This is a genomic window from Stappia stellulata DSM 5886 (assembly GCF_000423705.1).
Lineage (GTDB): Bacteria > Pseudomonadota > Alphaproteobacteria > Rhizobiales > Stappiaceae > Stappia > Stappia stellulata.
In genome coordinates this window covers 109451-154544 of sequence record NZ_KE384082.1, presented here as the reverse complement: position 1 = coordinate 154544, position 45094 = coordinate 109451, and the positions used below count along the sequence as shown (strand labels likewise).

46 protein-coding genes (1 of these 46 only partly in view) are annotated in these 45094 nt (G+C 65.2%); 22 read left to right on the top strand and 24 right to left on the bottom strand.

Features of this window, described 5'->3' with window-relative positions; translation table 11 throughout:
* Together G572_RS23755 and G572_RS0113050 are read right to left on the bottom strand one after the other, a co-directional pair.
* Positions 1-287 (bottom strand): flagellin N-terminal helical domain-containing protein (locus G572_RS23755; RefSeq protein ID WP_037546830.1); only part of this gene is annotated, 287 nt, incomplete at its 3' end.
* Positions 288-504: 217 nt separating this feature from the next.
* Complete coding sequence (locus G572_RS0113050) at positions 505-1890, bottom strand: flagellin N-terminal helical domain-containing protein (protein WP_029058865.1); 1386 nt, start codon at positions 1888-1890, stop codon at positions 505-507.
* Between the two features lie 357 nt (positions 1891-2247).
* Here G572_RS0113050 and G572_RS23750 point away from each other — a divergent pair, with 357 nt between their 5' ends.
* From G572_RS23750 to G572_RS0113030, 4 genes are read left to right on the top strand one after another with little or no spacing between them, the layout of a single operon-like run.
* Complete coding sequence (locus G572_RS23750) at positions 2248-3117, top strand: N-acetylneuraminate synthase family protein (RefSeq protein WP_037546828.1); 870 nt, start codon at positions 2248-2250, stop codon at positions 3115-3117.
* Entirely contained in the window at positions 3110-4306 is a 1197-nt protein-coding gene (locus G572_RS0113040) for a polysaccharide pyruvyl transferase family protein (protein ID WP_029058864.1), read from the top strand. The genes G572_RS23750 and G572_RS0113040 overlap by 8 nt, the downstream gene beginning before the upstream one ends.
* Positions 4303-5055 carry a class I SAM-dependent methyltransferase gene (locus tag G572_RS25510; RefSeq protein WP_051242326.1) on the top strand — a complete coding sequence of 251 codons (753 nt, stop codon included), beginning with the start codon at positions 4303-4305 and terminating at the stop codon, positions 5053-5055. The genes G572_RS0113040 and G572_RS25510 overlap by 4 nt, the downstream gene beginning before the upstream one ends.
* On the top strand, positions 5052-5759 hold the full coding sequence (locus G572_RS0113030) for an acylneuraminate cytidylyltransferase family protein (protein ID WP_029058863.1): 708 nt from the start codon (positions 5052-5054) through the stop codon (positions 5757-5759). The genes G572_RS25510 and G572_RS0113030 overlap by 4 nt, the downstream gene beginning before the upstream one ends.
* Positions 5760-5781: 22 nt before the next feature.
* On the opposite strand, the gene G572_RS0113025 is transcribed toward G572_RS0113030, so the two are convergent.
* The 5 genes from G572_RS0113025 to G572_RS0113005 form a co-directional block, all read right to left on the bottom strand.
* Complete coding sequence (locus G572_RS0113025) at positions 5782-7596, bottom strand: tetratricopeptide repeat protein (protein WP_084650120.1); 1815 nt, start codon at positions 7594-7596, stop codon at positions 5782-5784.
* Positions 7597-7730: 134 nt separating this feature from the next.
* Entirely contained in the window at positions 7731-8105 is a 375-nt protein-coding gene (locus G572_RS23740) for a flagellar protein FlaG (protein WP_051242324.1), read from the bottom strand.
* 420 nt (positions 8106-8525) lie between these two features.
* The gene (locus tag G572_RS0113015) at positions 8526-9023 is read right to left on the bottom strand and encodes a hypothetical protein (RefSeq protein WP_208979110.1); all 498 of its coding nucleotides are present in this window, start codon (positions 9021-9023) and stop codon (positions 8526-8528) included.
* Positions 9020-9343, bottom strand: coding sequence for a rod-binding protein (locus G572_RS0113010; protein ID WP_029058860.1), 324 nt, complete (start codon positions 9341-9343; stop codon positions 9020-9022). The genes G572_RS0113015 and G572_RS0113010 overlap by 4 nt, the downstream gene beginning before the upstream one ends.
* A complete protein-coding gene (locus G572_RS0113005) occupies positions 9343-10455 on the bottom strand; it encodes a flagellar basal body P-ring protein FlgI (protein WP_029058859.1) in 1113 nt (370 codons plus the stop codon). Before G572_RS0113005 ends, G572_RS0113010 begins: the two co-directional genes overlap by 1 nt.
* Before the next feature lie 244 nt (positions 10456-10699).
* Here G572_RS0113005 and G572_RS0113000 point away from each other — a divergent pair, with 244 nt between their 5' ends.
* From G572_RS0113000 to G572_RS25505, 3 genes are all read left to right on the top strand, one after another.
* Complete coding sequence (locus G572_RS0113000) at positions 10700-11119, top strand: flagellar assembly protein FliX (RefSeq protein ID WP_029058858.1); 420 nt, start codon at positions 10700-10702, stop codon at positions 11117-11119.
* A 188-nt stretch (positions 11120-11307) separates the two neighbouring features.
* Entirely contained in the window at positions 11308-11724 is a 417-nt protein-coding gene (gene dksA, locus G572_RS0112995) for an RNA polymerase-binding protein DksA (RefSeq protein ID WP_029058857.1), read from the top strand.
* Between the two features lie 242 nt (positions 11725-11966).
* Positions 11967-13154, top strand: a complete 1188-nt coding sequence (locus G572_RS25505; RefSeq protein WP_051242322.1) for an HD-GYP domain-containing protein — start codon at positions 11967-11969, stop codon at positions 13152-13154.
* 161 nt (positions 13155-13315) lie between these two features.
* Here G572_RS25505 and flgH read toward each other — a convergent pair whose 3' ends face one another.
* From flgH to flgF, 4 genes are read right to left on the bottom strand one after another with little or no spacing between them, the layout of a single operon-like run.
* The gene (flgH, locus tag G572_RS0112985; protein ID WP_037546826.1) at positions 13316-14068 is read right to left on the bottom strand and encodes a flagellar basal body L-ring protein FlgH; all 753 of its coding nucleotides are present in this window, start codon (positions 14066-14068) and stop codon (positions 13316-13318) included.
* Positions 14068-15033, bottom strand: coding sequence for a flagellar basal body P-ring formation chaperone FlgA (flgA, locus tag G572_RS0112980; protein WP_037547058.1), 966 nt, complete (start codon positions 15031-15033; stop codon positions 14068-14070). The genes flgH and flgA overlap by 1 nt, the downstream gene beginning before the upstream one ends.
* A gap of 29 nt (positions 15034-15062) precedes the next feature.
* The gene (flgG, locus tag G572_RS0112975) at positions 15063-15845 is read right to left on the bottom strand and encodes a flagellar basal-body rod protein FlgG (protein WP_029058854.1); all 783 of its coding nucleotides are present in this window, start codon (positions 15843-15845) and stop codon (positions 15063-15065) included.
* A gap of 24 nt (positions 15846-15869) precedes the next feature.
* Entirely contained in the window at positions 15870-16607 is a 738-nt protein-coding gene (gene flgF, locus G572_RS0112970; protein WP_029058853.1) for a flagellar basal-body rod protein FlgF, read from the bottom strand.
* Between the two features lie 280 nt (positions 16608-16887).
* Between flgF and G572_RS0112965 the strand changes: the two genes are divergently transcribed.
* From G572_RS0112965 to G572_RS23730, 5 genes are all read left to right on the top strand, one after another.
* Positions 16888-17394, top strand: coding sequence for a flagellar basal body-associated FliL family protein (locus G572_RS0112965; RefSeq protein ID WP_029058852.1), 507 nt, complete (start codon positions 16888-16890; stop codon positions 17392-17394).
* 13 nt (positions 17395-17407) lie between these two features.
* Positions 17408-18634 carry a flagellar motor switch protein FliM gene (gene fliM / locus G572_RS0112960; RefSeq protein WP_029058851.1) on the top strand — a complete coding sequence of 409 codons (1227 nt, stop codon included), beginning with the start codon at positions 17408-17410 and terminating at the stop codon, positions 18632-18634.
* Positions 18631-19116 carry a DUF6468 domain-containing protein gene (locus G572_RS0112955; RefSeq protein WP_029058850.1) on the top strand — a complete coding sequence of 162 codons (486 nt, stop codon included), beginning with the start codon at positions 18631-18633 and terminating at the stop codon, positions 19114-19116. The genes fliM and G572_RS0112955 overlap by 4 nt, the downstream gene beginning before the upstream one ends.
* Positions 19113-19868 (top strand): MotE family protein, encoded by a 756-nt coding sequence (locus G572_RS0112950; protein ID WP_029058849.1) that lies wholly within the window; start codon positions 19113-19115, stop codon positions 19866-19868. Before G572_RS0112955 ends, G572_RS0112950 begins: the two co-directional genes overlap by 4 nt.
* 117 nt (positions 19869-19985) lie before the next feature.
* A complete protein-coding gene (locus G572_RS23730) occupies positions 19986-24155 on the top strand; it encodes a hypothetical protein (protein ID WP_208979109.1) in 4170 nt (1389 codons plus the stop codon).
* Positions 24156-24253: 98 nt separating this feature from the next.
* On the opposite strand, the gene fliP is transcribed toward G572_RS23730, so the two are convergent.
* Positions 24254-25027 (bottom strand): flagellar type III secretion system pore protein FliP, encoded by a 774-nt coding sequence (gene fliP / locus G572_RS0112940; protein WP_029058848.1) that lies wholly within the window; start codon positions 25025-25027, stop codon positions 24254-24256.
* A gap of 29 nt (positions 25028-25056) precedes the next feature.
* The gene (locus G572_RS0112935; RefSeq protein WP_029058847.1) at positions 25057-26646 is read right to left on the bottom strand and encodes a flagellar biosynthetic protein FliO; all 1590 of its coding nucleotides are present in this window, start codon (positions 26644-26646) and stop codon (positions 25057-25059) included.
* A gap of 52 nt (positions 26647-26698) precedes the next feature.
* On the opposite strand from G572_RS0112935, the gene G572_RS26545 reads away from it, so the two are divergent.
* The 8 genes from G572_RS26545 (at position 26699) to cckA (ending at position 33062) form a co-directional block, all read left to right on the top strand.
* On the top strand, positions 26699-26953 hold the full coding sequence (locus G572_RS26545) for a hypothetical protein (RefSeq protein ID WP_156884598.1): 255 nt from the start codon (positions 26699-26701) through the stop codon (positions 26951-26953).
* 33 nt (positions 26954-26986) lie between these two features.
* Complete coding sequence (gene flgB, locus G572_RS0112930; RefSeq protein WP_029058846.1) at positions 26987-27394, top strand: flagellar basal body rod protein FlgB; 408 nt, start codon at positions 26987-26989, stop codon at positions 27392-27394.
* 66 nt (positions 27395-27460) lie between these two features.
* A complete protein-coding gene (gene flgC / locus G572_RS0112925) occupies positions 27461-27871 on the top strand; it encodes a flagellar basal body rod protein FlgC (protein ID WP_029058845.1) in 411 nt (136 codons plus the stop codon).
* Positions 27872-27921: 50 nt separating this feature from the next.
* The gene (gene fliE / locus G572_RS0112920) at positions 27922-28236 is read left to right on the top strand and encodes a flagellar hook-basal body complex protein FliE (protein ID WP_029058844.1); all 315 of its coding nucleotides are present in this window, start codon (positions 27922-27924) and stop codon (positions 28234-28236) included.
* Between the two features lie 83 nt (positions 28237-28319).
* Positions 28320-28589, top strand: coding sequence for a flagellar biosynthesis protein FliQ (fliQ, locus tag G572_RS0112915; RefSeq protein WP_029058843.1), 270 nt, complete (start codon positions 28320-28322; stop codon positions 28587-28589).
* A gap of 6 nt (positions 28590-28595) precedes the next feature.
* Positions 28596-29369 carry a flagellar biosynthetic protein FliR gene (gene fliR / locus G572_RS0112910; protein ID WP_029058842.1) on the top strand — a complete coding sequence of 258 codons (774 nt, stop codon included), beginning with the start codon at positions 28596-28598 and terminating at the stop codon, positions 29367-29369.
* A gap of 3 nt (positions 29370-29372) precedes the next feature.
* On the top strand, positions 29373-30449 hold the full coding sequence (gene flhB, locus G572_RS0112905; protein ID WP_029058841.1) for a flagellar biosynthesis protein FlhB: 1077 nt from the start codon (positions 29373-29375) through the stop codon (positions 30447-30449).
* Positions 30450-30518: 69 nt separating this feature from the next.
* Positions 30519-33062, top strand: a complete 2544-nt coding sequence (gene cckA, locus G572_RS0112900) for a cell cycle histidine kinase CckA (RefSeq protein ID WP_029058840.1) — start codon at positions 30519-30521, stop codon at positions 33060-33062.
* Between the two features lie 15 nt (positions 33063-33077).
* Here the strand turns inward: cckA and G572_RS0112895 are convergent, their stop codons facing one another.
* From G572_RS0112895 to G572_RS23725, 11 genes are all read right to left on the bottom strand, one after another.
* The gene (locus tag G572_RS0112895; RefSeq protein WP_029058839.1) at positions 33078-33629 is read right to left on the bottom strand and encodes a hypothetical protein; all 552 of its coding nucleotides are present in this window, start codon (positions 33627-33629) and stop codon (positions 33078-33080) included.
* Positions 33613-34251, bottom strand: coding sequence for a lysophospholipid acyltransferase family protein (locus tag G572_RS0112890; protein ID WP_037546823.1), 639 nt, complete (start codon positions 34249-34251; stop codon positions 33613-33615). The genes G572_RS0112895 and G572_RS0112890 overlap by 17 nt, the downstream gene beginning before the upstream one ends.
* A 9-nt stretch (positions 34252-34260) precedes the next feature.
* A complete protein-coding gene (locus G572_RS0112885) occupies positions 34261-35205 on the bottom strand; it encodes a phosphatidate cytidylyltransferase (protein ID WP_029058837.1) in 945 nt (314 codons plus the stop codon).
* Positions 35202-35879, bottom strand: coding sequence for a CDP-alcohol phosphatidyltransferase family protein (locus G572_RS0112880; protein ID WP_425423435.1), 678 nt, complete (start codon positions 35877-35879; stop codon positions 35202-35204). The genes G572_RS0112885 and G572_RS0112880 overlap by 4 nt, the downstream gene beginning before the upstream one ends.
* 66 nt (positions 35880-35945) lie before the next feature.
* Entirely contained in the window at positions 35946-36437 is a 492-nt protein-coding gene (locus G572_RS0112875; protein WP_037546821.1) for a hypothetical protein, read from the bottom strand.
* A gap of 122 nt (positions 36438-36559) precedes the next feature.
* Positions 36560-37066, bottom strand: coding sequence for a DinB family protein (locus G572_RS0112870; RefSeq protein WP_029058834.1), 507 nt, complete (start codon positions 37064-37066; stop codon positions 36560-36562).
* Positions 37067-37126: 60 nt separating this feature from the next.
* Complete coding sequence (locus tag G572_RS0112865; RefSeq protein ID WP_029058833.1) at positions 37127-38578, bottom strand: coiled-coil domain-containing protein; 1452 nt, start codon at positions 38576-38578, stop codon at positions 37127-37129.
* A 22-nt stretch (positions 38579-38600) separates the two neighbouring features.
* A complete protein-coding gene (locus tag G572_RS0112860) occupies positions 38601-39539 on the bottom strand; it encodes a DUF6384 family protein (RefSeq protein WP_029058832.1) in 939 nt (312 codons plus the stop codon).
* Positions 39540-39677: 138 nt separating this feature from the next.
* On the bottom strand, positions 39678-40877 hold the full coding sequence (locus tag G572_RS0112855) for a coiled-coil domain-containing protein (RefSeq protein WP_051242319.1): 1200 nt from the start codon (positions 40875-40877) through the stop codon (positions 39678-39680).
* A 206-nt stretch (positions 40878-41083) separates the two neighbouring features.
* Positions 41084-42055, bottom strand: a complete 972-nt coding sequence (locus tag G572_RS0112850) for a pseudouridine-5'-phosphate glycosidase (RefSeq protein ID WP_029058830.1) — start codon at positions 42053-42055, stop codon at positions 41084-41086.
* Between the two features lie 138 nt (positions 42056-42193).
* Positions 42194-43135 carry a PfkB family carbohydrate kinase gene (locus G572_RS23725; RefSeq protein WP_051242316.1) on the bottom strand — a complete coding sequence of 314 codons (942 nt, stop codon included), beginning with the start codon at positions 43133-43135 and terminating at the stop codon, positions 42194-42196.
* 338 nt (positions 43136-43473) lie between these two features.
* On the opposite strand from G572_RS23725, the gene recA reads away from it, so the two are divergent.
* Both recA and alaS read left to right on the top strand, forming a co-directional pair.
* Entirely contained in the window at positions 43474-44550 is a 1077-nt protein-coding gene (recA, locus tag G572_RS0112840; RefSeq protein ID WP_029058829.1) for a recombinase RecA, read from the top strand.
* Positions 44551-44798: 248 nt separating this feature from the next.
* A protein-coding gene (alaS, locus tag G572_RS0112835) for an alanine--tRNA ligase (protein WP_029058828.1) crosses the window boundary here: on the top strand, positions 44799-45094 show its 5' portion. It continues 2380 nt past the right edge of the window; the window shows 296 of its 2676 coding nt (coding positions 1-296); the start codon lies at positions 44799-44801; its stop codon lies off the right edge, out of view.

Below are 45094 nucleotides of genomic sequence, written 5' to 3'. Positions count from 1 at the left end.
CGGGCGGTCGACTGGGCACTTTCCACCAGCTTGGTGATGGCGGTGATGCCGTTGTCGGCGGCCTCGATCGTCTTGATCGCGTTGCCGATGCCGTCCAGCAGGTTGCCAAGGTCGTTGGCGCGCGCGCCGAGCGACTGCGAGGTAAAGAAGTTGGTCGGGTTGTCGAGGGCCGAGTTGACCTTCTTGCCAGTGGCAAGGCGGTTCTGTGTGGAGGCCATCATGTCGGCGGTGCTCTGCAGGGTAAGCAGGTTCTGGCGAACCCCGGCGGAGAGGGTAATGTCGGACATTCGGAAATCCTTTCTGGCTGCCCAAAGCGTTGTGGCCTCGTCCTGAGGCGCGCTGCCAGAATAGGTCCGTAAAGGCTAACTTAAGGTTAATCGAAGGTTTCGTCCATTCCGAAATGCCCTTTTAAACCAAAGGGTTTGTTAACCATATCGCAACGGATAGAAAAGCGGGCGGCGAGTCGAAACCCGCCGCCCGTATTTTGGATTTGCTTGCCTTGACTTAGAGCAGACGCAGCACCGCCTGGTCAGCCTGCGAGGACAGCGACAGGGCCGTCGTGGACAGCGACTGACGGGTCTGCAGGGCCAGAAGGTTTGCACCTTCCTCGTTGGTGTCGGCCAGAACCAGATTGTCCGCACCCGTCTGCAGGGTGTTGATCAGATCCTTGGTGAAGTCCTCGCGGATGCTCACCGTGTTGAGGTTCGAACCGAAGGTCGAGGCAGTTTCCTGCAGCGTCGACAGGGCCTCGGACAGGCTGTCGAGCGTTGCGTTGGCTTCGTCGTCGCTCAAGCTGGACACGGCGCTCAGGCTGAGGCCCGACGACGTCAGGTCCTCGCCCTGGATCGTCAGCTCCGACTTGGTGGCCGCGTCGCGCTTCTCGTTGAAGGCCACGGTGAGCGTCGAGGACGAAGAGTTCACCAGGTTGGTGCCGTTGTAGCTGGAGTCGGCGGCGAGCTTGTCGATCTGGCCCAGGATGTCGTTGAACTGCGACACCAGCTTCTGGCGGGAAGAGGAGTTCGCAGCCGGATTGGCCTGGGTGGTGATCGCCAGGCTGTCGGCGTCGCCCGCGGTTGCACCGTCGGTGAAGGTCACCGCGGTTTCGCCGGCGTCCACAAAGTCGCCGTCGGCCGGTTCCGACAGGTCGACGTTGGAGTTGGTGCCGAAGCCGAGCGTTGCGGCCAGCGAGGTCGCCTGCGTCGTCGCCGTGGAGGCGTCGCCGCCCGTGTCGGTGATCGTCAGGTTCAACGTGTCGGAATCGCTGCCGCCGATCTTCAGCTTGCCGGCGTCGGTGACTTCGGCCGTGGCAACGCCCGAGGCGTTGATCACGTCAACAGCGTCCTGCACGGTCGCAACCGGGCCGGTGCCGTCGACCTTCTGCGTCGTGCCGACGGTGATCGAGATGTTGGAGACCGAACCGGAGTCGGTGTCGGTTGCCTGAACATCGATGGTGTCGCCGGCGGCAAAGCCGAGGTTCGACAGGGTCTGGCGCTTGGCCTGGTCCTGGATCGATTCTCCGGAAATCGGCGTCAGGCCGTTGGTGGAGATCGACGAGGAACTTTCGACCACGGTTCCGGAACCGGCGCCGCCATCCTGGAGCGCCTGACGAGCGGTCGACTGGGCGCTTTCCACCAGCTTGGTGATGCCCTTGATGCCGTTGTCGGCGGCCTCGATCGTCTTCGTTGCGTTGGAGATGCCGTCGAGCAGGCTCGAAAGCTCACCCGCACGCGAGTTGAGACTCTTGGAGGTAAAGAAGTTGGTCGGGTTGTCGAGGGCCGAGTTGACCTTCTTGCCGGTGGCAAGACGGTTCTGCGTGGAAGCCATCATGTCGGCGGTCTGCTGCAGGTTGAGCAGGTTCTGGCGAACGCCAGCGGAGAGAGTAACACTCATTGTCGTACCTTTCTGGTGCGGGTCTTTGCAACGCGTTCTCGTTGCCCGCTCACGTTAGGTTCGATTTCCCAAACAGCTCGTAAAAACAAAGGGTTAACGAGAATTAGGGTTAACGTAGCGTTAGGACCTTCCAGGCCGGGGCGCGGGAGAGGAGCGTCTTTGCGCAAATGCTTGAAGGGGGTCGCCGAATCAGGCCGTATCCGCGATACTGAGCGGTGTCTTCCCATCCGATCCGAAGGATGAGGCAGAGGATGGAGCACGGTCCCGACGGGCAGGGCGTGCAAGGATTGTCCCGAGCGGGCTGCTTCCGGGCGAACGGTCGCAGCAAATGCCCCACAGACGTTGGAAATACGCCAGATGAGCCTCTTCTCCTTTGACCGCTGCGCGGTCGTCGCCGAAATTGGCATCAACCACAATGGCAGTCTCGATCTGGCTTTGGAGATGATCCGGGCCGCGCATCGGGTGGGCTGCGATGCGGTCAAGTTTCAAAAGCGCACCGTGGATGTCGTCTATACAGCCGACGAACTCGCCAAGCCGCGCAAGTCGCCTCTGGGCGAAACCAATGGCGATCTGAAGCGCGGGCTCGAGTTCGGGCGCAGGGAGTACCGGCGTCTCGCCGATTTTTGCGCCGATCTCGGCATTGTCTGGTACGCCTCGCCCTGGGACGAGGAGGCGCTCGATTTCCTTGTCGACCTCAAAATGCCCTATCTCAAGATCGCCTCGGCTTCCGTCACGGACCGCGGCCTGATCGAGCGCGCCGCGCGCTCCGGTATCCCGCTCCTGGTCTCGACGGGCATGTGCGATCTGAAGATGGTTCGCAGCGCGGTGGAGACCATCGAGGCGGCCGGTGGCGAAATCGCCTGCCTGTATCATTGCACCTCGACCTATCCGGCGCTGCCGGAAGAGATCAATCTCGCCGGCATTTCGACCCTGCGCGAGCGCTTTCCCCATCTCAAGATCGGCTATTCCGGTCACGAGGAGGGCATCCTGCCGAGCATCTTGTCGATCGCCTACGGCGCGGTCTCGGTGGAGCGGCATTTTACGCTCGACAGGGCGATGTGGGGCTCCGATCAGTCCTCCTCCATTGACGTGCCGCAGATGACCGAGATGATCGCCGGCATCCGTCTGGCGGAAAAGGCCCGCGGCGACGGGCAGATCAGGATCTACGAGCGTGAACGTCCTGTGATGGACAAGCTGCGCCGCAAGGACACGCTGGGCGTTGAGTGACATCGGCGCCGCGCCGGCGAGGCGCAAGCTCACCGCATTTCACCTGGCCTCCTTCGTCGGAAACCTCGGCGACAACGCCATGCATGACGGCGAATACCGCACACGTGCCGCGGACTTCCCGTTTCCGCTCGATCACCGCGCCTGCGAGGTCCGGGACTTCATTCACTGGCGCGAAAGGTCGTTCGACGACAGCTTCCTCGCCGAGGCGGAACAGGCGGACGTCCTCGTCGTGGGCGGGTTCAGCCTGTTCCAGCTCTGGCGCGACACAACGGTTTCCGGCACCTATCTCGACGCGACCTCCGAGTTTTTCGCAAGCCTTCCGTGTCCGGTATGGTTTCACGGGCTTGGATGCGATGCGACGCGCGGCGTCAATCCGCTGGCCGTGGAGCGCACGCGCGCCTTTCTCGACGATCTCCTGCCGCTGGACCACTGCCGCTTTTCTCTGCGAAACGACGGTTCGGCCGATCTGGTTCGCGCGCATCTCGGCGCGGACTATGCACAAGCGATGGCCATCGTTCCCGACGGCGGGCTTTTTGCCGAACCGCAGAGCCGGGCCCATCCGGGACTTTCGCCGGAGACGCGTTTCATCGCGGTCAATCTCGCCGGAGACATGCCGGACAAGCGCTATCGAAGCGCCGACGGCGCGGATCTGACCGAGCGGTTCGCGCGGCAGATCGCCGACGGGCTCGGCGCGCTGATGCGGGAGGATCCCGATCTCCTCTGCATCTTCGTGCCGCATATCTACAGCGATTTCCAGCCCATCTCATCCGTTCTCGAGGCCTTCGACGACCGGCTGCGGCGCACACGCGTGCTCGTTGCCGGGCTTGCCCAGGGCGACGCGGGCTGGTCTGCCTCCTTCGATCTCTATCGACGCGCCTCGGCGGTGATTTCCATGCGCTATCATGCCTCGCTCGGGTCGATCGGCTTTGCGACGCCGGTTCGCGGCATTTCCACCCATCACAAGGTCGAGGGGCAATTCGCCGCCTATGGCCTGTCGGAGCGCTGTCATCCGTTTTCGGAGCGAAGCGATCTTCAGCCGCTCTTTGCCGGACTTGCGCGGGACCTTGCCGACCCCGGTCCGGTGCGTCGGCGGTTCGCCGGGATCAAGGGGGAGGAGCGGGCCGTGCTTTCGCGCTATCACGGGGAGATCGCGACCTGGCTGACGAACCGAACGGAGACACGCCCGTGAGTTCGATCATAGACCAGTGTCTCGCGCTTTACGGATCGCACGCCTATTTCGTGCCTTATCCGGCGCGTGCGGTCGAGCCGGAATATTGGGACGAAAAACGCGATCCCGACGGCAATCTGCGCGATCTCGCCGCCGAACGGGACCAGCGCAAGGCGGATCTTGCCTATATCGCGGAGGCGGTGAACGTCCGTCCCGCGGGGCGGGTGGTCGACGTGGGCTGCGGGCTGGGCGAATTGCTCGAACAGATCTCCCCGGCACACGAGCGCGTCGGTGTCGATCCGTCCGAACGCGCCGTCAGGGTGGCGGCGGAGCGCAGCGGCGCGCGCACGCTGCGCGGTGAGCTGACAGCCGGTCTTTTCCCGGCCGGCTCCTGCGACACGATTGTCGCGCATCATGTGATCGAGCATATCGAGGACCCGGTCGGCTTCGTGGAGACCGTGCGGCATCTGCTTGCGCCGGGCGGACTCTTCGTGGTCGGCACGCCGAATTTCGCAAGTCCCGCCGCGCGGCTCTTCGGCGAACGCTTCCGCTTGCTGCACGATCCGACGCATGTCAGCCTTTTCAGCGACGACTCATTGCTTCGGCTATTGCGCGATACCGGCTTTCGCGTTGCGGCGGTGGAGTATCCTTTCTTCGGAACGCGTTTTGCCACCGACGAGGCCTGGGCGCGCATGCTTGAGCCGGAGAAGGGCGTTTCGCCGGCATTTTGGGGGTCCTTCGTGACGGTCTTTGCGGAAAAAGCAGCATGATCTGCGATGCCATCGTGCTGGCGCGCGGCGGGTCCAAGGGGATCCCGCGCAAGAATCTGGTGCCGGTTTTCGGCAAGCCGCTGATCGCCTGGACAATCGAAGCCGCCCGCGCCTCGGGTTTCGTGCGCGACGTGGTCGTCTCCACCGACAGCGAGGAAATCGCCGAAACGGCCCGTGCCTTCGGCGCGCGGGTGCCGGTGTTGCGTCCCGACGATCTGGCGACCGACATCTCGCCGGCGGAGGGCGCGCTGCGCCATGCGCTTGCGGAGATCTGTCGGCCGGAGACGCCGGAAGCGGTGCTGTTTCCGCAGGTTACGTCGCCGGTGCGCCGGCGTGACACGCTTGCCGACGCCTTCCGCCATTTCGTCGAGGGGGGCTACGACTCGTTGTTTTCCGCCCGTTTGATCCGCAACTACATCTGGCGCAACCTGCCCGAACCGCAGCCGCTCTACGACCCGCACAACCGGTTGATGCGTCAGCAAATTCCGCCCGAGGACCGCTATTATCGCGAGACCGGGAATTTCTACCTGTTCAGGACGCAGAGTTTCCTGGAAACGGGGTGTCGGCTGACAGGGCGGGTCGGTTTCTTCGAGACCACCGACGAGGAGGTCGTCGAGATCGACGAGCCGGACGATATTGCCGTTGCCGAACTCATGCTCGAGCGGCTCGCGCGAAATCTCGACATTCATCCGATCCAGATGTGAGCGGGCGCCCTTCGGGGCGCCGTCAATCCCGCGCGGCGCACCATGCCTCAAGATCCGCCACCAGACGCGGGACGATCCCGCTCGCCGGCACTTGCGGGTCGAGACGCAAATAGCGCGTGGCGGGCGCCCAGGGCGGGGTGTCGGCACCGAGCAACACCGTTCCGGTCACCGGTCCGAACCGCCAGGCGGGAACGCCGAGTGCGCCTGCCATGTCGGCGACCGAGGTATTCGCGGAAATCACGAGATCCATGCAGGCGGTGAGCGCCGCAACGGTCTCGAGGTCGTCGTAAAGATCGAGATCGCCCCAGCGGTGCAGCGTGATCGGGCTGCGCGCCTGTATTTCCGCGATCTCCGCGCTGCGGTCGGTGTAGTCGAGCAGCACGAAATCGACCGCGTCGTTTTTCAGCAACGGCAGCAGGTCTTCAAGCGTCAGGTAGGAATGGCGGCGAAGGCCGGACCGGTTGCCGCTGGTCCAGCTCAGGCCGACCTTCGGGCGCGGGCCGTCGAGCGGCGCGCGTGTCTTCAGCTCCGCGACGCGCTGCGGGTCCGCCGCAAGATAGCCGGGCGTTTTCGGAAAGGCGGCATGGGTCGGTCGTAGATGCATCGGCAAGGCGCCGAAGGCGCATTGCAGGTCGAAATCCTCTTCGCCGACGAGCGTGCCGCGCGCTTCGTGCTGCCTTGCGCGGACCTGCGCCTGCGGAAAATTGCGCGCAAGCAATGGCACGATCTTGGGGTGGCATTCCACGACCAGCCGGTCCGCCTGCTCCGCAAGCTCGGTGAACATCGACGCGCAGCGCAGCACGTCGCCGATGCCCTGGTCGTCCCAGACCATCAGCGTTTTGCCCTCGAGCGGTTCGCCCTGCCATTTGGGCCTGGTGAACTGGCGGGTGATCAGGCCGGTCAGGTTGGCCTCCACACGGCGTTCGGCAAGCGGCCAGCCGCGCGTCAGATCGCCGATGGAGAGATAGGCGAAGCCGAGCGTCATGGCGGCTTCGTGCCGTTCGGGATCGCGCGAATGGGCCTTTTCGAGATCCGCAATCGCCTCTTCGAAACGGCCGAGGTGATACAGCGCCTTGCCGCGCACGAGCCGGCTGTCCACGGTGTCGAGACCGAGGGCCAGCGCAGCGTCGACCGCGTCGACGGCCGCCGCATGCGCGCCGCAGCCCCAGTGGCTGTTGGCAAGACTGAGGTGATAGATCGCGTCATGCTCGAGGTCGAAGGCGTCGGCGCGCGCGATGAGAAGATCGCGAGCGTCCGGTGCCCGGTCGAGCTGATTGAGCGCATCCGCCAGGGACAGGATCGCGCCCGTGTGACCGGGCATGGCCTGTAGCGCGAAGTCCAGGAGCTTCGTCGCTTCTTCATGCTTTCCGGCAAGGATCAGCGTCTGGCCGAATTCGACGAGTGCCTCGCCGTTTGCGGGATCCGCGCGCACGGCGGCGTCATAGGCGCGAAGCGCGTCGGCGATCCGCCCGGACCGGCGCAGGAGCGACGCCCGGCGGTACAGGAGAGCGGGATCGGCGGCATCTTGAACGTCGGAATCCGCGACGGCGATTGCCGCATCTTGATCGCCGAGCCGCTCCAGGGCGTCCAGCCGGTTGACGCGATATCGCGCCTCGTTCGGCACAAGCGCGATTGCGCGTTCGAACAGGGCGAGTGCCCGTTTGGGAAAGTCCTGTTCCAGGAAACACAAGCCGAGCAGGTTCACCGCCTCGGTGTTTTGCGGGTCTTTCCTGAGGATCTTTTCATAGAGCGTGCGGGCGCGGGCGACATTGCCGTCGCGCTGCAGGACAAGCGCCTTGCGCATCTGCTCCAGAACTGCGGGAGAGGGGGCCGACATGCGCGCGTCCGTTCGCTGTGCGTGGGAGGCGCGACTATAGCTGATTCGGATGGCCGGCCGCGTGCGGCGTCTCGGGGCAGACGCACCGGGCTCTCCGCCTTGCACCGCGCGCCGCGCGCGGATGCGACGTGTCTCTAAAGGCTGCGGTTGACGTCCAGTCCGGTCATGTCCTTGTGGGTGGTTTCGGCGAACGCACGACGCAGGCGCAGAAGCGATTCGTCGGGGATCTGGCGGACGACCTCTCCGGTCTCGGTATCGATTGCCCGAAACACCAGCGAGTCGGTGATCGTGTCGCGGTATTCCTCACGCTTTATGTCCTGCGACCCGACGGGACGCTGCGATGCCGGGTTTTCCGCCTCGGGCCGCATGGCCGTGCTTTCCTGCGAGGGCTGAACCGCCTTTTCCGCCGGGACGTCGGTCGGTGCCGAAGGCGGATTGACCGCTTCCCGGCCGCGTGTGGGCACCAATGCTGTTTGATAGGCAGGCGCCCTGGTCACTCCCGTTTCCATGTCCTCAGTCTCCCTACATGGCAGGAGGTCGAAACGATCCTCTTGCCGATCCGGTAAAGTCACGAGGGCCTTCAGGTTAACCATGTTTTCGCCAGCTCTCCAGCTTGCGAATATGAGTAATTTATGCCCGCAACTTAAAAATCCATGGAACGGATGTTATTTGAAAACTGTGAATACTATCTTAAAGGATTCGTTAGCATTTAGCTATGATGTGAATTGATCCTGATTCGTTCCCGGTACGGTCCGATGTTCGCCGTCGAGATCGTAAACAGGAGGCCTTGCGGCGGGGTATGTCGTTGCCCTTGTTGTCGAAGTTGGTGAGGTGCCGAAAGCAAAATGCCGACCCGTGTGGCGGGTCGGCATCGAAGCAGGGCGATAGGAGCGTTTGTGACGACGCCCGTGTTTGCGACGGCGTCCTTGTCAGAGCGCGCGATTGACCGCAATGCCGTCCACTGCGGACGGGCTGCGAGGCGCGGAGCCGCCCGGGCCGTAGGTGGTGGGTGCGCGGCGCGATCCCGCGCCTTCCGCGACCTTGCGCATTAGCCCGTCGGCCACCTCGCGTGCCGTTGCGAGAACGGCGAGGTTGATCCGCAGCACCGGCTGGAACTCGGCATGGCGTCGCTTGAGATCTTCCACGGGCCCCGGAGCGAGATTGCCGAGCGCGACCGTCTGGTCGCGCACATAGGTCATTCCGCGCATGTAGATGCTGACGAGATTGGCCTTTTCTGGCTGCAACTCGCCGGCTTCCTCCAGCTTGCCGGCCCGCACCAGATCGGTTTCCCGTTCCACGACGGCCAGGAGATCGGTCATGGTGGCGGCCAGTCGACGGCAGGTGGCTTCCGCGGCTTCGCGGTCGGCGATGGAGCCGGAGAAGAACTCGGGGGCCAGTGCGGCAATCGTTTTGGTGTCGAGGCTCATTGTCCGGGTGTCTCCTGAAGAGCAAGGAGCTCGCGCTGGATGGAATCGGCGATGCCGATGCCCCCGGCGCGGGCGATGGTGTCGGAAAATTGTTCGACCAGCATGCCGCTCCAGGCGTCGGAGCCGGCGCCGCCGCCCCAGGTGCCGCCGCCCTCTTCCAGGCCGGCGAACATCGACTGGAACATGGTGTTGAGGAAGATCGCCTCGAACTCTTCCGCCTGCTGCCGGTTGCCGGCCTGTGCGGTGGCGGGGGAGCCGAGCGCCTGAACGCGTCCCTGCGCGGCGGTGAGGGCGGGATCGCTCGTCAGGGCGTTCATCATCACATCACCTCGATTTCGGCCTGCAGGGCGCCGGATGCCTTGACGGCCTGCAGGATGGAGATCATGTCGCGCGGGCCGATGCCGAGTGCGTTCAGGCCGTCGACGAGCTGCTGCAGCGTGACCGTCTTCGGCAGAACGGCGAGGCGGTTGTCGCTCTGGTCGTCGACCAGGATATCCGTGCGCGGCTCGATCGCCGTCTGTCCGTTGGCGAAGGGCAGCGGCTGGACCACCTCCGGGCTTTCCGCGATGGTCACCGTCAGGTTGCCCTGGGCAATCGCCACGGTGGAGATCTTGACGTTCTGGCCCATGACGATGATGCCGGAATTCTCGTCGATCACGATGCGCGCCGGCAGGTCCGGTTCGACGATCAGCTGCTCGATGTCGGTCAGCAGGTCGACGATGTTGCCGTTGAATTCGCGCGGCAGGTCGATGCGCACGGTGGCGGGATCGAGCGGCTCGGCGGTCGGCAGGCCGATCAGCTCGTTGACGGCGAGCGCCATGCGGCGCGCGGTGGTCAGATCCGGGTTGCGCAGCGCCAGGCGCAGGGTCGTCATGGAGGCCAGCTTGAAATCGATCTCGCGCTCGACAAGCGCGCCATTGGCGATGCGCGCGGCGGTCGGAACGCCGCGCGTCACGGTGGCGGCATCGCCCTGGGCGGTGAATCCTCCGATCGCCAACGGCCCCTGCGCGATGGCATAGACCTCGCCATCGGCACCCAGAAGCGGGGTGACCAGAAGCGTTCCGCCCTGAAGGCTGTCGGCATCGCCGAGCGCGCTGACCGACACGTCGATGCGTGTGCCCTGGGTGGAAAAGGCCGGCAAGTTCGCCGTCACCATGACAGCGGCGACATTGTCGGTGTTGAGATTGAAGCCCCTCGTGTTCACGCCGAGCCGTTCCAGCATCGCTTCCAGGCTCTGCCGGGTGAAGGGGGCGTTGCGCAGGCTGTCGCCGGTGCCCTGAAGGCCGACGACGAGGCCGTAACCGATCAGCTGGTTGTCGCGGACGCCCTCGAAGTCGGCGATGTCCTTGATGCGCGACGACGCGTGGGCCGCGCCCGTTCCCAGCAGCAGGGCCAGCAAGGTGAAAACGCGAAGGATTGTGGTCAGCGTCATGAACCGGGTTCCGATCGGTTGAATGTTCGCTTCCCGGTATGCGAGGCTCATGCCAATCGTAAGGAATTTGGAAAGAAATGAACAAGCCTCTGATTTCAAAGTATCTTTGTAGATTGCATGCGTCTCGACAGACGGTGGCCTTTCGAGGAAGGGGCAAAAATTGCCGGCTTGTTAACGCTTCGTTTACCAACTCGGAAAATTGTGTACCCATGGACAATGCCGATCAGACCACGGGTTTCCCCAGATGAAGATTTCAGGCTATACGCCCGCCTCCGGCGTGAAGGGGCGCAGCGTGAAGAAGCGCGACGGCGAGGGCGGCGGCGAATTCAGTGTCGCCTCGGGCGAGCGCGCCAGCGCGTCGAGTGGCAGCGCGGCCGCCGCGTCCATTGCGGGTATCGGCGCGCTCTTGGCGCTTCAGGAAGTCGACGACCCGCTTGTCGGGCGCCGCAAGGCCGTGGCGCGCGGAAACGATCTGCTGGACGGGATGGAATCGCTGAAAGCGGATCTTCTGGGCGGACGTGTCTCCGCGGATCGTCTCGACCGGATCGTGGGAATGCTCGCCAGGCGCGCCGACAGCGGCGATCCTGATCTGGAAGGCGTGATCGACGAGATCGAATTGCGGGCGAAGGTGGAGCTGGCCAAGCTTGGCCGTTTCGACGCCTAGGCAATTCCCGCAGGGACAGGACAACGCAGCGTCGCGCCGCGAAAAAATGCGCGCCCTTGCGGCACTCTGTCAATCAACTAGCTGAAAAATATAACAAAAAAATGATAGTATTTTCCGCATACGCAGCGTTGTCGTTTGCGCTTCCTCCCGCTATATTCCGCGCGGCCTAACGGGAGCCGGAGTAGGACATGACGGTTGAGCTGGATGCCGAGTATCGTCCCAGCGAGGACGAGCTCTTCATGAATGAGCGTCAGCGCGAGTATTTCCGGAACAAGCTTTTGCGGTGGAAGGAAGACCTTCTGAAGGAGAGCCGCGAGACCCTGGAAAATCTCCAGGAGGAAAGCCAGAATCACGCTGACATTGCGGACCGGGCGTCATCGGAGACGGATCGGTCCATCGAACTCAGAGCACGCGATCGGCAGAGGAAGTTGATTGCAAAGATCGATGCGGCACTCGACCGGATCGTTGACGGATCGTACGGATACTGCATCGAAACGGGGGACCCCATTTCGTTGAAGCGGCTTGAAGCCCGTCCGATCGCAACGTTGTCGTTGGAAGCGCAGGAAGCCCATGAGCGTCGCGAGAAAGTGTATCGCGACGACTGAGGTGTCCCGCAGCGGCCCCGGGGCGTCTTGCCCCGGACCGGAATGCACAAGATCCCTTTTTAAGGCCCGGCAGTCCGGGCCTTTTTTTTTAGGAAAATTCGATGAAGTGTCGGTCCGGAAACCGGCAATGTGTAAAGGATTGAATTAAGGGTTCGAAAAGAGAGCTCTGTTTTAATCGGTTCCAACGCCCGGCAAAGCATGACGTTACTGCATTGCCGTTGAGGGAGGTTGATGCGGATCCGATGATCGATGTTCTTTTCGTGGTCGACGACAAAACGGACGTGCCGGCGGTCCTGAACAAGACGTCCGCCATGTTCAGCGTGACGCGGGTTCTGGCAACTGCGCTCGAGCCCGGGCATGTTGCCGGTGCGCGCGTGATCGTGGTGCATGCGGCGCTGCGCAGCGTCGACGAGGTTGCACGGATCGAGGACGCCTGCGACGAGGCCCGCCGGCGGGACGACTGCATCTACGTTGCCAAGGACACGGACCGGGCGGGCATCGTCCAGGCGGAATCTGTCGGAATCGGCCGGGTTGTCGCGTCACACCAGCCGGTGGAGGATGTGCTCGCCGCGATCCAGGGCATCTTGAACCGGGAGCTTGCGCACAGCTTGAAGGACCAGCCCGCCCAGGTGGTCCAGGCCATCGAATCCACCGGAATGCTGTTTCGGCAGGTCGCCTCGGCCATGCGCGACGACGCGCCACTGCCGCTGCGTCTCCTGAGCGCGAGTTCCCAGAATATCGGGGCCGCCATTGAAAGCGTCGGGCTTGTCGAGTGGATCAATGCGGTGGAGATGCACCACAGCCAGACCTGCCGCCATATTCTGATGGTGGCCGGTTATGCGGATGCCTTTGCACGGAACCTCGGGCTGTCGGCGAACGATACCCTGGTCTTCACCCAGGCCAGCCTGCTGCACGATGTCGGCAAGCTGTTCATTCCCATCAGCATCCTGGAAAAGGCCGGGCCGCTCACCGACCAGGAGCGCCAGGCGATCATGATGCATCCGTTGCGGGGCGCCAAGGCCTTGCGTCGCGGGGGACGCGCGCATCCGCTCGTGGTCGAGGCCGCGCGAAGCCATCACGAGTATCTCGATGGCAGCGGATACCCGGATCGACTGACCGATGAGCGGATCTCGCCGCTGGTTCGCATGTTGACGATCGTCGACATCTATTCCGCGCTGAGGGAAGAGCGGGCCTACAAGGCCGCGATGACGCCGCGTCTGGCGATCACCGAGATGGCGGGCATGAAGGGCAAGCTCGATCCGCGCCTGTTCGCCGCCTTTCGCGACATGGTGCTCAACCCGGTTTTCGGATCACAGCGGTCGTCGCGGGACGCGGAAGCGGTGTCGGCAGACGACTGTCTCGTCAACGGCCTTCATCCCCTGGACCGCGCGACGCCCGTCCGCAATGTCGCTCGGCGCGCCACCGGCTGACGCCACGTCCGGAGCTTTCCTGAAACTGCAACGGGCACGGCCTGCCGGGGAGCAGATGAGCCGTGCCCGTTCGCCGTCCGTGCCTGGGGAGCAGTGGTCCGGCTGGGGAGAGAGCCGCGCGAAGCTGGGGAGCCCGCGCGCGGCCCGGGGTCGTGATGCCTCTAGAAAGGCAGCACGATATCGAGAACCTGATTTCCGTATCTCGGCTGTTGGACGTCGGTGATCTGGCCGCGTCCGCCATACCCGATACGGGCTTCGGCGATCTTCTCGCTTTCGATGGTGTTGTTGGCGGCGATGTCCTCGGGCCGGACCACGCCGGCGACGATCAGTTCGCGCACCTCGAAATTGACGCGGACTTCCTGGCGGCCCTCGATCACCATGTTGCCGTTGGGCAGGAGTTGCGTGACCACGGCCGCGACCTTGGTCTGCAGCTTTTCCTCGCGGTCGACCTTGCCGCTGCCCTGGAAGTTGGTCTCGCCTGAAGCGGTCACCAGGTTTTCGGAGGAGGTCCCGCCCGGCAGGAACAGGGTGTTGATCCCGGCGCCGACCGCGCCGCCGGTTCCGCTGGCGTTGGATCCGGTGCGGCTGCGGGCGGTCTGGTTGTCGAATTCGGCCTTGTCGGAGATCGTTACCAGAACGGTCAGGATGTCGCCGACCCGGCCCGCACGCTGGTCCTTGAAGAAGGCGCGTGCCCCCGAACGCCACAGCGAGTTGGAATTGTAGTGAACCGACTGCGGGGTGGGCATCGGCATTTGCACCGGGCGATAGCCGGGCGTGGTCGTCGGGTCCTGGATCGCGGTCAGGGCCGGAGCCTTGCCGACGTTGGACAGGCGGTCGGCCGCACCGCAGGCGGTGACGACAAGGGCGAGGGACGCGACGAGTGCCGCGCGTGCGATACGGGGGACGGAGGCCATCAGTTCGTCTCCTGGAGCTGTGCGATGCGGCGGTGAACGAGACCGACCTCGACCTGGTCATGGCCGCGAACAACGCCGGAAACGGTCCGGCGGGACTGGATATTGAGAACGTCGACGATATCGCCCTCGGCGCCGTTGGCGAGCGCCTGACCGATGGTGGTCAGCGTGAGGCCATTCGACTCGAAAACCAGCGTGACCTTGGTTCCGCGCGTCACCAGAAGGGGCGGTTCGAAGTCTGCTTCACGCAAGGGGCGGTCCGCCTGGATGCCGCGGCGCGCGGCGAGGCCGACGATCTCCTCGGGGGTCTCGACATGACGGGCCGTCAGGCGCGTGCGCGGGACTTTCTTCACGATCAGGTCGCCGTCGCGCACCACGTCGCCGCGGTCCAGCGGGCGGGCGAGAGCGTAGACCCGTGCCATTTCCACTAGGCGACCGGTCAGGGTGGCGGTCTGGCTGCGCGGACCGGCGTTGATGCGAAGGCTTGCAGTCAGCCGACCGGAGCGGCGGTCCCAGGCCACCGAGGTGACCGTGACAGGGTCCTGCGCGCCGGCGTCGGCCAACTGGGTGCCGGAAAAGCCGCGCAGCGACATCTCCAGAAGGTCCTGGTCGGTCTCGGGATGGCGTTCTGCAAGGACAGCGCGCACTTCGTCTTCCAGCTGCGGCATGCCGACAGTGACGGCAAGCCGTTCGACGACGACATGGCGCAGACCGTCGGTCTGGGCGTCGAGATATCCGGCAGCCCTTGCGCGTTCGGCAACCATCGCGGCCGAAACTGGGCCGCTGGTGCCGAGATCGGGGGCGCGAAACAGCGGGGTGGCAGCGAAACGTCCGGCCCCGGGGTAGAAGTCGCCGACGGTGACGATGTCGGTGGTGACCGCGACGTGGGATCGCAGCGCGCCGGCTGCGATCGCCTGGCCGGCGGCCAGGAACAGGACTGTCGCTGCGATCAGGGTTTGGCGGATCATCTGTGCGCTCCTCATCATCCAGGCGCGCGTCAGCGCAGGTTGGAAGTGGTTGCCGACATTTCGTCGGCGGCCTTGATGATGCGCGAGTTCATCTCGTAGGCGCGCTGGGCGGCGATCAGGTCGGAGATTTCACCGACCGCTTCGACGTTGGCCATTTCGAGGTGATTCTGCATGAGGTCGCCGAAGCCGGCATCTGCCGGGTTGCCGACCACTGCGGCACCGCTCGATTCCGTTTCCAGGAACAGGTTGTCGCCGATGGCTTCCAGGCCGGACTTGTTGACGAAGCGGGCCAGCTGGAGCTGGCCGAGCTGCTGGATGGCGTTGTTGGCATCGAGCGCCTGGACCTGTCCGTCGGCGCTGATGGTGACGTCGCGTGCGTCCTGCGGGATGACGATGCCCGGCGCCACGGCATATCCGTCGACGGTCACCAACTGGCCGTTGGCATCGCGTTCGAACGAGCCGTCGCGGGTATAGGCCTCGCCGCCGTCGGGCAGCTGGATCTGGAAGAAGCCCTCGCCGCGCACGGCGACGTCGAGTTCCTTGCCGGTCTGGCTGAGGTTGCCCTGGCTCATGATGCGGGCGGTCGAGGCCGTCTTGACGCCGGAGCCGATCTGCACCCCGGTGGGCACGATCGTGCCGTTGGCGGAGGAGTTCGTGCCCATCCGGCGCAGGTTCTGGTAAAGCAGATCCTGGAAGTCGGCGCGCTGGCGCTTGTAGCCGGTCGTGCGCATGTTGGCGACGTTGTTCGAGATGACCTCGACATTGAGCTCCTGGGCCCGCATGCCGGTCGCGGCGATATGAAGTGCCTTCATCGCGTGGTTCCTTTTTGCGTTGCCTTAGGCCTGTGCCGAGCCGAGACGCTCGATGGCCTTCTTGCGAAGCTCTTCGTTGTCGGAAATCATCTTCGAGACAGCGGTGTAGTTGCGCGTGATCTCGATCATTCGGCTCACCTCTGTGACGCCGGAGACATTGGACTTTTCGATCGCACCCTGAAGAACCCGGACATTTTCCGCCGGAATCGGGTTTTCGCCGACGAAAAGGTTGCCGCCGATGCGCTCCAGGGCCTGCTGGTTCTCAAAGCCAACGACACGCAGCTGCCCCTTCACGCCGAGCGAGGAAGAGATGGTGCCGTCCTTGGCGATGCTGATGTCGGTGTCTTCCGCAGAGAAGCTCAGCGGGCCGCCTTCGCCCTGGACAGGATAGCCTTCCGGCGTGACGAGCTGTCCGGTGGAATCGAGGTGCAGGGCACCGTCGCGGGTGTAGCGTTCACCGCCGGGCGTATCGACGACAAGATAGCCGGAGCCTTCAAGGGCAACGTCGAAGGCGTTGCCCGTCAGCGAGATCGATCCGGGCTCGAAGTCTGACGCCATGCCGTAGTCGACGACATAGGAAAACTCCTGGTCGCCCCGCTCGAACTGGCGGGCCTCGGCCACCGGCATCAGATACTCCTCGAAGAGGAGCCGCTGCGTCTTGTAGCCATTGGTATTCATGTTGGCCAGGTTGTTGGCCACCACGTTCAACTGGTTTCGAAGTGCCGTCTGGCGCGACAGCCCGATCAGAAGGGCGTTCTCCATTGGATCCGTTCCTATGCTCCCCAGCGAGCGCCTGTCTCCCCAGACCTGGCGCCCGTTAACCCTAAAGCAGGGAGTGTGCCAAACCTCGGATCGTTGAAAACATTGGGAAATTCGGATTTTAAGCGGCGTGCTGCCCGGCAGAAGCCTCCCGGTTTTCCTGCCGGGCGGCAAAAACTGCCGCATTCTGCAAGTCGTTAACGATCCGGTAACCTCTCGTTAACCATTGCGGCTTTAGAAATAATATACGCGCGGGAGGGAAGCGCAGCGAAAGAGATCCACAATGACAGCGGATGCGGATGCAGCCGACACACAGGCCGAGGGTTCCGAGCCCTCCGGCGGCGGCAAGAAAAAGCTGATCATCCTTGGGGCGGGCGGTCTTGTGCTGCTCGTCGTGGGGGGCGGCGCGGCCGCCTATTTCCTCGGGCTGTTCGACAGCGCGCCCGCGCCGGCCGAGCCCGGTGGGGAGGCGGTCGTCGAGCAGCGGCCGGTGGTTTTCTACGACCTTCCCGAAATGACCGTTAACCTTTCGACCGACGGCCGTGCGACCTATCTCAAGGTCCGCATCGCGCTCGAGGTTGCGGACAAGGGGGCGATCGACCAGATCGAGCCTTTCCTGCCGCGTATCCTGGATGCGTTCCAGGTTTATCTTCGCGAATTGCGGCCCGCCGACCTGGAGGGCTCTTCCGGTTTGTTCCGACTCAAGGAAGAGTTGCTCCGGCGGATCAATACGGCCGTATATCCGGCACGCGTGGAAGGCGTGCTGTTCAAGGAAATTCTGGTTCAATAGGGTCGAGCAGCCGATGGCCGACGAAGACGATCTTGGCGATATCGACGAAGCCTGGGGCGAGGCGCTGGCCGAGCAGGGCGAGGGCGACGGCGAGGAAGAGGACGATCTTGCCGCTGCGTGGGGTGCCGCGCTCGAGGAGCAGGGCGTCGCCGGTGGCGACGACATGGCGGCCCAATGGGCGGCGATGATCGACGACAGCGAGCCCGAGCTGGAGAACGCCACGCGCGGTGCCGATCGTATCCTCAACCAGGAGGAAATCGACAACCTTCTCGGGTTCAACATCGAGGATACGATCGCCGCCGACCAGAGCGGGATCCGCGCGCTCATCAATTCGGCAATGGTCTCCTACGAGCGCCTGCCGATGCTGGAGATCGTGTTCGACCGTCTGGTGCGGCTGACCACGACGTCCTTGCGCAATTTCACCTCCGACAACGTCGAGGTTTCGCTCGACAGCATCTCGTCGGTGCGGTTCGGCGATTACCTGAACTCGATCCCGCTGCCGGCGATCCTGGGTGTCTTCAAGGCCGAGGAATGGGACGGCTTCGGCCTGTGTACGGTTGAATCGAGCCTGATCTATTCGATCATCGACGTCTTGCTCGGCGGCGGACGCGGCATGTCCGCCGTGCGGGTGGAGGGGCGTCCCTACACCACGATCGAGACCAATCTCGTGCGCCGCATGATCGAACTGATCATGCATGACATGGAGCAGGCGTTTTCGCCGCTCTCGCCGGTGCACTTCAATCTGGAACGGCTGGAGACAAATCCCCGTTTCGCCGCGATTTCGCGTCCTGCCAATGCCGCCATCCTCGTCGAGCTTCGCATCGACATGGAAGACCGTGGCGGCAAGATCGAAATCATGATGCCCTACGCGACGCTCGAGCCGATCCGCGATCTGCTCCTGCAGATGTTCATGGGCGAGAAGTTCGGCCGCGACCCGATCTGGGAAGGGCATCTGGCAACCGAGATCTACGCCGCCGAGATCGACGTCGATGCGGTGCTCTACGAGACCCACATGCCGCTCGGGCGGGTGCTGGACCTCAAGGTCGGCGAAACCCTTCTCTTCGACGTGTCGCCCAACGATCCCGTGTCGATCAAATGCGGTGGCATCCCGCTGACGCAGGGAACGATGGGCAAGGACGAGGATTCCATCGCCGTTCGCGTCGATCGTGGCTTGCAGAAGCCGAAAATGACCCTGGCCGCGTTCGAGCGCGCCATGCAAAAGGAAATGGACCCGACATGAGCACGCTGCCCCTCGGACTGATCATCGAAAGCCTGGTCGCCGTGCTGCTGGTTGTGACCATCGGCTACTGTGTCGTTTTGAACAAAAGGCTCAAGCGGCTGCGCGCGGACGAGGAAAGCCTGCGGGCGACGATTTCCGAGCTCATCACGGCGTCTGAAATCGCCGAACGGGCGATCCTGGGGCTGAAGGCGACGGCCGGCGAGGCCGACCGCACACTCGGTGAGCGTCTCGTGGCGGCGGAGCGCCTGTCGTGCACGCTGTCGGAGCAGATCGTGACCGGAAACACCGTTCTGGAACGCATCACGCAGATTGCCGAAGCCGCCAAGCCGGCAGCCGCCGTGCCGCCGATGCCGGCTGCCGCTGAGCCGGCCCAGGCGCCCCGGTCGGGATCGATGCGCGCCAACGATATTCGCTCCGCGGCGATGGAAGCCACGGCCCGTCTCGAGCATTTCCGCAAGCGCGCAGCGGAGCAGGCTGCGTGACAACCCTTCGCCTCATCCCGGTCCTCTTGCTGGCGGCGAGCGCTCTTCTTGCGCTCAAGCTGTCGGGGCTGATGCTGGAAGGCGGCACCGTTGCCCCGTCCGGCGTCGGCGTGGGGACGGCGATGGCCCAGGCGCAGGACGATGCCGGGGCGCAACCGCCCGCCGATGCCGGGTCCGCCGCGCCGGCCACGGATGCACCCGGCGAGGAAGAGGCGCTTTCCCAGCCGGAGAGCGGCGCATTGCCGCCGGCGGCGGGAGCGGCTGAAAACGGATTGCCCGCCGGCCTGGAACTCGGCGGGTCGATTGCCGAGCGCAAGGTGCTGGAATCGCTCAGCGGACGGCGCCGCGAACTCGACAAGCGGGAGAAACAGTTCGAGCTGCGCCAGCAGTTGCTGCAGGCGACAGAAGACCGGGTGCAGAAGAAGGTCGACGAGATGAAGGCGCTGGAGGCCAGCATCTCGTCGTTGCGCGAGGAACAGGAAAAGAAAAAGAACGGCGACCTGCGCAAGCTGATCCAGATGTACGAATCGATGAAGGCGAAGGACGCGGCCCGGATTTTCGACCGCCTCGATATCGATATTCTCCTGAAGGTCGCCAAGCAGATGAAGCCGCGCAAGATGGCCGACATCATGGGCCGCATGTCGCCGGAGGCCAGCGAACGGCTGACGGTGGCGCTCGTCAACGGCGGCAAGGACGACGAGATGGCCACGGCGCCGGTTTCCTCCGAACTTCCGAAGATCATGGGGAACTGACCCGTGGCGAAGCCCTGCCTTTCAGCGGACGGCGCGCCGGGTCATGCGACCGGTGAAAGAGGGCGTTAAGCTGCTGGCGCTAGAGTGTCGGCCGGTAAACGCGCGATGGGGACCCCGGTGAAACACACAGGCCGGCATGAAACGGGATTGCAGGGCGTCGTCGCTTTGAAAGCGGCGACGGTTTTTGCCGTCTTGCGCCTGATCGCACTTGCCTGCCTCGTCGCCTGGCCGGTGTCTGTGCGCGCCGAAACGCTCGAGGCCTCCCTGGATGCGAGCCAGCAGCAGGGATACGGCCGTCTGGTGTTGACGTTCGCGGACCTCTCGCTGCTGCCGCAATATGACGCGCTCGCCTCCAACGGGGTCTTGCGGATCCGGTTTCGTGACGAAGTGCAAGTCGACGTCGACACCATTCCCATCGACATGCCCAATTACATCTCCATCGCTCGTCGCGACCCGGACGGGTCGGCGATCCGCTTCGCGTTGATGGGCGACTTCAAGGTCAACACGATGGAGGCGGGCGAGAAGCTTTTCATCGATTTGCTGCCGCCGACGTGGCAGGGCATGCCGCCGGGCCTGCCCGACGACGTGGTGCGCGAGCTTGCTCGCCGTGCGGAAGACGCGATCCGCCGCGCCCGTGCCCTGGAGCAGGCACGCCTGAAGGGCCAGGTCGAGCCGGAAGTCGCCCTTCGCATCGGCCGGCATCCCACCTTCACGCGGCTTGCGTTCGACTGGAACGTGAATTTCGACACAGCCTTCGTGCGCGAGGGCGACATGGTGAAGGTGAGCTTCAATCACGAAGCGCCGCTCGATCTTGGGCGGCTGCGGTCGCAATTGCCGCCCGGCGTGGTCGATGCGACCGCCTTTACCGATGAAGGCAAGTTGAAGTTCCTGCTTCGCGTCGAGCCGGATGTCGACATCCGTGCCTTTCGCGAGGAAGAGGCCTATGTCGTCGATGTCACGCCGCGTGACATGCCGACAGATCCGGTCAATGCAGCAATCGACGCCGCGCTGGGCGTGCAGGACGGCACGCCGGAAGGCGTGCGCGAGGTCGTCAGCGCGCCGGGCGTCACGGCCCCGGCCGCAACGCCTGCCGTGCTGTCGCAAACGGAGGAGCGTCCCGCGTTGCAGGCAGCTTCCCGGCCTGTTCCGCAGCCCGAGATCGCCACGACGAATCCCGGCGCCATTGCGGCTTCGGGTGCGTCGCAGGCGACAGCGGTGTCGCCTGATGTTGCGACCGCGCCCGATCCGGAAGCGGGGTCGCCCGTGGCGCCGATGCCGGTCTCCAAGCCGGTCGAGGATGCCGAGATCCCCGGTCCGCTGACACCGGGCGCACAGGCGTCCGAGGGCGGGGTCACCGGCGCCGAAGCCTCGCAGGAACGCCCGCTCGAGGTGACGGCGACGGACCTTGCGGCTCCCGCCGAACCGGCGACGGCGGATCTCGTCGCTCAGGACGATGCCCCGACGCCATCGCGCGGCAACAGCGGCCCGCAGGACGACATGGCACCCGCAACGGAACCCGCCGCAGATCCTTCTGCAGGCCCCCCCGCCGCCGACCCGGATGCCGCGTCGCTTGACGTGGCCGCGGACCCCGCGCCGGGCGAGGGGGCGAGTGCCGGACTGGCGCCCGGTGGGACGGATGGTTCGTCCGCGCCGGATGACGGCACGCGCGCGCAAGGCGCGGCGACATCGGATGCCGCCGCCGGTCTGCCCGACGCCATCGACCTGCGCCAATACACGGATGCCCAGGCTCCGACCGTCGAGCCCGACCCGGTGTCCCCCGAATCCGCACCGGTCGGCTATGACGACGAAGCCCGTCGGTTTGTTGCGGCCGAAGCGCGCCGGATCGGGGATATCGTGCGCGTGGTGTTTCCTTTCTCCGAGCCGGTGCCGTCAGCGGTGTTTCGCCGGCACGGCAGCCTGTGGATGGTGTTCGACACCGCCGATCCGATCGACGTACGCGGCATGCGCGCGGTGCTCGCGGGCGATGTCGAAGGGGTCGAGGTGCAGTCCGAAGACGGATGGCAGTCCATTCGTGTCGACATGGAACGCCAGAAGCTGGCAACCGTCGGCGTGGACGGCAGCTCCTGGGTGCTGACGATCGGCAACACGATCCTTGAGCCGTCCCGGCCGTTGACGCTGGAACGCACCGTGCGCGGCGACGGCGGCACGGTGATCAGCATCCCGTTTCGTGCCCCCGGCCAGATCCACGAGCTCCGCGATCCGTTCGTCGGCGACGTGATCACCACGGTGACCGGTCTCGGCCCGGCGCGCGGCATCCTCAAACCGCAAGCCTTCGCGGAGTTCGAGACGCTGATGTCGGCGCATGGCGTGGCGGTCATCGCCAAGGCAGACGATCTCGCCGTAAGCGCCGATGGGGATGCGGTGATCCTGGAGCGTCCGCGCGGTCTTGCCGTTTCCCATGGCGACCTTGCGCAAGGCTCGCGGGTGTTGAAGCCGGTCGCCGATCCGACGGCGCCGGGGCACATCGACCTCGGCAACCTGATGACCAGCGATACGGAGGATTTCCTGCGCAAGATCAAGGCGCAGGAATTCACCATCGCCAACACGCCGCTGGAGCAGCGCCGTGTGCCGCGCATGGCGCTGTCGCGGTTCTATCTTGCCCATGGGTTTGCGCATGAGGCGCTTGGCCTGATGCGCCTTGCCGCCGAGGACGAACCGGCGCTGGCGCGCGATCCGAGCTTCAATCTGCTCATGGGGGCGGCGCAGGCGCTTGCCGCACGTCCGCGCGAGGCGGATGAGTACCTGGAGCGTCCGGGGCTTGCCAACAACGCCGATGCCGCCGTGTGGCGCACGATCACCTCGGCCGCGCAGGGCAACTGGACGGATGCCCGCATGGCCATGACCCGGGGCCGGGCGGTGGTGGGAAACTACCCCGTGCTGGTTCAGACCGAATTCAATCTCGGGGCCGCCCGCACCATGGTCGAGGTCAACGACTACGGCCAGGCCGCCGCCGTCCTGTCGGAGATCGATCCGAGCATTGCCACTGCCAAGCAGGCGGCGCGCTACGATATCATTCGCGGCCAGATCGCCGATGCCTCCGGCCGGTCCCGCGAGGCGCTGACCGCCTTCGATCTTGTCGAGCGTTCCGACGAGCGGCCGCTTGCCGCCGAGGCGGTCTATCGCGGGCTTCGCATCCGGCACCGGGACGGCGATATCACGACAACGGAAACGGTGGAGAAACTTGCAGGCCTTGCGGCGTCCTGGCGTGGCGACGAGACCGAATTGAAGACCTTGCGCTTTCTTGCCCAGCTGCATGTGCAAAATGGCGACTACCGCAAGGCCTTCGAGGCGATGCGGTCAGCCGTTCAGGCGGATTCCGATGCCGATACGACCCGCCTCCTGCAGGACGAGATGGAAGCCGTTTTCGCCAGTCTCTTCCTGAACGGGGAGGCGGACGCCATGTCGCCGATCAAGTCGCTGGCGCTGTTCTACGACTTTCGCGAGATGACCCCGGTCGGGCGGCGGGGGGACGAGATGGTGCGTCGGCTGGCAAACCGGCTGGTGGCCATGGACCTGCTCGATCAGGCCTCCGAGTTGTTGCGGCACCAGATCGACAACCGGCTGAAGGGCGCGGCGCGCTCGCAGATCGCCGCGGATCTGGGCGTGGTCTATCTGATGGACCGCAAGCCCGAAGAGGCGCTTCGCGTTTTGAACAAGACGCGCCAGGCAAAGCTGCCGCGTGAGTTGGAACGCCAGCGCAACATGGTCGAGGCGCGCGCCCTCACCGAGAGCGGCCGGCCCGACCTGGCGCTGGAGATCGTGCGCAACATGCGCGGCGAGGACGTCGAGCGACTCAGGGCGGACACGCTTTGGGCGGCACAAAGCTGGCGCGAGGCGGGCGAGCAGCTGGAAGGGATCGTCGGCGGACGCTGGTCGGATGCCATTCCGCTGGCCGACCAGGAACGCGCCGACATCCTGAAGGCGGCGATCGGTTACTCGCTGGCCGACGACAGTTTCAGCCTCAGCCGGCTGCAGACCAAGTTCACCGCCAAGATGAGCGACAGTCCGGAGGCGGAGGCCTTTCGCGTGGTGACGCGTCCCGCGGACGAACGCGGGGTGGAGTTCATGTCCGTGCTCGACAGTCTGGAATCCGTCGACAGCCTCGATATCTTCCTCAGCGAGTATCAGCGCAAGTACCTGCAGCCGAGCACCACCACCTTGCCGGCCGTGGCCCCGGGGCCGGCGGTCACACCAGCCGATGACCGCACCGCGCAAAGCGGCAGCGAGCAGAGCCCGGCGCTTGCCCAGGGCGGACGCGCAGGCTGAGGCGAGCGGCCCCTGCTGTCGCACACGCCTGTTCAAGGATCCCGGAACGTCTCGAATAAGGCAGCGGCAGATCGACGTATCGCGCGGGGGCGGTCCCCTCAGCCGCTTGCGAAACTTTGCACCAGACTGCCCGCGATCAGGTTCCAGCCGTCGACCAGAACGAAGAAGATCAGCTTGAACGGCAGCGAGATCACCACCGGCGGCAGCATCATCATGCCCATCGACATCAGCACAGACGCGATGACCAGATCGATGATCAGGAACGGAAGGTACAGCAGGAACCCGATCTCGAAGGCGCGCCGCAACTCGCTGATCATGAAGGCGGGAACCAGGATGCGCATGCCGAGATCGGCGGGTTCTTCGGGCGCGGGCTGGCCGGACAATTCGATGAAAAGGGAAAGGTCCTTCTCGCGCACGTTCGCCCGCATGAAGCTGTGGAAGGGCGTCGACGCACGTTCGAAGGCCTCGTTCAGCTCGATCGACCCCTCCACCAGCGGCTGAACGCCCTCATTGTAGGCGGCCTCGAAGGTGGGGGCCATGATGAAGGCGGTCAGAAACAGCGCCAGAGATGTCATCACGGCGTTGGGCGGTGCTGTCTGGAGGCCGATTGCCGAGCGCAACAGCGACAGAACGACGACGATCCGGGTGAAACTCGTCACCATGACCAGGATCGAGGGCGCAAGGCTCAGGATCGTCAGGAGAGCGACAAGCTGGACGGCACGTTCCGTCAGACCGGTGCCTTCGCCGAAACCGATCGAGATATCCTGGGCGACGGCAGAGCCGCCCAGAAGCAGAAGCAGCGCAAGCGAACAGGCAAGGCCCCGGACCAGACCGGCAAGGCGCGATTCCGCGAAGACGCTTCCGGCGCGCATAGGAGGAGAACCGCGCCGGAGGTCTGGCGTCATTTCGATTTCGACCCGCCGATCTCGTTCAACAGACGCGCCATTTCCTCCTCGATCGCATCCATGGTCACGGCCCCGGCGGGGTCCTTCTTGTCCTTCGGGTCGGCGTCCTCTTTCGGCGAGGCGTCGGCGGAGGTCTCCTCCGGCTTGTCCGCTGCCGCAGTGTCGCCGGTTGCGGGCGTCTCAGGCGTTGCCTCGGTGGCCGGCGCGCTCCGGCTCTGGCTGAATTCGGCCAGCAGCGCGTCTTCCAGATCGTCGGACGTGGCCCGGGACGGCGCGGGGGGCGCGGCCGCCGGCGTGGATGTCCTGGAAGCGTCCGCTTCGACCGGTTTTTCCGACGCTGTCTCTTCGCGCTCCGGCTCGGCGGCGTCGGCTTTCGGCGTGGCAACCTCCCGGGTGGCGGCGTTGTCCTTGCCGGTGCTTGCGGGCGCGGCCGGCCAGGCGCTTGCCGGAGCCGTCGCCGTTGTCGCGGACGACGCGGAGGGGGCCACATCCGGCTCGGGCTTCGGTGCGGCGCTGGTGTCCGCGGGTGCCGGATCCGGTGTTTTGACCTCGGGCGTCTTGACCTCGGGCGCTTTTGGCGATGCGTCCTTGGCCGGGGCCTCGGGCGCCGCCGGCTTCGACGCCGCCGGCTCGACCGGTGGCCTCACGTAGGAGGGGCGTGGTGCGGGCGCGCTCTCCGCCACGGCGGGCGCGTCGACGTCCGGTGCCTTCGGCTCGTCGCCCGGCTGCGGATAGGCGGTCCGGGCGGTCGAGGCCGGTCCGGAGGAGGGGGGCGTGATCGTGCGCCGGGGTGCGGGAGGCGTGTCGGCGCGCGGTGCGGCTGCGCGCGGGGCACTCTCCGACGGCCCTTCGCTGCCGCGCAGGGCGCCGGTTCCGCTGCGCGCAAGACCGGCGACGGCGGCGCCGGCCGCAGCGACCGAGGCGCCGGCCCGGTGGAGCGGCGTCGGACGCCTGGAGCCGTTGTCGGCTGCCGGGGCGTCTTGAGACGGTGCTCGCGGCGTGGGGGCGGTGGCCCGCGGCGATGGTCGCGGCGGCTGGGGTTGCTGGCCGCCCGCGGGCACTGCCGGCGATTGCGGCGCGGCCGGACTTGCGGACGGGGCCGGGGCCATGCGCCGCGGGGCAGGTGCTTGCGGCGCTTGCGGCGGTGCGGACGGACGTGGCGTCGGCGTGCGGGGCGCTGGCTCGCTTATCGGCGGGGGCGCGGTTTCGGCCGGTGCGGTCGGGGCGGGAGCGACATCCGTGGCCGTTTGCCCCGACTGGCGCGGATAGGCCTGGGAGATGGGCACGCCGCGCACGATGTTGCGTTCCACAACGACATCGCTCGGACCGCCGACCAGAAGCAGATGCTCGACGTTGTCGCGGCGGATGAGGATCAGGCGCCGTCGGGCGTCCAGCGCCGCGGCATCCATCACGGAGACACGTGGCTGGCGCGAGCGACCGCCCATGACCCGCGTGCCGGCGATGCGGCGCAGCACCCAGACAAACACGGAGATGAGCGCGAGCACCACCACCACGGCGATGAAAAATCCGATGCCCCGGGCCCAGCCCGGTTCCATCTGGAAGGTATCCACCAGCCAACTTGTCATGCCATTGGGCCTTTTCTCCTCGAACCCCGATAGGTCACGGCACCATGCCGACATGTGTGCGCCCCTGCATTTTCAGGGTCGCAACGGCACCGAATCCCGCGCGTACAAATTTCTGTTTATCCGGTTTGCGCGATTCTCTCAAAGAGTGAAGCCAAAAGTCACCGGGCAATTTTTTCCCGATGCATCGTGCATCCTGCAAATCCGTCCGTTCCTGTCCGGCGAAATGGGCGGAAATGCAAGGGTGGATATTACCGAAGCGTTAATCGTTAACCAGCCGTTAACCATCCACCCGGCAGGATCTGCCTAGCACGCTAGAGAGTCGGACACGGAAAACGCACTCATGACAATCTCGGACCTGTCGCTGTTCCAGACGCTGAAGTCGAAGATGCACTGGCATCAGACCCGGCAAGGCGTTCTGGCGGAAAACGTCGCCAATGCAGATACGCCGGGTTACCAGGGCAAGGATCTGGAATCGTTTTCCTTCGAGACGGCGCTGAAAACGCGCACGACCGGTCTGGAGACAACTCGCACCAGCGCACGGCACCTGCAGGCGTCCATGGTCCGCGAAAGCGGATCGGCCAAGGCGGACGCCGCCGACGGCTACGAGATCACGCCCGATGCCAACACCGTCGTGCTCGAGGAACAGATGATGAAAGTCACCGAGAACCAGATGGACTACCAGACGGTCGCCTCTCTCTACACCAAGGGCCTCGGGCTCATCCGCACCGCCCTGTCGCGCGGCGGCTAGTCGCGTGACGCCGCATACGGCGTTCCTGGCCCCTTCTGACGATCGCACACCAAAAGGAGTGCAACCGTGGACTTCGTGAAATCCATCTTCATCGCCGCCTCGGGGCTCAAGGCCCAGAACGGGCGCATGCGCATCATCGCGGAAAACATCGCGAACGCGGATTCCACCGGCCGCACGCCGCAGGAAGAGCCGTATCGGCGCAAGATCCCGACCTTTCGCGCGACGCTCGACCGGGAGCTCAACGCCGAGGTCGTGGAGTTGGGCCGCGTGGAGATCGACAAGACCGCGTTCAAGGAGCGCTACGATCCCGGCCATCCCGCAGCCGATGCCAGCGGCAACGTCAAGATGCCGAACGTGAGCACCCTGATCGAGATGACCGACATGCGCGAGGCGCAAAGGTCCTACGAGGCCAACCTCAACCTGATCCAGTCGACGCGCCGGATGTTGCAGAAGACCATCGACATCCTGCGCGCCTGAGCTGACGCGCTTCCCCGCGTGCATCGAACTGCCCAACCGGAGTTTTCACAATGTCCACCCCGTCGATTGCCGCCGGCGCCTATCGCATGACCTCCGCCCTGGCCGGGGCGAATCAGGATATGAAAGTCCAGACGCCGTCGACGGGTGGCGCCGATTTTGCCAACATGGTGAAATCGGCGGTGGAAACCGTGGTCGACCAGGGCGCCAAGTCGGATGCGCAGGCGCTCGCCATGGCGCAGGGCAAGGCGAATGTCGTTGACGTGGTGACGGCGGTGGCCGAGACGGAAGTGGCGATGGAAACGCTCGTCTCGGTGCGCGACCGGGTGATCTCCGCCTATCAGGAGATCATGCGCATGCCGATCTGATCGGCAGCGCCGTCAGGGATGCCCTGACGGTCGCGCTGCGGGCGGGAATTGCGCGGTGGCGCGCTCAGGAGCAAGATGCCGACATGACTGGACCGGAGGTTCTCGACATCGCCCGCCAGGGGATCTGGACCCTCATCATCGTCTCGGCGCCGCCCATGGTCGTCGGCCTTGGTGTCGGTGTGGTGATCGCGCTGTTCCAGGCCTTGACCCAGATCCAGGAAATGACGCTCGTCTTCGTCCCCAAGATCCTGGCGATCTTTCTGACGCTCCTGATCACGCTTCCCTTCATGGGGCAGGTGCTGAGTGCCTATACCGCCCGCATTGCCGATCTGATCATCAACGGCAGCGGATAGCCTGCGATGACCCTCGACGTCTCGCTGCTGCCGCAGGTCGCGTTGCTCTTCATGCTGCTGTTTGCGCGCATCGGCACGATGATGATGCTGATGCCGGCGCTTGGAGAGGGCTCGATCTCGCCGCGCGTGCGCCTTGCCCTCGCCCTGCTGCTTACGCTGGTGTTCTATCCGCTGATGGCGCCGCTTTACGCGGTCGATGCGACCGCGCCGCTGGCCCGCGTCATCATGCTGCTCGCGACGGAGTTCGTGATCGGCTTTTTCATCGGCCTCGGCGCGCGCCTCATCACCTATACGCTGTCGATCGCCGGAATGATCATCGCCAGCCAGTCCGGTCTCGCCTTCGCCATGGCGACCGACCCGACCATGGACGGACAGCAGGGGGCGGTGATCGGCTCGTTCCTGAGCCTGCTCGGGATCACGCTGATCTTCTCCTTCGACCTGCATTTCCTGGTGATCGCCGCGATGCACGACAGTTTCCAGCTGTTTCCGCCGGGCAGCGGGCTGCCCGTCGGGGATCTCGCGGAAATGGCGACGATGCTGGTCGCCGACATTTTCTCGATTGCGATCCGTCTGTCCGCCCCCTTCATCGTGGTCGGGCTGGTGTTTTATTTTGGCCTCGGGCTGCTCAACAAGCTGATGCCGCAGATGCAGATCTTTTTCATCGCCATGCCGCTCAATATCGCCATTGGCGGCGTGATGCTCTTCGCGCTGCTGGTGACGATGATGATGTGGTATCTCGGACACTTCGAAACGGCGCTCGGCCGTTTTATCGCGGGGTAGGGCATGGCCGAGCAAAACGACGATTCGGAAAAAACAGAAGACCCCACGCAAAAGAAGCTGGATGACGCCCTCAAGAAAGGCGACGTCGCCAAGAGTCAGGAGGTCTCCACCTGGTTCGCCATGCTGGGCACGGGTCTGGTCGTGGCGATCATGGCGCCGGGGGCCGCCGCCGCGCTGCAGGACGCCTTGCGCGGCTATTTCGTCCATGCCCACGAGATACCCGTCGACGGACCCGGACTGACCGAGCTGTGGAAGGGCACGGGTGCGCGCATCGCGGCGATTCTGGCGCTTCCGCTGCTGGTTCTCCTGTTCACCGCGCTTGCCGGCAACATGATCCAGCACAGTCTGGTCTGGTCGACGGAGCGGATGAAGCCCAAGCTCAACAAAATTTCCCCGGCCGCCGGATTCAAGCGGCTGTTTTCCTCCGAAAGCCTCGTCAACTTCGCCAAGGGTCTGGTCAAGATCGCCGTGGTCAGCGGGCTGATGGTCGCCGTGCTTTGGCCGCATCGTTCGGAAATCGACACGATGATCTTTCGCGAGCCCGGCGTGCTTCTGGAGGAAACCCGCGCGTTGATCCTTCAGCTTATCGCGGCGATCCTGGCGGTGATGACCGTGGTTGCCGGCGTCGACTACATGTACCAGCGTCACAAGTGGTTCGAAAAACAGAAGATGACCCAGCATGAGGTCAAGGAGGAATACAAGCAGACCGAGGGCGACCCGCTGGTCAAGGGCAAGATCCGTCAGTTGCGTATGGAGCGTTCACGCAAGCGCATGATGGCGGCCGTTCCGGACGCGACGGTCGTGGTCACCAACCCGACGCACTATGCGGTCGCGCTCAGATACGAGCAGGGCATGCAGGCACCGATCTGCGTTGCCAAGGGCATCGACCAGGTCGCGCTGAAGATTCGCGAGATCGCCAAGGACAACAAGGTGCCGGTGATCGAGAACCCGCCGCTGGCCCGCGCGCTTCACGCAACGATAGACATCGACCAGGAAGTGCCGGAAGAGCAGTATCGCGCAGTGGCAGAAGTGATCGGTTTCGTTTATCGAATGCGGGAGCGGGGGTCGTGGCGCGGATAGGCGCGGCGTCTCGCTTGCTGCGGGGACACATGTGGGAGAGCGGGCGGGAAGCGCCTTGCGGGGTTGAAGATGAACGAGACGGATTCCAGTTCGAGATCGCCGGCGATTGACCGGCCGGAGCGCTCCGGCAACATCGGCCTTCTCATTCTGCTCGCCCTGGCGCTGGTCGCCGCGGCCACCGGTCTCGCGTTCATGTCGCGCGAACAGGCGGAGCCCTATGTGCTGGCGCTTCTCGGCATGCTGGCCGTGGTGGGGGTCTTCTCGTTGTTTGCCGGGGCGATCGGCCTGCTCCGCTTCTCGGTCCGCGCCACGCCAAGCCCAGTGCCGGCGGCCTTTCTCAACACGCTCGACGAAGGCGTGCTGGTGACCGAACGTGACGGGCGCATCGTTTACGCCAATGCCGCCTATGCCGAAATCGTCGGCGCAGAGGCGGAAAGCGACGTGCGCAGCGTGGAACGGGTGTTTTCCTTCGATCCGGCCGCGACCGACGCGATCTTCCATCTGGCGCGCGCGGCCGAGGACAACCGCGGCGGCGAGGAGGAGATCCGTCTCCCCCATCCGCTTGGCCAGTCGGACGGGACGCCGCGCTGGTATCGGGTCCGCGTGCGCCCGCTGACGCTCGGCGGCAAGGGCGAAAAGACACGGTCCTGCACGATCTGGCAGGTGGCGGACATCAGCCATGATCGCACGGAGCAGGAAACCTCCTTCCAGGAGCTGCAACGCGTCATCAACTTCCTCGATCATGCGCCGGCGGGTTTCTTCTCCTGCGACGGTGAGGGACGTCTCGTTTATCTGAATGCGACGCTTGCCGACTGGCTCGGTTACGATCTCGTCACCTTCAAGGCCGGCGCGCTGAAGCTCGCCGACTTCATTCGCGGCGACGGTGCGGAACTCTTCCTGACGATGAACGGGCAGGCGGGCGAGGTGAAGACGGAGATCTTCGACCTTGACCTCGTCGCGCGCAGCGGGCGCAGCATACCGGTGCGCATCCACCACCGTGTGCCCTTCGGCGCCAAGGGACGCGCCGGCGAAAGCCGCTCTCTGGTGCTCAACCGCTCCAAGGGCGAAGATGCCTCGGAAGCGCTTCGCTCGTCAGAGGTCCGTTTCGCCCGCTTCTTCAACAACACGCCGATTGCGATTGCCTCGGTGGCGCGCGACGGCACGATCCGCAAGACCAATGCGCCTTTTGTGCGCTCCTTCGGCGCGGCGGATGGCGGCAACGGCGCGGCGAAACTGGTCGACCTGGTGGCGGAGAGCGCCCGCCCGGCGCTGGCGGTGGCGCTGTCCGCGGCCGGCGACGGGCAAAGCGAAATCCCGCCTGTGGACGTGCGTCTCGACGAGCGCGAGGACGGCCGCTCCGCCACTTTCTATGTGTCGGCCGTGCGCGACGGCGAGGACGACGGCGACGCCGCCATCGTCTATGTGCTGGAAACGACGGCGCAGCGGGTCCTGGAGGCGCAGTTCGCGCAGGGGCAGAAGATGCAAGCCATCGGCCAGCTTGCCGGCGGCGTCGCGCATGATTTCAACAACGTCCTGACCGCGATCATCGGATTTTCCGATCTGCTGCTTGCCAGCCACCGGCCGAGCGATCCGTCCTTCCAGGACATCATGAACATCAAGCAGAACGCCAACCGGGCCGCCGGTCTGGTGCGTCAGCTGCTTGCCTTCTCGCGTCGCCAGACGCTGCGCCCCAAGGAACTCGCCCTCAACGACGTGCTCGCCGATCTCTCGATCCTGCTCGACCGGCTGCTGGGCGAAAAGGTCGAGCTCAATGTCGTGCACGGGCGCGACCTGTGGCCGGTCATGGCCGACCTGAACCAGCTTGAGCAGGTCATCGTCAATCTGGCGGTGAACGCCCGCGACGCCATGCCCGACGGGGGCCGGTTGACGATCCGCACGCTCAACGTCGATGCGGACCAGTCGGAGACCTATGACAACACCCGCGGCATGCCCGCCGCCGAATACACGCTGATCGAGGTGTCGGACACCGGCACGGGCATGACGCCCGAGGTGATGGAAAAGATCTTCGAGCCGTTCTTCTCCACCAAGGACGTGGGCAAGGGGACGGGGCTCGGCCTGTCGACCGTTTATGGCATCGTCAAGCAGACGGGCGGCTTCATCTTCTGCACAAGCGAGATCGGGGAGGGCACCACCTTCCGGATCTTCTTCCCCCGCCACGTGCGCGACGAGAACGAACAGGTCGAGGTCAAGCCGGTCGAGCAGCAGCAGCTCGCCGATCTCACCGGGTCGGCAACCATTCTCCTCGTCGAGGACGAGGAAGCGGTGCGCGCGTTTGCGGCCCGCGCCCTGTCGTCGCGCGGCTACACCGTGCATGAGGCGGCAAGCGGCGCCGAGGCGCTGGAGATCATGGAAGAGACCGGCGGCGAGGTCGATCTGGTCGTCTCCGACGTGGTCATGCCGGAGATGGACGGGCCTTCGTTGCTTCGTGAATTGCGCAAGACCCAGCCGGACCTGAAGATCATCTTCGTGTCCGGCTACGCGGAAGACGCCTTCGAGAAGAACCTGCCGGAAAACGAGAAGTTCTCGTTCCTGCCCAAGCCCTTCACGCTGAAGCAGCTGGCAACGGTCGTGAAGGACGTGCTGGCGAGTTGAGGGGAGAAGCCCCCGTCACTCCAGACCTGCGTAATAGGCGGCGTAGAAGACGATCCAGAACGCGGCGAGCAACAGGCGCCGGGTCCACAGCGAGACGCCCGACAGCAGCTTGGCGAAGATCAGCCAGCTCGCTAGGCAGGACAGCGTGAGGCGAAGCAGGCGCGCCGGCAGGCTCGCCAGCAGGAAGAGCGCAAACGGCGTTCCGTTCCGCGCGGTCTCGACCGCGAAGATCTTGTAGGGCACGCCGGTCAGCGACCCCTCGACAAGTCCCGGGAGAAGTCCATTGTCCAGAAGGGCGCCCGCGCGGGTGATGAGGTCCGGGAAAATCCCGGGAACGGTGATCAGAAGCGTGTGGGCGAGGTCGGGACGCTCAAGCGCCAGCGCATAGAGCACCGCTCCGCCGATGCAGGCGGCCAAGGCGGTGAACAGGCTGGCCAGCAGCGCGCGGCGCAGCGACGTCTGCGCGATAAATGTCAGCAGCACGTCCGGAACGGTGAAGAACACCGTGGCTTCCGCGAAGCCCCAGATGGCGGCGAACGTGAAGGCGCGCCTATTCCCAGGGGGCAAAGTCTTTCTCCGTCGAAAGGGCAGCAAAGCGGGCCGTCAGGGTCGCCATGAATGTGTCGCGCGCGCCCGGCCAGGAGATCGGCTTGCCGACGAAGATGTCGCAAAAGAAGGGAACCAGCAGGAACGAGCCCTTGGGGAGCGACTTGCCGAGCCCATGGGTGAAGACCGGGATCACGGGGACAGACGGGTTCTTTTCCGCCAGATGGGCGATCCCCTTTTTCAGCGCCGTCATTTCTTCCGGTGCGCCCCGGCTGCCTTCGGGAAAGAGGATCAGGATCTCGCCGTTTCTCAGCGCTTCGTGACAGGCGGCGAGCGGATCCGCGCGCCGCGCGCCCCGGTTTCGCTCGATCGGAATGATGCGCAGGATGTTGAGCGAGAACCACGCCATGGCGCGGGTCTTGAGGAAATAGTCGGCCGCCGCCACCGGTCGCAGGGTAGAGAGCTGCTTGAGCGGCAGCAGGCTCATCATCACCATCGTGTCGAGATGGCTGTTGTGATTGGCTACGAGGATCGCCGGGCCGCTTGTCGGCAACAATTCCCGGCGGCGCACGTTCAGCCCGAGAACGAAGGTGACGACGATCCGCACGAGAATGAAGAACAGAAGCTGGAGGGCGCGGGTCATGATGGCCGCTCAGGTGTAGAGATAGCGGGTGAAGTGAAAGAACAGCGGCGCCGTGAAGGTCAGGCTGTCGATCCGGTCCATGATGCCGCCGTGGCCCGGGATCAGCGCGCCGGTGTCCTTGACGCCGAGGTCGCGTTTGACCGCCGACACGGTGACATCGCCGATGAAGCCCGCGCCCGCGATCATCGCACCCGCGAGGCCCGCATGCAGGGCGTCGAACGGGGTGACCAGCGGCGCGACGAGCACGGCAAGCACCGTGGTCGTCAGCATCCCGCCCAAAAACCCTTCCCAGGTCTTCTTGGGGCTGACCTGCGGCACGATCTTGGTCTTCCCGAAGAGCTTGCCCCAGGTGTATTGCGCGACGTCGTTGAATTGCGTGAGGAACACGAGAAACAGCAGCAGGCCCGCTCCGGAGGCGGCCGTCCCGCCGATCGAGCCCGGTCCGTCCACCGGCAGCACCAAGAGGAAGGCGGCGTGGCTGATGGAGAAGACGCAAAGCATCAGCCCCCAGTTCAAGGTGCCGACGGCTTTCAGGAAGCCCTCCGTTTGCTGGGACAGGAGCATGACGAAGGGCAGGAACAGAAACATGTAGACGGGAATGAACACCGCGAACATGCCGTACCATTCGGCTCCGACCCAATAGTACTGCACCGGGATCGCCAGATAGGCGAAGAACAGCACCCGCCGGTCGGCCCGGCGCGTCGGGATCATCGACAGATACTCCTTGAAGGCAAGGAAGCTGACGAGCGCGAAGATCACGATGGAGAAGGTGCGGCTGAGCAGGAAGGCGGCGGTAAAGACCGCGATCATGGCCCACCAGCTCGTGGTGCGCTGGACGAGTTCGGAATGGTCGGTTGCGGGCTGACGCCGGGTCAGGGCAAAGACGATGAGGCTGGCAACGATCAGCAGTCCCCAGATCCCGGCAATCGCCATGTGGATCGGCAAAAGGGTCATGTGCGGGGCTCTTTTGTTTCTGCAAGCGCCTGCCGCGCCCGGTTGATGATGGTCACCCCGCCAAGAAGCGCCGTGATGCCCAGCACGATGTCGACCGCGCCCGGACCGATCAGGGCGAAGCCGACGAACAGCCCCAGCGTGCCGAACACCACCGCGCGGTCGCTCTTGCCCATGGGCCCGTCATAGCGGCGGGATGCGCCGATCTGGATCCCGACGACGCCGGTCATCTCGCCGATCACGGCAAGCAGGCAGATGGCGACCGGCAGCCAGCTCGCGACACCGGGCAGCAGTGCGAAGGGAAGATAGAGCGCGATGTCGGAGACGACGTCGCCAAGCTCGTTGAGCACGGCGCCGAGGCTGGATTTCTGGTCGTGCTCGCGCGCGAGCATCCCGTCGACGGCGTTGAGCGCCATGCGCAGGAACAGAATCAGGGGGAGAAGGATCAGCGGCAGCGGGTGTCCGGGAGCGAGCGCGAGCGCCGCGCCGCCGGCAACCGACAGAACGACGGCGGCAAGCGTCACCTGGTTCGCGGTGACGCCGGCATGCGCCAGTCGGGCGACGGTGGGGCGCAGCAGGCCCTGGAAGCGGCTCTTCAGGTCGTAGATCGAGGGCATGGTCGAATCAGGCAGGTTGCGGACGCGAACCGCGCCCTGGGAAACGGGAGAAGAGCGCACTCCCGTCGCCAGTGCAATCGCCTTCGCGTCACGCCGTCACATCGTGGCGGTTCGGGAGCCTTGCCGTCAGGCGCAGCCGCCCGAGCGTTCCGACTTCGCCTTCAGCCCGATGAGGCTCTGGCGCGGATTGTACTGCGGCTGGGTCAGGGCGAAGACCTGCTCCAGCGCGGTGCCGGCGTTGTTGACCACGAAGACATCCTGCACCACGAGCGTGTCGCAGCGTGTGCCCTGGAAGCGCACGCGAATGCGGAACTTGCGTTCGCCATTGTCGGAGGGGCCGAATTCGGCGTCGAGCGCCGGGTTGGCTTCCCTTACCGTGCGTTCCAGAACCACCATGTTCGGCTGGTTCTGCGCAATCGGCGTGCCGCGCTCGGTGGCGCTCGCCACGATGCTCCGGCGGATCGTCTCGGGATCGGCGCGCACGTTGACCGACTGGGCGCCGGCGGTCACGGTCAGCACGTCGGCTTGCGGTGCGGCCGGCGCGGTGTTCCTGCGTCCGGACTGGCAGGCGGCAAGAGCCAGGGCAGCGGCAAGCAGAACGGTCAGGCGGATCAGCATTTCAGGCGGTTCCTTGCGAAAATGTTCCTCCCGAGGAGGCACAGTCCGGAGCGAATGTCGCGAATAGGCCTTGGCCAAGGATGCAAGGTCAAGGTTAAAAAACCGATTGTGCGGCCGTTTTCTCAGCTGTGGTCGACTTGCGGCAACCAGGGCAAATCGGTGCTTCCGATGTCAACGCCCAATTGCGACAACAACGTGGTTGCCTGGCCCCTGTGATGGGTCTGGTGATTGAACAGATGCGAGACCAGAAGCCACCCGGGCTGTGATCGCGTCGTGCCGTCGAGCCCGCTCGTCCAGATGAGCGGTCGCGCCAGCCAGTCCGGCGTCAGCCCCGTCGCGAAGACCTCGATTTCCGCGTCCATGGCGCGGCGCGCGGCGGCAAGCGCCTCGAAGTCGGAAAACAGATGCGTGCCGATGGCGGTGCGCGGATAGTCATTTCCGGTGAAGCGGTTCATCCAGATCCGGTCGCCCAGCAGAATGTGGTCCAGCGTGCCGTGCAGCGACTTGAAGTAGGCGCCGCGGTCGGCCTTGCGCGTGGCGTCGTCGAGATCGGCGCAGGCGGCATAGAGTTTGCCGTTCATCCAGGTGTTGTATCGGGCGAAGGTCTGGCAGGTCTCGGGTGTCGTCATGGCATTGCTCGCAATCTGGCCCCTGAGAAGGGGCGAACCCGGCGCGGTCCGGGGCGGTTTTTAGAACGTATCGCCGGTCTTGAAGTCGCCACCGCCGAAACTGTCTCCGCTGCCGAAGCCGCCGCCGCCGAAACCGCCGCCGCCGAAACCGCCGTCCGATCCGGGAAACGTTCCGCCCATCGAGCCGGGCAGGCCGATGCCGCCGGGAAAACCGACATCGCGGCCGTGACGCTTGCGGCGGCGGCGGGACTTCTCGGCGCGCGTCCAGTAGTCGGCGCCGGACAGGGCACCCTTGGCAAGCTCACCCAGAAGAACACCGGTCAGGCTGTCGTCGTCGAAGGTGGAATCCCAGGTGTCGTAGCGTTTGGAGCGGAAGCGCCGCGCGACCTTGGCGAGTTCGTCGCGGCGCCCGGCGAGGCTGCGCAGATCGCGTTGGTCCGCCTCGATCTCATCTGTCGTCCGCGCGATTGTGGCGTCGAGATCCTGCAGGCGGCGGACGATGCGCTCGTCCTGCGGCGAGGGCGTGGCCCGCGCTTCCTTCCAAAGCGTGGCGAGTTCCTCGGAGCGCAGCGAGCGTAGCAACGCTTCTTCGGCGGATTTGTAGTCCTCGTCCTCGCCGGCATGGAGACGCTCTTCGCGCGGCGCCAGCTCGCGAAGCGCGGTTTCAAGCCTCTCCAGCTGGGCTGTCAGATCCTCGATCGCGGTCTCGGCCGCCTCGATGGTGGCGGCGAGATCCTCGCCCGCGATCTCGGCCGCCGCCTGGCGGGAGAGCGCGCCAAGTCTTGTCATTTCGATCTCGACCTCCGCCTCCCTGTCGCCCGCATAGGCGTCCAGGCGTTCCGGGATCTCCACCAGCATGGCGTAGTTCGGACGCGCCTCGGAATAGCGCACCAGCCCCGCGACCCAGCGGTCGAGCATGCGCACGATCCCGCGCGAGGCATAGTCCGGTGTCGCAAACCCGCGCTGCCACAGATAGAGGAACAACGGATCGCTCTCGTAGTCCGCGCCCTTTTCGGCGCGGTCGGCCTTGGCCTGGTCCGCCTTGTTGCGGGCGGCGGCTGCCATGGCGCGCGCGGCCTCGACGGCCTGCTGCTGTGCCTGGAAGGCGGGGTCGGCCTCGAGCCGCGCGTCGACATCCTCCAGAATGCCGTCCAGCCGGTCGCTGGCCGCGTCGCGTTCGCGGGTCAGGCGCCGGCGTTCCTCTGTGGCATCGGCGATGTCGCTTTCGAGCGTCTCGCGTTCCGCACGCAGGGCGGAAAGCGCAAGTTCGCGCTGTTCCAGATGGTGACGCGCCCTGGCCTCGTCCTTGTCGATGCGCTGGCCGAAGGCGCGGTCGCTCCCGTCCCGTGCCCGGAAACGGGCAAGCTCGCGGTAGGCTTCCAGTTCCTGCGCACGCATGTCGTTGAGCTCGCGCATCGACTGCTCGACCCGCCGTTTCAGCCGCGATTCTTCGCCACGCAGGTCGTTGAGCGTGCGTTCGATGGACCCGAGGGTCTGGCGTCCACTCACCATCTGTGCTGTTCCCGCCTAAACGCTACCATTTCGTAATCGCCCCGGTCTCGACCGCGGCATTCCAGACGGGCTGGAGACGCCCGCTCGCCTTCGTGCCCAGGACGACGCTCTGGACGATGCCGTCGTCTTCCTTGTCCTGACGCACGGCGTCGAACGTGGGTTTGGGAACGCGCTGAGCCCAGATGTCGACCGTGGTCGCTTCGCCGTCTTCCTCCGAGACAATCTCGCGCGGCAGCACCTTGCCATCGGGCGTGACCGCTTCCACGACAAGGTAGTAGTTGCGCGTGGCGCGGTTGACGTCGGGGATGCGGGTAACGCCGGTCGGTACGCCCGGCCGCGACACGATACGCACGTCATAGGTTTCCCGCAGCCGTGCCTCGAGCGCGCGAAGATCCGCGATCGCGCCGCGCGCGGCCTGCGCATCGCCTGCCGCGGCCGCCGATGTGGCGATCGCCGCCAGTGTTTCCGCCTGCGTGCGCGCGGCCTCGACGTCCGCCAGATCGGAAATCCGGGTGCGGAGCGCCGTCGCCTCCGCCGGAAGCGTCTCGCTCATTTCGATGCGCAAGGCTTCCGCGGCGCGTTCGCGCGGTGCGACCACCAGGAAGCGCCAGGCCAGCACGGCGGCGACCAGAAGCACAAGCGCGATCAACAGCGCCTTGCCCCAGCGCGCCCGGGTCACATAGACCAGCGCCAGCGTGCGCTGGAAACCGGCGGCCGGCGGGGTGTAGACAAAACGGTTCTGCTTCAGGCTTTCGACGCCTTCCTGCAGGATCCGGTCGGGCACCTCGATGCCCTGGCTTCGGTAGAGATCGCGCAGGCGCTCGATCATCTGCTCGTCGCGCTGGTCGGCGTCGAGCTCCTTGAGCGCGATCCTTTCGTCGTGGCGCAGCGTGTCCACGACGTCCATGGCCATCATCAGTTCATCGAGCGGCGCCTTCTTGGCGGCGGTGTCGGAGGGCATGCACTCGTTCCCGTTCAACAGCTGTCATGCAATCCCGCCCGGTCGGTGGCCATACCGCCTGCGGGTCGGTCCGTCACGGTTGCGGCCGGGCGGTGGAACCGTCGCGGCCGCTGTTCGGTGGTCGGCGCGGAGGCTTGCTCAGGCGCCGATCATGTTGCCCTGGGCCGCGAGTTTGGCGAGCCGGCGCTTGCCGTCCTCGACCGCATCGCGGATTTCCTCGGAATTCTTGGTCGACATCTTGCGCATCTCGCTGATGATCTCGCGCGAGTTGACCTGGAAGTTGATCACCGAATCCACCAGCTTCTTGACGGCCGCCGCCTGAACGGTCGGTCCGTAGCCGGCCCTGAGGGCGGCTTCCTGGACCGCGTCGCCGATTTCGGCGAGTGTCTCCAGCGACTTGGACACGCCGTCCTTCATCGCGTTCAGGGTTTCGGTGGATTCATGCAGCCCCTGAAGGCCGGTGAAGGAGGCATTCAGCGCCGTCAGCACCGAATCATTGGTGGAGAAGAAGCTCACCGCCTGCGAATAGACCCGCTCCTTGGCGTTGGTGGTCTGCATCAGCCGCGCCATGATGACTTCCGACGTGTTGTAGCCGATCGTCAGGTTGTCGGAGAGGTCCTTGGCGACCTGATAGCGCTTCTCCTCGTCCTGCATCACGCGCATCTTCTCGTCGCGGGCAAGCTCCAGGCGCGCCTTGGCGGCCGCGTCGTCGCCGGCATGGGCCTCGACCGTCTTGTTGGCCTCTTCAAGGTCGGCCTTGGCGGTATCGAGTTTGGCTTCGGCGGTTTGCAGAACCTCCAGCGCCAGGACCTCCGCCTGTTTCAGCGCGCCGCGGAAATCGCGGTAGGCTTCCAGGATGCGCTGTTCGCGCTCGATCTGGTCCTTGGTGTCGCGCGCCACATCCAGATAGGTGTCGCGGATCTTGCCGAAGCGGTCGGAAACCGTGCCCCGCGTCATGTCGCGCCACTTGTTCGACAGGCCTTCCATGAAGGAGATCTTGCCGTCGGAGAGCTGGTCGACCATGGCCTTGGCGTCGTCGCGGATCGAGTTGAACGCCTCGGTGATTGCCTCGTAACGCTCGCCGATGGACATCGCCTGGATCTCGTTGCGCACCACTTCGTTGAAGGTCTGCGCCTGTCCGAGCGTGCGGGTGATCACCGCGATCTTGTCCGGCGACAGGTCGGAGATCTTTTCCAGAAGGGCGTTGATCGGCGCTTCCGCGGTGGTTCCGGGCATCAGGCCCATGTCCCGCAGGGCGCCCATCGCGCGATCCAGATACTGCATGGGCGACAGCGCGGTTCCCGCCGCTGCCTGGGGTGCCGTTCCGGTCTCCGACATTGCCGTTGTCTCCGCCATTGTGCGTCCTCTGTCTTCAGTTTTCGCCGGCGCCGGTCTCGGCGCTGCGGCGGAAGGGCCCCGATATGAGTTCCGGCCCTGGAGCGCCGGGTTGTTCCTGTGCCTGTCGCGTCCGCGGTTTCCGAAGGCACGCGTGACGGCGCGACGAGTTAAGCACATTCCTTGTGACAGTTACACGCTTCAGGCCCTTATGCGCCAGATGATCCGGAAGGTGTTGCGTCCTTGCCCGCCTGCGCGTCGCAGACCGCGATTTGCGCGGCCAGCCGCGCGTTGTTGCGGACCAGCGCGATGTTGGTCTCCAGACTGCGACCGCCGGTCAGCTCGTAGATCAGGGCGAGCACGAAGGGCGTTACATCCTTGCCGGAAATGCCGCGTTTCGCGGCCTCGGCGACGGCCGCATCGATGACACCGGCCATTTCGCTGGCGGGGATCTCGGCGGTCTCGGGCACGGGATTGGCCACCAGCACGCCGCCGTGGCCCGGAAAACCCCGCCGAACGGCCAGAAGCGCGGAGATTTCCTCGGGCGTGTCCATCCGGTAGGGCGCGGACAGGCCGCTGACGCGCGACCAGAAGGCGGGAAAGTCGTCGGTGCCATAGGCGACGACCGGAACGCCCCGGGTTTCCAGGACCTCCAGCGTCTTGGGCAGATCGAGAAGCGCCTTGGCGCCGGCCGCGACCACGCAGACAGGCGTGCGCGCCAGTTCCTCAAGGTCGGCGGAAATGTCGAAGCTTTCCTGCGCACCCCGGTGCACCCCGCCGATGCCGCCCGTCGCGAAGACCGCGATGCCGGCGGCATCGGCTGCCATCATCGTTGCCGCGACCGTCGTGGACCCGGTGCGCCCGGTCGCAAGTGCAAACGCCAGATCGGCGCGCGAGCATTTCATCGCGGCCTTTGCCTCGGCAAGGCGCTCCATCTCGCCCTCGGAAAGCCCGATGTGCAGTTTTCCGTCGAGCGCTGCGATGGTCGCCGGGACCGCGCCTTGCGCGCGGATGTCGCTCTCCACGGTGCGCGCGGTCTCCGCGTTCTTCGGCCAGGGCATGCCATGGGTGATGATGGTCGATTCCAGCGCGACCACCGCCTGTCCGCTGGCGCGGGCATCCGCCACCTCGGTGCTCAGGACGATCCGCGAATTGGGGAGAGGGGAGAGCCTGGTCGACATGGATGCCTCGGGTTCCGTTGCGTGGATCAAGTGCGGGATCCGCGCGCTGCGCGCCGGCGCCCTTATAAGCGCGGGAGCGGCGCTGCGTCGAGGCGCATGTCGTCGCGCCCCGTGGTTTTTCGGCCTGTAACCGGACCGTTACGAAACCGGTGTGGCGATTGTCGCGCTTTCGCGGATGACGGCGTCCCAGGTGAGAGTGGCGGGGGCGGCCCCTTGTGCCTGCACCGTCACGCGCGCCGCCGCGAGGCCGGCACGGGCAGCGTCGACAACGTTCCATCCGCGGGCGCGGGCCGCAAGCGTTCCGGCAATCAGCGCATCGCCGGCGCCCGTGACATCCCGCACGGGCGCCGGCGCAACGGCAAGATGCAGGCAAGCATCGGGCGTGGCGAGCGCCAGCGGGGCGGGACCGTCGCTGACGAGGCAGGCGCCGACGCCCAGGGCGACCAGCGCGCAGGCGATCTCCCGCGCATCCTCCTCCGGCGCGGTCTCGGGTCCGGCGCGCGCGTGGCCGAGCAGGGCCGCGCCTTCCTCGCGGTTGCAGAACAGGACGTCCAGCCTGCCGAGAACCTCGTTGAGGCGCGGTGCCTTGGCGATGGAGACGGCATCGGCTGCCAGAAGACGGTGTCCGGCTGCGGCGGCGATCTGCGCAAGGACCGGCTGCGGCAGGTTCGCCTCGAGGAACCAGAGGTCCGCCTCGGCGAGCGCGGGATGGGCGAGGTCGAGGTCGCCCGGTCGCAGCGCATCGGTGATGGTGCCGTCGACGACGGCCGCCGCCAGCCCGCCGTCGGGGTCGTGCAGGGCGAGATAGCGCCCGGTCGGGTGATCGGAGCGATGGACCCTCGAGACGTCGATGCCTTCCGCGCGAAGGCTTGCAAGGAGCGCGTCGCCGTCGCTGTCGCGACCGACCGCACCGGCAAGGGCGCAGGGCGGGGACAGCCGCGCCAGCGCCCGGGCGACATTCGCGGCCACCCCTCCCGGGCATGTCGTCAGGCGCGCCGGCGTCGACGTGTCGCGAAGGATTGCGCGGTCCGCGTGCGCGAGCGTATCGAGATGAATGGCGCCAAAGGCGGCAATGGTCATGCGCGCGGATCCTGAACCCCGAAGGTGCCCCGGCGCGGGCCGGGACTGCGAGCCGTCCTGACCCGCCGGTCGCTTTCCTCATGCCACAGGAACGCCCGCCAGCGAAAGCGCGGCGGGCTGCGATCCGGTGAAATCGCCAGGGTGATTCTGGCGGTCGCGTTCCGGGTCGCGCGTGCCTGGACCGACGGTTCCAACCAGAGGCTTGAAAACAGAAAAAGAACATCTGTATTTTTAATTATTTTTTTCAGTGGTTTAGTTGATATTGTAGAATAAGAACAAATGAGGTACAAAAGCTGAGTTTGAATCGCCGGCCCTGGCATGGAATAAGGATCGCACGCATGGCTCAGAATTCACTCCGCTTGGTCGAAGGCATTCAAATGGACAAGACAAAGGCGCTGGACGCCGCCCTTTCTCAGATCGAACGCGCTTTCGGCAAGGGATCCATCATGAAGATGGGGCAGGGGCAGGTGGTCGAGACCCAGACCGTTTCCACCGGGTCGCTCGGGCTCGACATCGCGCTTGGCATTGGCGGGCTGCCGCGTGGCCGTGTCGTCGAGATCTACGGTCCTGAATCCTCCGGCAAGACCACGCTGGCGTTGCACACCATTGCGGAGGCGCAGAAGGCCGGCGGCATTTGCGCCTTCATCGACGCCGAACACGCGCTCGATCCGATCTATGCCCGCAAGCTTGGCGTCAACATCGACGACCTGCTGATCTCGCAGCCGGATGCGGGCGAGCAGGCGCTGGAGATTGCCGACACGCTGGTGCGCTCCGGCGCCATCGACGTTCTGGTCGTCGATTCCGTGGCGGCCCTCACGCCGAAAGCCGAGCTCGAAGGCGAGATGGGCGACAGCCTGCCGGGCATGCAGGCGCGGCTGATGAGCCAGGCGCTGCGCAAGCTCACCGCCTCGATCTCGCGGTCGAAGTGCATGGTGATCTTCATCAACCAGATCCGCATGAAGATCGGCGTCATGTTCGGATCGCCCGAAACCACCACGGGCGGCAACGCGCTGAAGTTCTATGCTTCGGTGCGCCTCGACATCCGGCGCATCGGCGCGATCAAGGATCGCGACGAGGTGATCGGCAACCAGACGCGGGTCAAGGTGGTCAAGAACAAGCTGGCCCCGCCGTTCCGCCAGGTCGAATTCGACATCATCTATGGCGAGGGCGTCTCCAAGAACGGCGAGCTGCTCGATCTCGGCGTCAAGGGCGGCATTGTCGAGAAGTCCGGCGCCTGGTTCTCCTACAACAGCCAGCGGCTGGGACAGGGACGCGAGAATTCCAAGAATTTCCTCAAGGAAAACCCCGAGATCGCCGATGAGATCGAGCTGGCGATCCGGCAGAATTCCGGCCTGATCGCGGAGCGGATCACGGATCCCTTCGCCGGCAACGAGGACGGGGAAAGTGCCGAGTAAGGCGATGGCCGAGGGCGCGCCGGCGCGGGTCTGCCCGATGCCGTTCGTTTCCTCGATGGACGTTTCTTCGGGGCACCTTCGGGTGCCCCTTTTCGTTTGGGCCGCGCGACGGCGGCGTACCGTTGCCGCGCTGGACTTGTCGACTGTGCAAAGATAAAAGCGGCGCAAGAAAGAACACGGCGCGCACCATGGCCGGATCCTGTCCCGGACCGCCCGATTGCGCGCCCGGCGCATTGGATGGCAGCTTCATGAGCGGTGTAAACGAAATCCGGACGGCCTTTCTCGACTACTTTGCCAGAAACGGGCACGAATCCGTGGCGTCGGGGCCGCTCGTTCCGCGCAACGATCCGACCCTGATGTTCACCAACGCCGGCATGGTTCCGTTCAAGAACGTCTTCACGGGTCTGGAAAAGCGCGACTACGTCCGTGCGGCCAGCTCGCAGAAATGCGTGCGCGCCGGTGGCAAGCACAATGATCTCGACAACGTCGGCTATACCGCCCGCCATCACACGTTCTTCGAGATGCTCGGCAATTTCTCATTTGG

Bases quoted from the DNA above. Each gene is read 5' to 3' on its own strand.
- G572_RS0113050 (WP_029058865.1), bottom strand. From the start codon at position 1,890: ATGAGTGTTACTCTCTCCGCTGGCGTTCGCCAGAACCTGCTCAACCTG.
- G572_RS23750 (WP_037546828.1), top strand. From the start codon at position 2,248: ATGAGCCTCTTCTCCTTTGACCGCTGCGCGGTCGTCGCCGAAATTGGC.
- G572_RS0113030 (WP_029058863.1), top strand. From the start codon at position 5,052: ATGATCTGCGATGCCATCGTGCTGGCGCGCGGCGGGTCCAAGGGGATC.
- G572_RS0113025 (WP_084650120.1), bottom strand. From the start codon at position 7,596: ATGTCGGCCCCCTCTCCCGCAGTTCTGGAGCAGATGCGCAAGGCGCTT.
- G572_RS23740 (WP_051242324.1), bottom strand. From the start codon at position 8,105: ATGGAAACGGGAGTGACCAGGGCGCCTGCCTATCAAACAGCATTGGTG.
- G572_RS0113015 (WP_208979110.1), bottom strand. From the start codon at position 9,023: ATGAGCCTCGACACCAAAACGATTGCCGCACTGGCCCCCGAGTTCTTC.
- G572_RS0113010 (WP_029058860.1), bottom strand. From the start codon at position 9,343: ATGATGAACGCCCTGACGAGCGATCCCGCCCTCACCGCCGCGCAGGGA.
- G572_RS0113005 (WP_029058859.1), bottom strand. From the start codon at position 10,455: ATGACGCTGACCACAATCCTTCGCGTTTTCACCTTGCTGGCCCTGCTG.
- G572_RS0113000 (WP_029058858.1), top strand. From the start codon at position 10,700: ATGAAGATTTCAGGCTATACGCCCGCCTCCGGCGTGAAGGGGCGCAGC.
- dksA (WP_029058857.1), top strand. From the start codon at position 11,308: ATGACGGTTGAGCTGGATGCCGAGTATCGTCCCAGCGAGGACGAGCTC.
- G572_RS25505 (WP_051242322.1), top strand. From the start codon at position 11,967: ATGATCGATGTTCTTTTCGTGGTCGACGACAAAACGGACGTGCCGGCG.
- flgH (WP_037546826.1), bottom strand. From the start codon at position 14,068: ATGGCCTCCGTCCCCCGTATCGCACGCGCGGCACTCGTCGCGTCCCTC.
- flgA (WP_037547058.1), bottom strand. From the start codon at position 15,033: ATGATCCGCCAAACCCTGATCGCAGCGACAGTCCTGTTCCTGGCCGCC.
- flgG (WP_029058854.1), bottom strand. From the start codon at position 15,845: ATGAAGGCACTTCATATCGCCGCGACCGGCATGCGGGCCCAGGAGCTC.
- flgF (WP_029058853.1), bottom strand. From the start codon at position 16,607: ATGGAGAACGCCCTTCTGATCGGGCTGTCGCGCCAGACGGCACTTCGA.
- G572_RS0112965 (WP_029058852.1), top strand. From the start codon at position 16,888: ATGACAGCGGATGCGGATGCAGCCGACACACAGGCCGAGGGTTCCGAG.
- fliM (WP_029058851.1), top strand. From the start codon at position 17,408: ATGGCCGACGAAGACGATCTTGGCGATATCGACGAAGCCTGGGGCGAG.
- G572_RS0112955 (WP_029058850.1), top strand. From the start codon at position 18,631: ATGAGCACGCTGCCCCTCGGACTGATCATCGAAAGCCTGGTCGCCGTG.
- fliP (WP_029058848.1), bottom strand. From the start codon at position 25,027: ATGCGCGCCGGAAGCGTCTTCGCGGAATCGCGCCTTGCCGGTCTGGTC.
- G572_RS0112935 (WP_029058847.1), bottom strand. From the start codon at position 26,646: ATGACAAGTTGGCTGGTGGATACCTTCCAGATGGAACCGGGCTGGGCC.
- G572_RS26545 (WP_156884598.1), top strand. From the start codon at position 26,699: ATGTGTGCGCCCCTGCATTTTCAGGGTCGCAACGGCACCGAATCCCGC.
- flgB (WP_029058846.1), top strand. From the start codon at position 26,987: ATGACAATCTCGGACCTGTCGCTGTTCCAGACGCTGAAGTCGAAGATG.
- fliE (WP_029058844.1), top strand. From the start codon at position 27,922: ATGTCCACCCCGTCGATTGCCGCCGGCGCCTATCGCATGACCTCCGCC.
- fliQ (WP_029058843.1), top strand. From the start codon at position 28,320: ATGACTGGACCGGAGGTTCTCGACATCGCCCGCCAGGGGATCTGGACC.
- fliR (WP_029058842.1), top strand. From the start codon at position 28,596: ATGACCCTCGACGTCTCGCTGCTGCCGCAGGTCGCGTTGCTCTTCATG.
- flhB (WP_029058841.1), top strand. From the start codon at position 29,373: ATGGCCGAGCAAAACGACGATTCGGAAAAAACAGAAGACCCCACGCAA.
- cckA (WP_029058840.1), top strand. From the start codon at position 30,519: ATGAACGAGACGGATTCCAGTTCGAGATCGCCGGCGATTGACCGGCCG.
- G572_RS0112890 (WP_037546823.1), bottom strand. From the start codon at position 34,251: ATGACCCGCGCCCTCCAGCTTCTGTTCTTCATTCTCGTGCGGATCGTC.
- G572_RS0112885 (WP_029058837.1), bottom strand. From the start codon at position 35,205: ATGACCCTTTTGCCGATCCACATGGCGATTGCCGGGATCTGGGGACTG.
- G572_RS0112875 (WP_037546821.1), bottom strand. From the start codon at position 36,437: ATGCTGATCCGCCTGACCGTTCTGCTTGCCGCTGCCCTGGCTCTTGCC.
- G572_RS0112870 (WP_029058834.1), bottom strand. From the start codon at position 37,066: ATGACGACACCCGAGACCTGCCAGACCTTCGCCCGATACAACACCTGG.
- G572_RS0112865 (WP_029058833.1), bottom strand. From the start codon at position 38,578: ATGGTGAGTGGACGCCAGACCCTCGGGTCCATCGAACGCACGCTCAAC.
- G572_RS0112860 (WP_029058832.1), bottom strand. From the start codon at position 39,539: ATGCCCTCCGACACCGCCGCCAAGAAGGCGCCGCTCGATGAACTGATG.
- G572_RS0112855 (WP_051242319.1), bottom strand. From the start codon at position 40,877: ATGTCGGAGACCGGAACGGCACCCCAGGCAGCGGCGGGAACCGCGCTG.
- G572_RS0112850 (WP_029058830.1), bottom strand. From the start codon at position 42,055: ATGTCGACCAGGCTCTCCCCTCTCCCCAATTCGCGGATCGTCCTGAGC.
- G572_RS23725 (WP_051242316.1), bottom strand. From the start codon at position 43,135: ATGACCATTGCCGCCTTTGGCGCCATTCATCTCGATACGCTCGCGCAC.
- recA (WP_029058829.1), top strand. From the start codon at position 43,474: ATGGCTCAGAATTCACTCCGCTTGGTCGAAGGCATTCAAATGGACAAG.